This window comes from Anaerobacillus arseniciselenatis (assembly GCF_001865995.1).
In the GTDB taxonomy this organism is placed as follows: Bacteria; Bacillota; Bacilli; order Bacillales; family Anaerobacillaceae; genus Anaerobacillus; species Anaerobacillus arseniciselenatis.
In genome coordinates this window covers 57,672-115,342 of sequence record NZ_MLQQ01000013.1, presented here as the reverse complement: position 1 = coordinate 115,342, position 57,671 = coordinate 57,672, and the positions used below count along the sequence as shown (strand labels likewise).

The following is a 57,671-nucleotide window of genomic DNA, read 5'->3' as shown; positions in this document are numbered from 1 at the left end:
AACTAAATAACCTACTAAACTCAATGCAGAAAAGACTGCTAATAAAAATGAGTGATATACACTTGTCCAAAACATCCCATCTGTTATGAGTCTTCTATAGTTTTCGAGCCCAATAAACGTCATTTCTCCAATCCCGTCCCATTTCATTAACCCGTAATAGCCAGTTAATGCGATCGGAATATAGATTAATAGCATGATTAAAAAAAGCGCGGGGAATACATATAACGCAATGATGAATTTATTTGACATGACTTTATTCATAGTTTCATCCCCTTTATATTCGTAAAAAATTTAAGTGAAGGACATACCTAAAGTTAAAGATATGCCCTTTATAAATGATAATTTTTATTTAGTCTTCACTAGATAAAGCTTCTTCATGTCTCTCGGCAAATTCTTCTGGAGTAACTTGCTCACCGAATAAGGCTTGGATCATATTTAAATGTACTTGTGCTACTGATGAGCTCATTTGAACATCTGCATACAATGTAATATTGCTCGCATTATTTAACTCATCTAATACATCAATATACATTTCTGGTAAGTCTAATGTGGAAGTGTCAACCATTGTTGCTGGAATTACACCTGCATCTTCAACAGACCTTTTTCCCCACTCCTCAACGAAAAATTTCAAAAATGCTTTTGCTTCATCTTTTACATCAGAGTTTTCAGCAACGAATAAACCAACACCTGGTCCACCTACGAAACTGTTAATGTCACCTTGTCCACCTTCAACCATAGGGAACTTAAAGAAATCAATCGCATCTCTAAATTCTTGCGGTACAGTTTCGTTTGTTGTAAAGTTCGGTAACTCCCAAGAGCCCATTAAATACATTGCTGCTTGGTTATTCATGAATGGACCTTTTGCTTCATCATTTGAAAGACCGTTAAAACCTCTTATGAAAGCATTCATTTCTACTAAATTTTGAAGTTCTTCAGCCGCTTGAATTAGTGCCGGATCTTCAAAAGTACCAGTACGATTAATTGCATTTGTTAACGTATCTGGACCACCGATGCGATCAGCTAAATACATATACCACAACGAACCTGTCCAAGCATCTCTATTTCCTACAGTAATTGGTGTTACACCGTTGTCAGCTAACGTTTGGACAACATTCTTAAATTCTTCAAAAGTTTCTGGAACATCTAAACCGTGTTCTGCAAAAATTTCTGTATTGTAATAAATTGGAGCAATGTTTAATTCAAGTGGAAGCGCATACGTTTGTTCATTATAAGAGAACGCTTCTACTGTACCAGGAATAAACGTTTCACTAAATTCAACATCTAGCATGTCATCAATAACTGCAAATTGATTTCCTCTAGCAAAAGGCTCTAATGCGCCTGCTGCCCAAGTCATCCCAACATCTGGAAGGTTGTTAGAAGAAGCTAAAATTTGTAAGCGCTCTCTATATTGCTCTACTGATAACACTTCTGTTTCAACTTTTACATTTGGATTTTGACTTTCAAAGTCACTAATAATGTCCCCTACAATCATGTTGTGCTGCTCTGCACTACCTGATGGCCATAAGTGCATAAAGTCAACTGTCACTTGTTCATCATCACTACCTGCACTTGAACCATTGTCTGTACTAGAGCCGTTGTCTCCATTACTCTCATTTGAGCCAGAACATGCAGCTAAAACTAGTAAAAACATAGTGAAAATTGAAAATAATGTAATCGCTTTCTTTTTAAACAAATAAATTACCCCCTACTACTTTGTATTTGTGTCTTTATTTGCTGAACACAAATTAATTGTAGCACCATATGTTATTTCGAATAAGGTAAGCACGATTGGGTAAAATACTACTATTTTTAGATTACTTTAATTTTTTATACTTGCTCGGGGTTAAGCCTTCATACTCTTTAAAGGTTTTAATAAAATACTTTGAAGTAGTATAACCGACAGCTTCAGCTATTTCAGCCACTGATAACTGTGTCGTTAACAACAAATTTTTCGCTTTCTGGATTCTAGAGCGTGTCATATACTCACTAAACTTCATATTCGTATGTTCTTTAAATAACACACTAAAATAGCTTGAATTTAAATGGACATGAGCAGCCACTTCTTTTAATGTCAGCGGATGCTCCAAGTTCTCTTCAATAAAATCAAGAGCTTTTTTTATAGGCCCTATATGCTCTTCCTCCGATTTTATATTAACTAGGCTATCATCGACTACCTTTTCAATCATGTCGCTTCGATAGCGTTTTTCCTCCACTTGTAAAGCTTTTTCTACTTCCTCAATTAACTTTTGTTTCTTTATAGGCTTTAATAAATAATTAACAACACCTATCTCTATCGCTTCTTGAGCATAGCTAAAATCGGAATAAGCAGAGATAATGATCACTACAGGAAAATGGTTTTGTTCCTTCAATATTTTTAGCATTTCAAGCCCAGTCACCTCTGGCATTGAGATATCCGTAATTAATACGTGAATTGTTTGTTGTTCTAAAATTCCAATGGCCGTTTGCGCATTTGGCGCTGCTAAAATTTCATAATTTCCATTGGACCACGACTCAAGTGTCTTCTTCAAACCTTGCAAAGTAATTGGCTCATCATCAACGATTAATATTTTCTTCCCCATCATTGCCCTCCCACTTTAATGGTATTTTGAACTGACAACACGTTCCTTTATTTACTTCACTACTAATTATTAGACCAGCACTAGTATTTGGATAATAAAGCTTTAACCTTTGATCGACATTTACGACGCCAATGCCGTTTCTACTCTTAATGATTGTCTCGCCTGTTTTTAATTGATTATTTATTAACTTGACTGTCTCTTTGTCTATGCCTTTACCGTTGTCTCTCACTTCACATATTAAATAATTTTCGGTAGACGACTTTTTAATTGTAACTGAGATTCTCCCTTGTCCAATTTTATTACTAATTCCATGAATAATCGCATTTTCAACTAAAGGTTGAATTAATAATTTCGGTATTTTTATATTTCCATACTGTTTTGATACTTGAATTTCCCAACTAATATTCTCTAATCTAAATTTCATAATTTGCATATATTGTTCAACATGATTAAGTTCTTGCTTAACCGTTACCCACTCTTCGCTATTATTTTTATCGATCGTATAACGAAATAACTCAGACATTGCCACAATGAGATCAGCTAACTGATCATCACCTTTTTCATCTAATGACCAATATATAGCATTTAATGTATTAAAAAGAAAATGAGGATTGATTTGTGATTGTAAAGCTTTTAACTCTGTCCTGTTTCGGCTTAATTCCTTTTCATACACCTCTTGAATTAAATGGTTGATTTCCTCAACCATCTCATTATAAGTCGTATTTAACTCGTTGATTTCAATGGTTGAAGGGACATCTGTATTAACAACGAGCTCCCCTTCGCCTCTATTTTTCATTGTCCTTGTCAACTTAAAGATCGGTCGTGTAATCATTGTCGAAAGAAAATACGACAAAATTACAAATAAAATAAAGCCAAAAAGGCCGGCCAGTATGGTTGCAGTCCTTAAAATAGGTACACCTTCCATCAAAGTTTTCACAGGTGTTAATAAAACTAACGTCCAACCTGTATAATTGGAATTTTGTCTCACGTACATATAGTCGTTTCCATCAATCGGTATAACGCCTTCATTTTTTTCAAATAATTGTTCGAAATCCCCGATGTAATTTGAGATAATCGGTTCATTATTTTTGTCTAATAAAATTGTGTATTCCTCACCCGGTACTGAATTTTGTGAATCCATAAGTTGAAAATAATTAGGATTGACTTGAATTAGTAGATATCCTCCGTTTCCGAATGAATGATCAATTAAGTTCACTTGTCGAATTGCTAAAAAATATTCAGGGTCTTTTGGGTCTTCACCGATCCAAACGAGCCCACCATTAGCAACGTTCGCTTCAATCAACCACTTTCTTTCAATACGATCGGTCACCAGCCCTTCATCCAACGGGATTACTTTATTAAAGTCTTTCGTATAAAGTTCAAATGATGCGATGGCATTAGAATAAATTAGAAACCTATTCACTTCTTCCATTAATGATTGACGCTCGCTAAAGCTTGGTGTTTGCCCAGTAAGATCATCAAGCAAATATTGTTGTAACTTCGAATTTGTCGCCACTTGAACACTTAAATTGTTGATTTGTTCATATAGCGAATCGATTCTTCCGCTAGCTTCAACTGCCGTTTGTCGCATTTGGCCTTCGGATTTATCTGTAATCAAATTTAAAACGATACTGTAAGTAATCGTCCCGACGACAATGAGGGTGATAAACATTACAAACAAATAAACAATTAAAATTTGATTTCGGAGTGTATTATACTTACCTAGTAAAAAGTTCATGTGAGTAACAACCTTTCTTAATGAGCGAATTTCAAAATTACCTAAGTTGAGAGGAACTAAACTATATGTAGCGACGAACGCTTTAACGCAACTACCTATAGTTCCTTAATGGCAAAAATATGATGAAATTCATTAAATTTAGAAAGAATAAAATGATATTATTATATAATAACAAAACTACTAAAAAGAATATAGCGCTTTCATTAAGGCAAATAGTTCCTAGTGTATTATAGCAACGTCTCTCCTGGCTATACACAATAATACTTATACATTCCTTTTCCAACAAAAAAAGGCTGTCCCATAAGTTTCTGACAGCATGTAGCACTTACTAAATATTGACGGATTAATTTATCTATCTATATTTGGTGCATAACTGTGTCTGACACTTTCTTATGGGAACAGCCTCTTATTCTGTTTTAGCGAACTCGTTACAACAACCTGAAACATCGAGAAATCAGATGGTGTCTCGACTCCACCTGTTAAAAGTTCCCACCTACGCTACGCGTTGAGCTGGTGGTCTATAACCCTTAAACCATTTAAGGATCACGTCCCACAAAACGTACGATATGGCTGTTTCGATTGCGAAGGCTGTGCAAAATAATCAGCGCCTTGTTCCGGAGAATGTGCGAATGGTTTTGAGAGCACCTCAAGAAGTCGCTCCATCAAGCTATAATCTCCTTTTTCTACCGCTGCATCTAGTGCTTCTTCTACGCGGTGGTTACGCGGAATGACTGCTGGATTTGACTTTTGCATTAACTCGCGTGAGGTTTCCTTCGTTTCTTGCTGTCTCTCTAACCTTTCCTGCCAACGCTTATACCACTGATCAAAATCATCGTAACCATGTAGAGACGTATCTTCAAGCGTATCAAACGTTAATGCGCGAAATGTATTCGTGAAGTCTGCACGATATTTTTGCATCATCGTAAAGAGCTCTTCAATTAGATCTTCATCTTGCTGTTCTTCATTAAATATTCCTAGTTTTGCTCGCATTCCGTTAATCCAGTTGCACCGATATAACTCTGTAAAATTAGAAAGTTCTTTTTCAGCAATTTTAATCGCTTCTTCTTTATCGTTATCGAGAAGTGGCAACAACGTTTCCGCTAATCTTGCAAGATTCCAGGCTGCAATATAAGGTTGATTACTGTAAGCATAACGACCTTGACGATCAATCGAACTAAACACCGTTTCAGGATCATACGTATCCATAAACGCACATGGACCATAATCAATCGTTTCTCCACAAAGAGCCATATTATCGGTATTCATCACCCCGTGAATGAAACCGACGAGTTGCCATTTAGCAATTAACACCGCCTGACGTTTCATCACTTCCTGAAGTAACACTAAATACGGGTTCCCACTGGTGTCGGCGTCAGGGAAATGCCTTTGCAACGTATAATCAGCCAAAGACCGAAGCTCTTCTTCACTTCCCCATTTAGCCACGTATTGAAAAGTACCGACGCGGATATGGCTCGAGGCAACACGCGTTAAAATTGCTCCTGGTAGTTCGGTTTCACGAAGCACCCCTTCACCTGTTATTACTACTGCAAGGCTCCGAGTAGTAGCAATCCCAAGTGCATGCATCGCTTCACTAATGATGTGTTCCCGTAACATTGGCCCTAGTGTCGCGCGACCATCACCACCACGAGAATAAGGCGTTCGCCCTGAACCTTTCAGTTGAATATCAAACCGGTCTCCTTCAGGAGTAATCTGCTCACCAAGCAGTATCGCTCGACCATCACCTAACATCGTAAAATGTCCAAACTGGTGCCCCGCATAAGCTTGGGCAAGAGGATGAGAGCCTTCAGGAAGTTGATTTCCAGCAAACACCTCTACGCCCTCTTCACTTTTTAGCGCTTGAGCGTCAAACCCTAAGGAGGACGCTAACGATTCATTGAAAACAATTAATTTAGGTGAGTGCACTGGAGCGGGCTTAATGCTAGTGAAAAATGCTTTCGGCAGACGTGCATAGCTATTGTCTAAGTTCCATCCTGCTTCTGTTGATGTTCCATTTTCATGCTTCATTTCTTCTCCTTTTAAACTTTTGACATTTAGTATCTTTTATTTTTTCACGTTACTCAGTTATATATTAATTATTTTTCCGGTTTCTATTGCTTTATAACAAGCATCAATAACTTTCATATTTCGAATACTGTTTTCCCATGTAGAAGATAAATCTTCTTCTTCCAAAATAGCTTGTGAAAAACGCTCGACTTGCATGCGATAAACATCTCCAACAACTTTTAATTCTTTTGTTCCATCTTCTGTTTGAAGGATGACAATACCTTGGTCACCATGAATATCTGGCCGAAAAGCTCTTGGAACTTTAATTTGCCCTTTTGTTCCAATAATTTCGTACTCATTTCTAAACGCCATCTCAAAACTGCTGTCAAAAGTAGCACTTACTCCATTTTCAAGTTTTAAATAACCAACTGCTGAAGTATCAACTTGATGTTCTTGATCAATATTTGCATGAATAAATATTTCTGTAGGTTCTACTTGTAATACGTTACGAATCACATGGATACTGTAACAGCCCACATCATATATACTTCCTCCGCCTTTGGTTCGGTCCATCCGGATATTCCCTTTAGGTTTGTTAAGCAAAAATGAGAAGCTTGCACGCATTAATTTCACTTCGCCGATCTCACCTGAAGCTATAATCGCCCTTACCGTGTCATGTTGAGGATGAAATTGATACATAAAAGCTTCCATAAAATGAACGCCTCTTACTTTACAAAAATCAATCATTTCCTTTGTGTCTTCAGCAGTTAAAGAGGCTGGTTTTTCACATAAAACATGCTTACCATGTTTTGCAGCTTCCATCGTCCATTTCTTATGTAAGTGGTTAGGAAGTGGTATGTATATTGCATCTATTTCTTCATCTCGTAGCATTTGTTCATACGTATGATAAGTTTTTTTTATGTTAAAAGCATCAGCAACTTCTTTTGCTTTTCCACTACTACTTGCAATCGCTACAACTTCTGCATTTTCCGAACGCCCAATTGCTGGAATCATTGCTTTTTGAGCAATATTTGCAGTACTTAAAATTCCCCAGCGAACCTTCGTCATTATTACTCAACTCCTTTCGATTTAATACCAAACCGGTAAATTCACATTTGGAAACAGTGGTAATTCCATGAACTTTCATTCCTCGTCAGTGGCTAATGTTAATTATATTTCGTTCATTACACAAGTGAAATTATTTATCTATAATTCCAAAAGAATATTTTGTTTGAGAATGATATTTTCGGTCCTTTTCAAGAACAACTGAAGGAAAATGGGAATGATTAATAGCGTCTGGAACGCCTTGAGTTTCTAAACATAAACCAAGATATTTTCTTGATTGTACATCGCCAATTTTAAAATCATCTTGGAGTTGGGTTCCTGTATAAAGGACTACACAAGGTTGATCTGTTTCAATTATTAATCGACGACCGCTTTCATCATCAACTAAAACAATCTCACTATGGTTATTTTCACTTAAAAGGAATGGATGATCATATCCAGCCCCGGCTAATTGATTTTGTGGATGTGTTGACGTCGTACCATCAATGATCTTTCTCCCTTTTCGAAAATCGAAAGGAGTGCCCTCGACTGTTAATTGTTCACCGGTTGGAACTAGTCCGTTATTTAATTCAAGAAACTGGTCACTCTTTAGCTCTAAACGATGATTTAAAATGTCGCGCTTAGCATTGCCACTTAAGTTAAAGTACGTATGATTCGTAACATTCAATAACGTGGTTTCATCTGTTTCACCTTCATAAGTTATGATGAATTCATTATTTTTTGTTAATGTATATTTAACTGTCATTTCTACATTACCTGGATAACCCTCTTCTCCGTCTTTACTTAAACGAGAAAATACAACCGCTAACTCATCATCAGTTTCAACTGTCGTTGAATTCCATACTAATTTATCAAAACCTTCCACTCCACCATGTAAGTGATGATTTCCATTATTTGTCGCTAACTGATATTTCTTACCGTTAAGTTCGAACTGTCCTCTCGTAATACGCCCTGCCACACGCCCACACACGGCACCAAAGTAGGGTGAGTACTTTTGATAATCTTCTAATGCATTAAACCCTAGTACAACGTTTTCAAGGTTCCCTTTTGCATCCGGAACAAAAATACTTGTAATAATACAGCCATAATCTATACAAGTCACTTCCATCCCCTGTTGATTTTTCAGTGTATAAGAATAAATCTTTTTATCGTCCAACTCTGAAAATAATTCTTTTTTAATTGTCATATTAGCTATATTCTCCTTTAAAAGTTTTTAAAAATAATAATACCCTCTGTCACATGAATATAATCTCTAATACACGTTCCATCTTCCGTGTCATAATCATCACCGAAAATCGAAATGGCTCACGTTGTCCGAGCGCAACTTGTAAAATAATTGGAATTAAATGCGTCTCTGGAGAATGATCCTCTCCTAAAACTCCGTTCATATAAGCCCGAGCTACATTAAAGTAACCCAAAATCACGTGTTTAATTCCATGAGCCTCAGCCGCCCATTCAGCATTTTTTCAACCGCCAATTTCGTTTTCCATTATAGTTTGGTAGGAATCGTTGGATCCGTTTCTAAAATCGGGATATTTTTCGCTTCACGATAAGTGGCCGCTGATTAACATAATGAATTTCATAATTCAATAGGATCGCCATATAGTTTGATATCGCTAAATTAAGTAAGTTAATTATGAAATTCACTCAACTGAGTGAATTTCATAATTACCAAAAATGAGCCACATCACGCAATATATAGTTTGCGAACGGTTTTGACGCAACTATATATTGATCTTAGTGGCGAGAATAATGAATTATGAAATTCATTGAACTAATTTATAATTTTTTTTGCACCATCACAGATTTGGACTACATAAAAAACCTTACTAGCTAATAAAATTGACTAGTAAGGTTTTTATCATTTATGAAGGAACATCTCCTTAGCTTTTAACCATTCACAGTTTTTTTATTACTCCCCTAAACCACCTTTAATAACTTCCTCAATCGCTTGCATTGCAGCCTCGGCATCTGTACCTTCACTTGAGATCGTGATTTCTGCTCCTTGAGCTATACCTAAAGACATCACGCCCATAATTGATTTTAAATTGACAGATTTTTCGTTATACGTTAATAAACTTTCAGCATCAAATTGAGTTGCTTTGTTCACTATTTGTGTCGCAGGTCTTGCGTGAAGACCTGCTTCTGCGGTAATTTTAAATGTTTTTTCTAACATGAAATACACTCCTAAAAAATTTTTTTATACAAAATCCACAAGCACCACTTAATATGGAAAAGTCGAATCATTTCCTTCACTTCGCTGTGACATTCTAACGAATCTCAGAGGCTCGTTCACGAAATCATTCGCCTTTTTTCATTCGAAACGCTCATGCAGGGACTCATCACCAAATTGATTGAAATGTCGGTCGCTTTTAAAGAATATTATTCTTTTGCGTCTTTTTTCCAGAAACCTAACATGAGAGCGGTAACCGCTGCACCAATTAAGATCGCTACGATATACATTAACGGGTTACCATTGACTAACGGGATAACGAACATACCACCGTGTGGAGCAGGTAAACCGATACCAAACATCATTGTTAATGCTCCAGCGACTGCTGAACCGACAACGATCGAAGGTATAACACGTCCTGGGTCTGCGGCTGCGAATGGAATCGCACCTTCGGTAATAAACGATGCACCCATAATATAGTTTGTTTTCCCTGCTTCTTTTTCTGCTTTCGTAAACTTCTGCTTAAAGAATGTAGTTGCTAAAGCAATTCCTAGTGGTGGTACCATTCCACCAGCCATAACCGCTGCGTGTGGAGCTAAGTTCCCAGCATCAATCATTGCAATACCGAATGTAAATGCTGCTTTATTGATCGGTCCACCCATATCAATCGCCATCATTCCGCCTAAAATTAATCCAAGGAATAATAAGTTCCCTGTACCCATGCTACCTAACCAATTTTCCATGCCTGTATTTAATGCAACAACAGGCTCAATAATGATGAATAACATTACAATACCAGTAATCAAAATCCCAAATACCGGATAAAGTAAAACAGGCTTTATACCTTCTAGCGACTTTGGAAGTCCACTAAATGCTTTTCTTAAACCTAATACAACATAACCTGCTAAGAAACCAGCAATTAAACCACCCAGAAATCCCGCTTCACCACTAGCGGCCATAAGTCCACCGACCATACCTGGGGCAAAACCTGGACGGTTCGCAATACTCATCGCAATAAAACCAGCTAATACTGGGATCATTAAGCCAAATGCATTACCGCCACCAATGGTCATTAACGCTTCTGCGATCGGGTGGTAACTTGGATGATCAGGGTCGAACGCTTCAATACCGAAAATAAATGATAGTGCGATTAAAATACCGCCACCAACAACGAACGGAAGCATGTTTGATACACCGCTCATAATGTGTTTATAAAAACCTGACTTTCCTTTGCTTCCTGATTCTTCTTTTTTGCTACTTGATCCAGTAGCTTTATAAACTGGTGCTTCTTGTTTACCTGCTTTATTAATTAGTTCTTCTGTCTTACGAATTCCGTCCGCAACAGGAACTTGGATCACATGTTTTCCATCAAAACGATCCATCTCTACGGCCGTATCTGCGGCTACTATAATCGCTACTGCCTCTTTAATTTCCGAAGCTTTCAGTTCATTTTCAACGCCGCTCGAACCATTCGTTTCGACTTTAATATCAAATCCTAATTCTTTTGCTTTCGCTTTCAACGAGTCAGCCGCCATAAATGTGTGAGCAATCCCCGTTGGACAAGCCGTAACAGCTAAAATTTTCCCTTTTGTTGAGATAGTTTGCTCTTTTTCTTCATTTTCCTCAGCTTCTTTTTCATTAATCGCTGAAATTACTTCATCAATGGATGTAGCCGTTTCTAATTTTTTACGGAAATTCATATCCATTAAAAAGCTTGAAAGTCGTGATAATGTTTGTAAATGAGCGTTGTTCGCTCCTTCACTTGCAGCAATCATGAAAAATAAATGCGCAGGTTGTCCATCAAGAGATTCATAATTTAGGCCTGCTTTTGAGCGACCAAAAACAATCGCTGGGGTTTTTACTGCACTTGTTTTGGCATGTGGAATGGCAATCCCTTCGCCAATTCCAGTCGTACTTTGTGCTTCACGTGCTAAAATCGCTTCTTTAAATTTATTAGTATCACTAAGCTTACCTGCTTTGTCTAGTTTTCTAATAAGCTCATCAATAACAGCGTCTTTGGAAGTCGATTGCAAATTTAGTTCTATCGTCTCTGCAGTTAATAATTCTGTGATTTTCATGTTGTGTTCCCTCCTCAGTTTAATATCTCAATTTTTATTTCTGGTAAAAGGTTTTCTAAACTACTTTTATTACATAGATCACTAGAAAACGCAGTTGCGCTCCCTGCAGCAATCCCATATTTAAACGCCTCAATTAAGTCTCCATTCTCAACATATGAACTGATAAACCCGGCAACTAATGAATCTCCAGCACCTACTGAGTTTTTCAATTCTCCTTTCGGTACATTGGCGTATGCTGAAACCTCTTTATTTAGTAAAAGTGCACCATCGCCACCTAAAGAAACAATCACGTTTTCTGGACCGTTTTCTAATAACTTTCGTCCATACTTTACCGCGTTTTCTATAGAAGAAATTTGTACATTAAACAATTCTCCTAGTTCGTGCTGGTTAGGTTTAATTAAAAATGGCTGGCACGGTAAAACTTCTTCTAACGCTTTACCTGACGTATCGACAACAAAATGAACGTTATTTTCATTACATTGCGCTGCAATTTTTTGATAAAAATCTGGTGAAATACTCGGCGGCAAGCTTCCGGCTAAAATTAAATAGTCTTCGGCGGTCATTGTTGTGATTTTTTCAAAAAGTTCTTGCTCTTTTTCTTTTGAAATTACCGCTCCTTGACCGTTCACCTCTGTTTCAACAGAAGATTTTAGCTTTACATTTACTCTCGTATCCTCATCAACCAAAGTAAAATCTTGCAGTATCCCCTCTTTTTTAAGAGAATTGGTGATAAATTCACCCGTAAATCCACCAACAAATCCTAATGCCGTGTTAGTGATCCCGAGTTTCTTTAAAACTCTCGAAACGTTAATTCCTTTTCCACCAGGATAAAATGCAGTTTTTTTTGCTCTATTTAAATCCCCTAGTTCAACGTTATCAACTTCGACAACATAGTCGACTGAAGGGTTTAAGGTGCATGTAAAAATCATGTTGTCACTACCTTTATCGTCGTTTTTTCTATATAAGGTGCTAAAATTTCTTCATCTGTCTCATCTGTAATAATAGTTCCCTCTTTTAAATCAGCAATTTTAGCAAACGTTACTTCGTTTAATTTCGTGCGATCACCAAGTACGAACGTTTCTTGAGATAAGTTCATCGCATTCAGCTTAACCATTGCTTCTTCTGGGTCAGGTGTCGTAAAACCATACTCTGTATGAATGGCGTTCACACCGATAAAGCATTTATCGAAGCGATACTGTTTAACACCCTCTAAAGCACCTTTTCCGATTAGGGCTCGTGTTTTTTGCTTGATATAGCCACCGGTTATATAGGTATCTATCCCTCGTTCTAAAAGCTCTTCCAAATGGGTTAATCCGTTCGTGACCACTTTAATTTCTTTTGCCTTAATATGCGGGATCATTTGAAAAGCCGTAGTTCCGGCATCTAAATATATGCAATCTCCATCCCTTATAAGAGATGCAGCGTATTGTGCGATTTTATCTTTTTCTTTCAAATTCTTTGCTGCTTTTTCAGTAATACTTAGCTCTTCCCCTTTTTGAGCAAGTAAAGATGCTCCACCATGAACGCGCTTTAATTTCTTCTCATTCTCAAGTTGACTTAAATCTCGACGGATCGTCGATTCTGAAGACGATGTCGCTTCGACTAATTCATGGAGTTTAACGACTCCTCTATCTTTTAACAAATCTAAAATGATCTGATGTCTTTCTGGAGTAAGCACTTGCAAATCACCTCCGAAGAATGTATGAGTAATTGCTTATGAACTAATAATAACGTAAGCCCTTCCAAAAATCAATCATTTTCTTTCAAAAACAACCAAGATAAATCAAGTATACAACAAAACACCCACAAACGATCAACACTTTCAGAAAATACATATCTATATCTAACTTCGTTTTTTCACTATAAAATAAAAGAGGGTGGGACAAGAGTGTCTGACACCACGCGGATCCTACTAAATATAGACGTACAGATTTATCATATGTCTATATTTGGTGCCAAGCGGTGTCTGACACTTTGTTTTGTCCCACCCTCTTTTAAATAATTCTATTAATAACGACCATCTAATTAATAAATAACCATTTTCTCATCACTTTTCAAAATTTAAGGAAATGACATTTTCCTCGAATGAGTGAGTGTTGATTCAAAAGCAATTGAACATTATGAACAATATTGTTTTTATACTCAATATTTAATTTATTTACATAAACTATCCCTCTAGATATCAACATGATAAATTACCTAATATACTGAAAATTTGAAAAAGACTATTTTTTTAACGTTTTATGAAAGCGCTTAAACATAAGTGACTCTTTTTCATTTTCAATTAGGGGGGAGAAAATCATATGCTAAGTATCATAGGATTCGCAACCATTTTAACGATTGTCATCTTACTTTTGAAGGGGAAAGTATCACCTATCATCGGGCTTGTTTTAGTGCCAATCATCGGTGCTTTGTTAGCTGGATTTGGGATTGCAGAAATTGGGGTTTTTTTTAGTGAAGGCATAGACAGGGTTATGAATGTTGTCATCATGTTTATATTCGCGATTCTCTTTTTTGGGGTTATGCAAGATTCAGGGCTTTTTGATCCGATTATAAACAAAATGATTTCAATTACCAAAGGGAATGTCGTCGCTGTTGCTGCCGGAACAGTTATCATCGCTGCCATTGCTCACTTGGATGGCTCAGGGGCATCTACTTTCCTAATTACCATCCCTGCATTACTACCTTTATATCAGCGTTTAAAAATGAGTCCATACTTACTACTACTATTAATAGGGACAAGTGCAAGTATTTTAAACATGCTACCGTGGGCAGGTCCACTAGGACGAACAGCTGCCGTACTTGGAATGGACGCCACTGAATTATGGAGACCACTCATTCCGTTACAAATTATAGCACTTGTTTTACTTGTCGGTATGGCTGTTATTTTAGGGTTACGTGAAAAACGTCGTATTGCAATGCGTGATGAAGGGGCTGATGCCAATGTTGAGGTGGCTGCAGCAAGTGAAGCAACTGCAGGTGATTCATATAACGACGAGAAAAACTCTACTTTGGCCCGACCAAAATTATTATGGGTGAATTTACTACTAACATTAGGGATGATTGGAATGTTAGTATGGGGAGTGATCCCTGCTGGATTTGTGTTTATGATCGCTCTAAGTATCGCTTTACCATTGAATTATCCTAAAGTAAGCGACCAAATGGAACGAATAAAAGCACATGCACCTAACGCCCTTTTAATGGCAAGTATCATTCTGGCTGCTGGGTCATTCTTAGGGATTTTGAGTGGAACAGAAATGCTAGATTCAATAGCAGTTGATATGGTGTATATATTACCTGCATTTATCGTGCCTTACTTACATTTAATTATTGGTGCTTTCGGTGTACCGTTTGAATTAATTTTAAATACTGATGCTTATTATTTCGCCTTACTACCAGTAGTTGAACAAATCGTTACAAGTCATGGTGTGGATACTTTCACTGCTGCTTATGCAATGATCATTGGGAATATCATCGGAACTTTTGTGAGCCCATTCGCACCTGCACTTTGGTTAGCACTTGGTTTAGCAGGCTGTGAGATGGGGAAACATATTCGCTATTCCTTACTATGGGTTTGGGGATTTAGTTTAGTATTAATGGCAGTAGCCATTTTACTTGGGATTATTTCATTTTAAAGCGAACTCGTTTCAGCAAGCTGAAACATCGAGAAATCAGATGGAGTCTCGACTCCACCTGATTAAAAGTTCCCACCTACGCTACGCGTTGAGGCGGAGGTCTATAACCCTTAATCCATTTAAGGATTAATCTACTTGGATATATACAAAAAACGAGGCTGTCCCTCAAGTGTCTGACACTTTCCTTTGGGACAGCCTCGTTTCTTTTATATTATTACATAGCGTCGTTCGGGTCTACCAACATCACCATAAATTAACTCAGCTTTCACTTGTTCAGCAGCTACTAAATACTCCAAATAACGCCTTGCTGTAGAGCGACTCGCTCCAATTTCATTTCCTACTTCAATTGCAGTAAAGCCTTCTTTATCACTTTCTTGGAGAATAGAAATGACTTTTTCAAGGGTAAGTCGATCAATCCCCTTTGGTAACTTAGAAGCTTTATCGTCTTTTTCAATCACTGAAGTCGATACGACTCTGACGTTATCAAGTTCTTCTTGTGTCAATTCTTGCTTAGTTTCAAAAATCTCCTGTTTTTCTACGAACCGTTGTAGAGTTTGCTCAAGGCGGTTGAAATCGATTGGTTTAATAATATAATCAAGTATTCCCCCACGTAACACTTCCTCAATTGTTTGTACTTCTTTTGCAGCAGTAAGCATGATAATGTCGATATTTTGATATTTTTTTCGGATTGACCACATTAACTCCAAACCTTCAACATCAGGAATATAAATATCTAACAAAATTAAATCAGGCAAAACGTTCGTTTCTACTAGAAAGTCGATCGCTTCTTTCCCCGTACTAGCGCTTCCTATAACTTGAAAACCCTCCACTTTTTCTACAAATTGCTTATTAATATTTGCGACTCGAAAATCATCCTCGATAATAAACACGTTATATAGCTTGCTTTTCATTATGATCACCTTCTAACCCCTTCACTTTAGGAATAGTTAAAATAAAACAAGCACCACCAAGTTCACTCGTTTCTAGTGATAATTCGCCACCTAGTTCGTTTAAAATGTTTTGCACTAATACTAATCCTATTCCTCTATGTGAACCTTTTTTTGTGGTATAGCCTTTGGTAAAAATTTTATCTACCTCTTCATCCGAGATGCCTATGCCACTATCCTCTATTTCAAAAACAATATCATTTCCAATGTCTGTAAAGAAGATGCTGATTTTATGATCTTTTTTCGTCTCTAGGACAGCATCATATGCATTTTCTAGTAAATTTCCTAGTATAGTTACTACCCCTTCCCTTTGCTTTTCAGAAAGAGGAGTTTTAAGTTCACTGTTGTAATTAATATTCATTTGAATTCCAAGTTCGTGCGACCGGTTTAATTTTCCTAATAAAACGGCACTCACGTAGGAATCTTTTACACTATGAATTAAAAAGTGAATCCACTCCTGTTGCTTTTTACTTTCTTTATTTATAAAATCAATAGCCTCTTGCATTTGGTTTAATTGTAATAAACCTGAAATCGTATTTAATTTATTGGAAAACTCATGTGTTTGCACACGAAGTGCTTCGGAATATTGTTTTACTTTGGACAACTCTTCCGCAAGTTTATGAATTTCGGTTCGATTCCTATAGGTTGAAACAGCTCCCATTAATCTATCATCATAATAAATAGGAACACAGTTTACGATGAATTGTTCTTCATCCACCCATAATTCTTGATGAAATTCGCTCTTCCCTGTTTTTAACACTTCCATAAAGTGAGCGTGAGATGAAAAGTCTTTTATATGTTTACCGGTTTCTAGTGCTCCATCTACATTTAAGACTTGTTGGGCAGCATGGTTATTCATCGTGATGTATCCTTCTTTGTCTACGGCAATAATGGCTTCATGAATCGACTGTAAAATCGCTTCTCTTTCCTTATAAAGGTGCCCAATTTCATCTGGCTCAAGACCAAAAATTGATTTTTTTACATGGAGTGAGATTAGAATGGCACCTATGATCCCTATAAAAATACTTATAATAATCCAATACCAAACTTCTGTCACATAAGTCCCTATCGTCATTTCAACATCATCAATTAAAAAACCTACAGAAACTACACCAATAATTTCCCCTTCGTTTGAGAAAATCGGTGCCTTTCCACGAATAGAAGGCCCTAGTGATCCAGTCGCTTCAGAAATATAAGATTCACCAAGCAGTAGTGCTCGTTCATTATCATCGCCTACCATTACTTGTCCAATTCGGTCTTCGAGCGGATGAGAATAACGTTCACCATTTTTATTTCCAACAACAATAAATTCAGAATCAGTCCTAACTCGAATCGCCTCTGCAATTGGTTGAATTATTTCTGCTGGATTATCCGTATAAAACGCATTTTTAACTTCAGGAATCTCAGATACAGAGTGAGCTACATTAAGAGCTCTAATACCGATTTGTTCCACTAATGTTTCAGAGTACTTTGAATTTGAGTATACTCCTAAAAAAATTAGCATTAAAATCATTAAGGAACAGATTAATAAAATCATTTTCGTTAACAATGAAAATGGATAAGATGGAAACCTATTCATTAGATTAAATTTTTTATTTGAATCCTTCATTATGATCTCCTACTCCTAGCAAATATTAATCGCCTATTTATATTCTACTATAGATTTATGGGGTTCAGATTATATTTTTTAAATTTTCCAATATATTAGATGATAATGCTGAACTAATCGTCTAATAAAACAACTGTCCCATTAGTGACATCTACGGGACAGCCCTGGTACAATAGGTTGAATTTATTCCCTATCTGACCCCTTCGTAACCACACGGATGTGCTTTGTGCCACTTCCAGGCACTTTCAATTATTTTTTCAAGGGAAGTAAATTGTGGCTTCCAACCTAATTCGCTCACTGCTTTTTGTGAAGAAGCGACTAGCTTCGCAGGATCACCATCCCTTCGTGGGGCAATTTCTAAGAAAATCTCATGTTCTGTCACTCTTCTAGCTACTTCAACCACTTCTTTAACCGTAAAGCCGTTGCCATTTCCAAGGTTATAAGTATCACTGGAACCACCATTGCGTAGCTTTCCAATTGCTAATAAGTGTGCAGTAACTAAGTCTGTGACGTGGATATAATCCCTAATACACGTTCCATCATGAGTGGCGTAATCATCACCAAAAATAAAAATTTTCTCTCGCTTTCCTAGTGCCACTTGGAGTACTAGTGGAATTAAATGTGTTTCTGGCATATGATCTTCACCAATATCTTCTATCATATGAGCTCCAGCTACATTAAAATAGCGTAATATGATGTACTTAATTCCGTACGCTTGCTCAGACCACTTTAACATCTTTTCAATTGCTAGTTTCGTTTCGCCATATGGATTTGTCGGCTCAGTAGGGTCTGTTTCCATTATCGGAATATTCCTTGGTTCACCATAGGTGGCCGCCGTTGAAGAAAAAACAATCATATTTACATTGTTTTTTTTCATAGCCTTTAACAAGCAAAGTGCCCCATTTACATTGTTATCATAGTATTTCAACGGATCACTTACACTCTCTCCTACCAATGAATCCGCTGCAAAATGTAGTACGGCTTCGATCTTATTTTCGGAAAGTACTTGATCGATAAACGCTTGGTCACGTAGATCACCTTCGAATAATTTCGCTCCTCTTAAAACGGCTTCTTTATGACCTGTTTGAAAGTTGTCAACAACGATCACTTCTTCACCTTTCGAGAGTAAATCAGCTACTGCATGGCTACCAATATAACCCGCACCTCCACATACTAATATGCCCATATAAAATCCCCTCTCTCTACTTTTCTATAGCGTCATCTTCAACCTTAACCGTATAAACCTCACCTATTAATCTGATTTACATTAATCCCTTTATCTACATTATTATGAATGAAATGATTTAATTGCTCATTTTTAAGAAATGTAATGTAGATTTTTAACTCAATATAAGAGTATCTCTAAAAATTGTGCTACAAATTAATTAGTTGAAAAAAGGGAGGTTAAAAGTGGCTTGCACTTTTAATCTCCCTTTTCTTGATTCGTTTTCAATTTTTAAATTAATGACTTTCATAATTGGTATGACTATTTACAAGCCTCTTATCGTTGATGGCCGAAACCTGTACCATGCCCTGGGCCGTGTCCACGATGGCCATGTCCTGGACCATATCCGTGATGACCATGCCAATGTCCATGGCCTGGGCCGTATCCGTGGTGCCCGTGCCAATGTCCATGGCCTGGGCCGTACCCGTGATGACCATGCCAATGTCCATGGCCTGGGCCGTACCCGTGATGACCATGCCAATGTCCATGCCCTGGGCCGTACCCGTGATGACCGTGCCAATGTCCATGCCCTGGGCCGTACCCGTGATGGCCAAAGAGGAAAGGAGTGGCTAATGCAGTCGCACCTAATAAAGGTAATACTCGTTCGTCTTGTGGATTATGCGCTTCCATACCAAAATCTCCATATGTTGTTGTTGGATGGTTAAAATTATAATGCTGATACACGTAAAAACCTCCTTTTCATTTTCGTTGTATTTTATGTAAATACAATAAAACTGAGCATGTACCTAGCAGAATTAATTAAAAATAGGCTGAAATGCGACATTTAAACAAATGGAAATTTCCAGAGCACATCTAGCTCTAAAAAATAGAGGCTGGGACAAAACAAAGTGTCAGACACCGCTAGACACCGAATATAGACATATGATAAATCTTACGTCTATATTTAGTAGGATCGCGTGGTGTCAGACACTTTTGTCCCAGCCTCTATTAAACAATCTCTTCTTCGTTATCTTCTTTCATTAAAAATTGACGTTTGTTCATTCCTTTTGTTAAATAATTTTTCTTTGATAAATATTGCAAATGTTGAATCGGCATAGCACCGTGGCCTTTTTGATCGTTAAGTGTAAACTGAATAGTGTTATTAGTTTCACTGATGATCGTTAATGATGTTGCAGAGTTAAAGTTACCTTTAATATTTTCAGAAATTTGATATTTTGTTCCTATTTTTACTTCCATTAAATTCTCCTTTTTTATTTTATTGTTTCACAATCTTAGTTTTGTATACATAATTTTCCTATAGAGATAAAAAAGAAGGGCTGTCCAATAACAAAGTGTCCATCACCCTTTCCCACTAAAATATAGACGAATAAGATACCTTCACGACTATATTTAGAGAGTTTTGCTTGGTGACACTTTTAGGACAGCCCCTTTATGTTTCACCTAAAGTTTCGCTAAGTGTGAAACATAAAATTACTTGTTATTATATAGATAAGATGTTTGTTAATTGATATGTATCACTATCAAATTGTTTTTCCATTGTTAATGCCTCAGCAATATCCATATCAAATATTTTATTATTTTTAATTCCTAATGCCCGACTTGATTTCCCGTTAATTAGGGCATCAATTGCGTATGCACCCATTTTACTTGCTAAAATTCGGTCAAATGAGCTCGGATTTCCACCTCGTTGGATAAAGCCTAAAACGGTAACCCTCGCTTCTATACCTACACGTTCAAAGATTTCTTTTTGCAATTCATAGGCATCACTTGTTCCTTCAGCGAGCATGATGATATTATGTAATTTCCCTCTACTTTTTCCTTGAACCAACTTTTTACAAACGTCATTTATATCAAATTCTTCTTCAGGAACTAATACACTCTCCGCTCCACCAGCAAGTCCACTATAAAGAGCGATATCCCCACAATGTCTCCCCATAACCTCGATAATCGTTGCTTTTTCATGAGAAGTTGAAGTATCTCTAATTTTCGTAATGGCATCTAGTACTGTGTTTACCGCTGTATCGAAGCCAATCGTAAATTCAGAATATGGAAGATCATTATCAATCGTCCCTGGGATCCCGATCGTCTTCACACCTGCTTCACTTAACTTCTCAGCACCACGAAATGAGCCATCGCCACCAATAATCACAAGACCTTCAATTCCAAAAACCTCTAAAACATTGATCGCCTTTTTTCTCCCCTCTTCCGTTTTGAATTGTTCGCTTCTTGCTGTTTTAAGAATCGTTCCACCTTTATGAATAATATCAGCTACTGACGAAACATCCATATGTTTGATTTCTCCATTGATTAACCCTTCATAGCCTCTAGAAACTCCCATCACTTCAATATTGTTATAAATTCCCGCTCGAACAATCGCTCTAATTGCAGCATTCATTCCAGGAGCATCGCCACCACTCGTTAAAACACCAATTTTTTTCATAAAAATCACTTCCTTTTTCTCGGACGAGGGGACAGACTTTCGTCCCACTCTCCTTTTTCTAAATTAACCATAAAAGGTCAAAAGTCTGCCAGTAGACACTCATGGGACAGCCCTTTGACCTTTCGTCATTTATCTATTTTTCAAGTATGCATCGATAATATTTTTAACACGTTGAGCCTCATCTGTTTTGATAACGTAATGGTCACCGTTTAAATTTGTTGATACATTTTCAATCCCTTGTGCTTTCAAAAAGTCCCCTACATCCTCAATTTCATCTGCTTGTGTTAACAAAATCTTTTTGCCAATATGCTCTTCATTTACATAAACATCATACGTATCATGAGGATTTTTTAAGTTTAGTGCATCCGAATTATAAAGTCCTAAAGGTGGAAAAGCAGTTTGATTGTATGTTTCCAAATTGATCACTCCAATCTTCTTTTATTAAATTTTGTCCAATTTACCATAGCTTTTTAGTTTCACTTTTAATTTAACCACTGATTATATGTCAATGCTAAATAGGGCATCGTTATCCTTTTACAGCTCCAGCGGCAATCCCTTCGACAATTTTATTGCTCAAGAAGAAAAAGGCAATCAATATTGGCAATATACTTATCACTAATGTGGCTCCAATCGCTCCCCAGTCTGTTGCATATTGCCCAATAAAGCTTTGTATCCCTACGGTTAAAGTTCGATAATGATCAGAGCGAATGAACGTATTTATAAATACAAATTCATTCCAATTATAGATCATATTAATGATTGCCGTAGTTGAAATAACCGGCATTGTCATTGGTAATGTAATTTGAAAAAAGATTCGATTAATGGAACAGCCATCAATCACCGCCGCTTCCTCAATTTCTCGCGGTAATGTGTAATAAAAACCGAGTAAGATCATGATCGTTAACGGTAAGTTAAATGCTGTATACGTTAAAATTATCGCAATCGGATTATCGATTAGGTTAATGCTCAGGAAGAAGCTAAATAACGGTATTAACGTAGAATGAATTGGGATCATCAAACCGATCATAAATAAACCTAAAGTTAATTTATTAAATTTCCAATTCATTCTTGTTATTGCAAATGTAACTAAACTTGCAAAAAGAACTGTTAATACGACTGCGACAACTGTAATCCACACACTGTTGAAAAAGTATAGTCCGATATTCCCTTGAGTCCAAGCAGTAGTATAGTTTTCCCATCTTGGCTCTGTGGGTAATGCGAATGGCGATTCGCTAAATACTTCCCGGTTAGACTTTAACGAAAATTTCACTAACCAAATAAGTGGATATACTTGAAAAACTGCAATAATCCCTAATATTAGATACAAAAGAGCGTATCCAATTTTTCTCGAAGTATTACTTTCTGTTTTCACTACGTCACTTTGTTTTCCCATTATACGCCCCCTCCTTAATACTGAATCTCTTCTTTACTCGTTGTTAATTTACGGATTAACCATGTTGCAATCAAACAAAACAGTAGTAAATAAAAGCCAACTGCACTTCCATAACCAAAGTTATAACTACTAAAAGCTTGTTTGTACATATATGATGCGATAACCTCACTAGCTCCAGCTGGGCCGCCACCAGTCATTATCCAAATTAAGTCAAAATATTTCAAAGATCCAACAATCGCTAATATAATCGTTACTTTAAACACACCTAAAATGAGAGGAAATTTAATTTTATACGCAATTTGAATTGGCGTCGCGCCATCTATTTTAGCAGCTTCAATAATTGATTCCGGTATATTCTTTAGCGCAGCATAATAAATAAGTATATAAAACCCTGCGTATTGCCAAATAATCGCAATAAAAATGGAAAATAGAACTAAACTACGATCCGCTAACCATGCTGGTGCGTTATTGAATCCGATCGTAAATAGGAGGCTATTTAGTAAACCATTAGTTGGGTGATAAATTTTGAGCCAAAGCTGCGCAATTGCTACTGAGGACAATAACATTGGGATTAAGTATATCTTTCTTAAAAAGTTGGCTCCTTTGATTTTAGTCGCTAAAATAAGAGAAATGATTAAGTAACCAATCAAACTAATTGTCGAAAATATAGCTAGTAGTAAAGAATGAAAGGAACTTCTCCAGAATTGATTATCACTTAAGAGCCTAATGTAATTATCTAATCCAATAAATGTCATTTCTCCGACTCCATCCCATCTCATTAACCCATAATATCCAGTTAAAACGATCGGAACGTAAATTAACACCATAATTAAAAGGAGTGCGGGGAGAACATACAAGGTGATGATTAGTTTATTTGACATGACTTTATTCATAATTTTTCCCCCTTCAATCTATATTCCTTCATTTGTGATCCTTAGAAAAAAGGGCATATTATACAATATCTTTTCTCCTTCAAATGCCCTTTTTATGTTTCATGTCATTTTATTCCTCTGCTGCAAGAGCTTCTTCATGCCTTTTAGCAAATTCCTCTGGAGTTATATGTTTACCGAACAGAGATTGAATCAAATCTAAGTGTGTTTGAGCGACTGAAGCAGTCATTTGAACATCAGCGTATAAAGTAATGTTACTTGCACCAGCTAGTTCGTCTAATATATCAATATACATATCAGGTAAATCTACTTCATCAGTGTTAACCACAGTTGCTGGGATTACTCCAGCGTCTGTAACTGATGTTTCTCCCCATCGTTCAACGAAGAATTGAACAAAATCTTTCGCTTGCTCTTGCACCGGTGAATCTTCAGAAACGAATAATCCTACACCTGGCCCTCCAACAAAGCTATCGATATCGCCTGCCCCACCTTCAACCATTGGAAATTTAAAGAAACCGATAGAATCTCTAAATTCTTGAGGAACATCTTCGTTCGTTGTATAGTTTGGTAACTCCCATGTACCCATCATGTACATAGCTGCTTGTTCATTCATAAATGGACCTTTAGCCTCTTCATTTCCAAGCCCATTAAACCCTCTAACAAATGCATTCATATCAACTAAATTTTGAATTTCTTCAGCAGCTTGAACTAAAGCTTCGTCTTCAAAGGTGTCAGTACGCTCAATGGCATTCGTTAATAATTCCGGACCACCAATTCTGTCCGCTAAATACATATACCACATAGAGCCTGTCCAAGGTTCTCTATTTCCTACTGTAATTGGGGTCACTCCATTTTCCTCTAATGTTTGAACAACATTTAGGAACTCATCATAAGTTTCAGGTACTTCTAAGTCATACTCTGCGAATATGTTCTTGTTGTAATAAATCGGTGCTATGTTTAGTTCAAGCGGTAAACCATACGCTGTTTCATTTACAGAGAAAGCTTCTACAGTTCCAGGGATGAACTCTTCACCTAATCCATCCTCTATTACATCGTCAAGTGAAGCAAACATATTCCCATTAACAAAAGGTGTCATATAACCAGCCGCCCAAGTCAATCCCACGTCTGGAAGCTGTCTTGAAGATGCTAATATGGTCATTGTTTCTTTATATTGATCATTTGATAAAACGTCAACGTCAATTGTTACTCCCGGATTTGCCTCCTCATATTCACTGATAATTGACTCAACAATTCGGTTATGCTGTGCAGAACTTCCTGCTGGCCATAAGTGTGTAAAGCTAATCGTACTCTCATCAACAACCTCTCCATCAGTTCCAGGTGTTGGGTCAGTTGCGTCAGGGTCATCAGCCGGTCCACATCCCCCCAATCCGACTAGGGTTAACACTAAAATTAGTGAAAAAAGTTTTTTAATCATTTATATCCTCCTATTTATAATTTTTTTATCATTCCCCGATAAAAAGGCAATGAAATATTAATAACTGATTTTATTTTCCACAGAATAACTCACATTATTCCTTAATAGGAATTAATCTTCATATTCTTTTCCGGCATGGTGACCACACATAAATTTTACTTTTCCGTTTCTTTATAAATGAAATAGTCAAAATCAGCATAATTATTTTCCCCTGATGTATCTTGACATTGCATGCCGACGAAGGCTCCAGTGAAGAATCCTCCCCCTCGAATGTAATCGTCAGAAAGCTTATAGGAGTAAAATTTAACCGGAATAGTTACCCAATTGTCTCCATCAAATGAATAGGAGTACTGATAAATATTCGTTTTCACATCGACTCGAAGATAAACATATACAACATTATCAGGAATAACAATTTCATCTCCTTGAAGAGGTTGATTAAAAGTAAAGTTATCACAAGTCATTAATTCCAAAATTCTTCCTTTATCTTCATGCCATGAAATTTGTAGAGATGTCCAGTTTTCAGTGTTGTAATAATTAACTAAGCCTGCAGATTGTTGAAAAGTATTTGGAGTAAAAGCTACTTTTGTTTCTGCAGTAAAATTAAAGTGTTGCCAACGTCGAGCCACAAACGCTTGAGTAAATTTCGATGTTAGTGATTCTTTACCGTAAATTCTTAAATGACCAGGATGATCATCAAGTGAAACGGTATTAACCGCTAACGGAATACGTAAGGTTTGGAAGTGAGGATTCAATGTCTTGGAATCGAAATCATCTTTCTCCGGATAATCTGGTTCCCACTTTACTTCTTTCACTTTTGGACCTTCGATTTCTAAAGATGGTTGATTGCCACCAACAACATAAGGCCAATCATTCTTCCACTCTAATCTTTGGATAGCTGTTTCCCTACCAAGTGGACAATAGCCTCTAGGATCAAGTAAAGGTTGTCCTTCTTTTGGTAATGGTCGACCCGTTAAATGCACCAAAAACCATTCATCAGTATGGGTTTTTACGATCGAAGCGTGTCCAGCCTTTTGAAGCGGATTATGTGCATACGGCCACGAAGTTATCAGCGGATTTTCAGGGTGTACTTCATATGGACCCCATAACTCTTTCGATCGTGCAATCGTAGCTGCATGATCATATTTCGTACCACCTTCTGCTGTTAAAAGGTAATAATACCCATTTATCTTATACAAATGTGGTGCTTCTGTTAATTTAATATCTGTTCCTTTAAAAATAATTTCTTTCTTCCCAACAAGCTTTTTCTTTTCAGGGCTGTATTCTTGGAGCAAAATCCCATAAAAGTTGTGGTGTCCGACCCGATGATCCCAATACATATTTAAAAAGTATTTCTTTCCATCGTCATCGTGGAATAAAGATGGATCAAAGCCTGAACTGTTTAAATAAATCGGTTCAGACCATTCTCCATCAATCGTTTCACATGTGACAAGATAGTTATGGCAATCTTTCCATTGACCATCTGTAACCTTTACATCGGTATAAATCAACCAGTATTTTCCATCACTATAAGAAAGTTGAGGTGCCCAAATTCCACCCGAATCGGGATTACCACTCATATTCAATTGACTCAATCGATTTAATGGTCTTTTAGCTAAACGCCAATTTTTAAGATCTTTTGAATGGTAGATCCCTACACCAGGAAACCATTCAAAAGTTGACACCGCAATATAATAATCTTCTTCAACACGGCAAATACTTGGATCAGGATTAAACCCTGTTAAAATTGGATTACGAATAATTGTCATTTACTTAACCACCTTTTTCTTGAATTAATGTATTCATTTTCTCTACTCAATGAATTTCATAATTCATTATTCTCGCCACTTAGATCAAAATATAGTTGCGTCAAAATCATTCGCAAACTATATTTTGCTGATGTGCTCATTTTTGGTAATTATGAAATTCACTCTACTACAAAGATAAAATGATTTTTTAGCTTTTTTAGTATTCTACAAACCCAAAAAGCTATTCCACCTGTATCACATAAGTAGCTGATACTTTCGGAATAGCTCTTGATAAAATTAATATTTTTTTTAACTTATGTTTAATTTTTACGAAATTTCTTTAGACCTTCGTTTAATGGTTTCGTTTGACGATAAACATCTTTGTAAATTCGGAATAACTCTTGATATTTTTCAACATTTTCAGGAATTGGCTGAAAGGCTTTTGCTTCGTCAGTGAAAACGTCAGCACACTGTTGTAAGCTCTCAAACCATTTACTACCATAAGCAGCTAGCATTGCTGCCCCTACCGCTGGACCTTGTTCACTTGAAAGTTTCACAATTGTTGCATTAAAAACGTCAGCCTGAATTTGAAGCCATGTATCACTTTTCGCTCCACCACCGATGGAGATGATGGTATCAATCGTTTTCCCACTTTCACGGAAAATTTCAATGGACTCATTTAAAGAGAAAGTAATTCCTTCTATCACCGCACGAGCAAAATCGATTCGTTCGTGTGATGATTCCATGCCGATAAAACTTGCACGAATATTGGCATCCGCATGAGGGGTTCTTTCTCCAACAACATATGGAGTAAATAATAATCCATTTGCACCAACGGGAACCTTTTCTAAGCCTTGTAAAAGTGATTCAAATTCTTCATCTTTAGCAAACGTATCTTTAAACCAGCTCAAGCTATAGCCAGCGGCTAGAGTAACCCCCATTGTGTAATAAGCTTTTTCTTCACCATGGTTAAAGTAGTGAACTTTACCACTGAAATCACGATCATTTCTTTCTTCATAAGAAAGAACAACACCTGATGTTCCAATACTACAAAGTGTTTTTCCTTCTGAAAGAATCCCTGAACCAATCGCACCACAAGCGTTGTCAGCACCACCAGCAAATATTTTCGTCGTTACTGCTAATCCGGTTTCTTTCGCAAATTGATCTGTGATTGTTCCTACAAATTCATGCGAAGCTACTAAAGGGGGACAAAGTTTTACGTCAATTCCAACAAGGTCACAAAGTTCATTGCTCCAACTTTTTTCAGCCACATTTAACAATAACGTTCCTGCTGCATCAGAATATTCACTATGAATTTTTCCTGTCATTTCGTATCGTAAATAATCTTTTGGCAACATAAATACAGCTGCTCTTTCTAAAGTTTCAGGTTCATACTGCTTCAACCATAGTAGCTTCGGTAAAGTAAATCCTTCTAATGCTGGATTTTTCGTGATTTGTAAAAGGCGCTCTTCACCTAAAATGTCGTAAATTTGCCGACATTGCTCTGTCGTTCTAGTGTCATTCCATAAAATTGCATTTCTTAAAACCTGATTTTCTTGATCCAATAAAACAAGTCCATGCATTTGCCCTGAAAAACTAATTCCTTCAATATTTGCCACTTCATCGTCAAATCGGGCAACAAGCTCTTTCAAAGCTGATGTTGTTTTTTCGACCCATTCAATTGGGTTTTGCTCACTATATCCTGATTTTTCTTGAATTAAAGGATAGGACTTAGAAACTTCATCGCAAACTTTTCCTTCTTGATTCATTAATAAAACCTTTACCGCACTTGTGCCAAGATCAATCCCAATGACATATTTCATTTATAACCACCCTTATAACAACATATATTTATTTATCTTTCCATCGCACTTTATATTTGATTTAAAAATTGCTGGGAAACGATTGTCGCCCAGCATATTTTCGTTTAAATTTAATTTTTTTAACACATACCGCAACGGGCGCATTTTTGTATGATGATTAAATTCACTTATTTGTATTACTTTTCTGAGATAGTCTCAAGTAAATATTTGTTTAAAATTGCTTTTAAATGCTCTTGACGTCCAGACTTGTTACTCTTAACTACGTCAAGCTCTAACGCATACTTCTCTAATTTGTGGAAGTCAGCTTTTCCTTCTAGAATATCAAGACCGATCCCCTCTCTGAAACTGCTGTAACGATCAGCAACAAAATCTTCTAGTACTTTATCTTCAAGCATACGTTGCGCCACTTTTGTACCGATTGCGAATGCGTCCATCCCAGCAATATGAGCATAAAATAAATCATCTGAATCAAATGATCCTCTGCGTACTTTTGCGTCAAAATTCAATCCACCTGAACCTAGACCGTCATTTTTAATGATTTCATACATCGCTAATGTCGTTGAATAAAGATCTGTTGGGAACTCATCTGTATCCCATCCAATTAACATGTCACCTTGGTTAGCATCAACGGAACCTAACATACCGTTAATACGTGCAACATGTAACTCATGCTCAAATGTATGACCAGCAAGCGTTGCATGGTTTGCTTCAATATTAAACTTAAATGTATCCTGTAAGTCATATTGTTGTAGGAATGCTAATCCAGTTGCTACATCAAAGTCATATTGATGTTTCGTTGGCTCTTGTGGCTTAGGTTCAATTAGGAATTGAGCATCAAAACCAATTTCTCTTGCATAGTCTTTTGCCATGTGGAAGAAGCGTGCAAGGTTGTCTAACTCAAGTTTCATGTCAGTATTTAATAATGTTTCATAACCTTCACGACCACCCCAGAATACGTAGTTTTCTGAACCTAGCTCTTTACCAACTTCTAGGCCTTTTTTAACTTTCGCTGCAGCATATGCGTATACATCAGCATTAGGAGCAGTTGCTGCACCATGTACCCAACGAGGGTGAGAAAACATATTTGCTGTATTCCATAATAATTTTGTTTTACTTGTTTTCATGTATTCTTTAATCATTGGAACAATTACGTCTAAATTTTTAAATGTTTCACTTAAAGAATCTGATTCAGGAGCTACATCAAAGTCATGGAAGCAAAAGTAAGGAACATCTAATTTTTCGAAAAACTCAAATGAAGCTTCAACACGTGCTTTCGCTAAATCAATACCCGTTAAATTATTGTAAGGGCGTACCATTGTTCCTTGCCCAAATGGATCAGTTCCTTCGCCAGTAAATGTATGCCAATAAGATACGGCAAAACGCATGAATTCTTCCATTGATCTTCCGTTAATTTTTTCTTCACGGTTATAGTATTTAAATGAGAACGGATTCGTTGAATTTGGACCTTCGTAAGCAATTTTTTTAATGTTGTTGAAATAAGTCATTTAAATTCCTCCAATTTTTTCTCTTTTGTTTTAAATTCCTAAAAAAACTAATCGTAAAATAGTTTCACCAGATAACACGTTTACATTCATTCGAATCACTTTTACTAAAAGGTAATTATTATATAGCTTTTACTAAAATTACCCTTTTACTAATGTTTTTCACGCTTTCTAATTTTGTAGCTACAAAAACTTAGTTTGTATATCGAAAGAACTCTGACGAATCGACGACCTGGATTTTTTCCTAGAATAACCCGTCAACGATAGTTCTCAAATGTGGTAGATTACTTAACGTATCCCATTTGAACCCGTTAGCACTCTCCCAAAAAATTTGATAATCATCACTCCGAATTTGAACCGCGAAATACGTTCGCTCTGTTACCATCCCCTGATAAGTAAATTCTTCGATATCATCTTGATTATATTGATTACAAGTTGTGTAATTATTACTACAATCATTAATAAAACTTAATACATCCTCTTCGAGAGAAGCTTGTCCATCACTGCTACAAGCCACTAAAAGCATTGACATCGCTACTAGTAATGACATCATCCATTTTTCCACCGATATTCCCCCTGTTTTTCATCGATGATTCAATTTATGCAGCGATGTTTTACTTCATAACTATTTTTTGATAAGCTTCTTAATCTCGATTGTAGTTGAACGTTTTAGTGTAATTAAAAAACGATGTAGTTTTCATAAGCACAAAAAAACTTGCACGTTAATATGTGCAAGTTTTTTTGTATATTTTAACAAACCATTTAGAAACTAGTGAAAAGCGTGTGGATAATTATGATCGTCATACCAACTGGAACGATATAACGTAACACGAACATAAAGAATTTAAAGAACCCGTTATCTGCAAAGTCTGAGGTTTCATATATTTCTCTACGCGTCCAACCCCATCCAACAAATAATACGATGAGTAAACCAGCGATTGGTAAGAACAACTTATAAGCAACCAACTCAACAAACCTATAGTATGAGAATTGAAGTCAAAGATGATGATAAAAAACATCTTGAGAAATTTAAGAGTAGTGTAGGCTTAAACGCAGACATAAAGCAAAGAAAAAACAGAAATACTTCCAGTGTAACAATCTCTCGCAAGAAACTTGTAATAGATTTATGGAAATATGGTTGTGTGGAGAATAAAACAAATAAAGGATTCATTAAAAATATTCCATCAAAGTTTATACGTCATTTTCTTAGGGGCTTTTTCGATGGAGACGGCTATATTGAAAAGGATTCTTCTAAATACAGAGCCTCGTTAGTAGTTAAATCTGAGGACATAGCGGATTTTATTAAATACCATCTCTCTTCATTTATTACTCATATTGAAACTGACGGAAACTATTATCGAATTCATATTGAAAGAAAAGATGAATTCTTTAACTTTATTAACTATCTATATAAGGATTCAAGTATTTATCTAGATAGAAAGTTTGCTACATATAAAAAAAGAATCGAGTTTTTAGATAGCCGAGGATAAAACTATACTGTTATTGGTGCTTCAGTTTTTGCGAAAGCAGTAAGCGTTATATATCAATGGTGTTTGCCTAACTATTGAGCTAAAACTAGGATCAATATAAGATTTTGAATTCTACTCACGTTAATTTAAACGGATTGCAAACTAAACTCAATTAGTAAAAGCCCTAAAATTGTTGATATGACAACGTTTATAGGGCTTTTCTTATGTATTTCAATTACGCAAAACATGGAAAAATAGCCCCTTTTTCTAGGACCTGCCGGGGCCATTTTGGGGCTATTTTTAAAAAGCGTGGCCAGTGTATATTTTATTATTGATTACAGCCAAGAGAATGTACCACTTGTTCCATGTTTTTTACCAGCAGTTGCCACGAAATTTACCACCTTCTGTCACCGTGTTTACCAATAAAAGAACGTCAACTATTTTGAAGTAAAAAAGCTTATTCCTCCTTTTCTTAACTGAGGAATTAGGCTTTAGTCTTCCGTAATCGCGCCAATTGTGAAATATCATTTTCTATTGAACAGTATATTTGTACTGCGTAATACGGAGTTACTCAACAATCAAGGCTGACACAAAAAAGACACTAGCCATGCATCTAGAAAGCACCCGATTGTAAGTGAACTAATACTGCAAAAATAAATCATTGTAATTCAAAATAATACATTATAAGTTAAATTTAAATAACTCCTTAAATACTTCAATGGTTTTTATGAACTTCTTATTCACACCCTCAGTGTAATTATGAATAGACTGTCCTTTTTCAAGCTTCTGAGAAGCTATGATTCTCCCCCAATCTGGATTTCTTTTACCATCCTCCGCATTAAACTCCAGATTGATTTTGGAACATATAGTATTCTTATTTTCTTCAAAAACAGAAAACATTTTTTGTTTTATTTCAGGATCATGGGTAACAACTTCAAAAGCAAAATGCGAAAAGCTCTTTTGATAAATTAGAGTAAATGAAATATTTTTAAATCCTGATTTCACAGTGCAATATGATTTCCTAGGATGATAATAAGCATGATGGCCCTGTTGCTTAACAGCTTCAACTATATTTTCAAAAAACTGAATAACATCATTTGGTTGGAATACATCACCCTGTGATTTATCTCTTTGAATTTTCTTTTTAATATAATAATTTTCTATATCTTTAGGTGGGATAAGTTGATTAAGGTCAATTAACACATCAGTCTTACTGCTATCAAGGTATGGCTTGATAGAAATACACTTAATATCTATGCCATTTTGATGAAGCCATGCTGAGACTGAAAGGATTCTCTTATCAAATTCATTGCCAACGATAATAATTCTTTGTGTTTTGTTTAAGACATTATTTAGTATATCCCGAGAATCAATATCCAAAAATTCAAGAATATTATCTACAGCATCTCCATGAAGACCGAACTTTTTTATGTATTCTTCATATATTTCAATTATGTCAATTGGTTTTAACGTAGAACAATATGAGCAATACTTCAATACTTGAAAATCTACACCGGACCCAGTATAGTCTTGTTTAGTTTCAATAATAACTAAATTACCATCTGTATCAATTGCTAACAAATCGAGTCGTTCATTATTTTCAAACTTATCATACTCATGACCTATAATAAGTAGGTCTTCACCTAATGTTTGAGGACTTTTTCTAATCCACTCCTCAATGTGTTCTCTTTCTTTAATTTTTTGATCTGAAAAATTCGTTGATTCAATCTCAATCAGTTCATTTTTAATCTTATCATAGCGATACATATGATCTACTCCACCTCTAATTAGTTGTCTTCACAATCAATATTTTAACATAAATATCCAATTCAAGTAATTGAACTACTCAACAATCTGACCTTAACATTAAGAAAGACTACTTCTCTTTCACTGAAATGCGCGCAATTGTTAAACATCCTTTTTCTTGAACAGTAATGGTCTAATATGAAAAGAAAGAATTCATAATCTATATTTATAAGAAATTAAAAAGTTCCACAAAAATGAGTCAATTTATACATAGCGACTTTTTGTTAGGATTAATGAACTCATTAAGTCTCAAAGTTTTAATAAAAAAGCTTTAGAAAACAAATAATTATTCTCTAAAGCCACTTGCAAAACTATCAATCATTTTTTTCCACAATAACCGACTTCTTCCCTCATGAGTCCCTTTATTATTAATATCAGCATTTGCGATATGCCTATAAACTGTCCCACTATCTTCACGATCATGTAAGTAACCGAATATACCTCTATCATCTTTCTCTAGTACTTTCTCTAATGTATCTGTCCCCATAATATGATAATAATTTTCTTTTAAGTCAAGATTCTTTTCACTTATCATTTCTTTCACTTGCTCTTTATCAATCATATGATACTCTTCCAGCGTAATAGCTAAAAAAGAAACTCTACCTATTTTAGAAGGGAGATTAGGGTATTGTAATATTCCTTTTCTTATATGTTTTTCCTTCTTAATACACTGCTCAATAGCTTTTACATATGCCTTATATAGTTCCTTTTTATATGTTTCACAGTCTGAAGCTCTTAGTGCAATAGAGGGAGCATTCGCTTTGACTTCGATTAATACAATATCATTATCATTCACCAATATAAAATCTGGAGACTCAAATTTCTGCTTATTTTCATAATAAGAAAACTCCTCAATTACTGTATAAGACGTACTTTTTAAGAGGTGATGGATGTAGCTTTCGTATGCAAACTTACCAAATGAGGCTCTAAATTCAATACTTTTATAACACAAATAATGATAAAACCCCTCTGTTATTGCCTTAAACAACAATAAAGGAATCGGTATATATAAATAATTATCATGATTTAAAAATGGTTTCATGAGATACGGATTATAGTCATAAATTTTCATTCGCTCATCTTCAGATTTAAATTCATTATATTTTTCAATGGCAGTATTCCTATCCATTGATAGCATACGTATCATATGTTTTACTTTTTCACTATTGAATTGCGGGCTTTTGTTTAACTCATTTATAATTTTTTCTTCCGTTAATGCATGTTGCGATACATTAGATAAAATGAAAACACCAGTAGCAAAAATAACATAGTCCTCAAAATCATATTTAAATGTATTTTTAAAAATTTCCCTTGTGTTAAACTCTTCATTTCTATTATTAAAAAGATACCAATATCGATATAACCCTGAAATTGGACTATCTTGATAGATGAATTGTTGAAGTCCTGTTCTAACAAAGAAGAGCATCGAATTTTTCTCTGTACCAACATCATTTGCATGAATAAAAGGAGGATTGTAGCTCTTACTTATATTTATAACCCTTCTGAAGTCTTCATAGGAATTTAAATCTTTGAGGTTTCCAGACCACTCCCCTACAACTGTAGAAGCAAGTGATAAATATGCAAGTTCATGTAAATGACATGATTTACTAAAAGATTTGTAAAATTGCTCTGTTCTATTAGGAAAAAGATTATACAAAAATTTGTCGTTTGGTAGATAGCAATCAACAACATGACTTAATTTACGAAACAACTCTAACTTAGAATGTATCGAGTATCTTCTTAACATTCTGTCTAACTTATTTAAAACTTCTATATTTACTATATAATTAGTCATGGAACATCCCCTAGAAAATCTAATTCATAAAAATAATAATACTAATACCCGATAAGGAAAAAAACTCTTACTAAACTCGTTACTTTAAGTACAACATTTCACAAAGCTAATTATACTTTAACATAAATATCCAATTTAAAACTCTTAGGTTTTTCCAAATCTGACTTTACTTGTTGCGCAGTAATGGTCTACTATGTAAAAGAACAGTTAATCTAGCTTATGCATAAGACCGACCTAATTGAAATTAATCTATTTAATTCCAATATAAAGAACTATCAATTATTGAGATTTCTATGCCGTTGAATATAATTATTCAACTACGCTTCCGCTCAATATTAAGAAATATCGATGGGCAGAGTTTCGAAAAAATCAGACCTAAAAATTCATATGTGTCTAGTCATGATGGATAAAAATACGACATACCCCGCTCAACTTACGATGACGGCAGCCAAGGAACATGACCGTAATCGTTTGGAAGTAATAGTCGATGATCCGAACGCCATGTATGTGTTTGATTATGGTTACTTAGATTACGAACGTTTGACAGGATGACAGGTGTGATTACTTCTTTGTTTCATAGCTGAAAAGGAATGCAGTGAAAAGAGAAATCGACTCCTTGACCTGGAGAAGACAACAATTTTTATCCGATAAAATGGTATCGATTGATACCCCGCAAAAGCGAAATGTTATCATGTTCATGTTGCACTCGAATTTTTATTGCATTTAAAATGTAGTTGTCTAAAATAAAAAATATACTCCTCTAAAAATTATACGTTTGAATTACAGAATAATAAATTAACCTTCTGTATTTTTCTTTGTAATTAAAGATGCCGTCATTATCAACACTCCTGAAATATAAAAAACACTCGCCATTCCACTAACCGTTGAAACACCACCAAATACTACTGGCATTAGCACCTGACTCAATTTATTAATCGATAGTCTCAGTCCAAGCCCCTCTCCTACTCGTTCTTTCGGTAAAGAATTTATTGTAATCGAAATAGAAAGTGGTTGACCAATTCCTAAGCTTAATCCAAGAATAAATGATAATAAACCTAATGCAAAAACGTTAGACAATAATGGTGTTAAAATTAAAATTATTCCTGCACTCATTATTGAATACGCAATTACTAAATTTCTACTATATTTTTTAATAAGGTATGGAATTAATATACGGATAAGGATCCCTGCTATAGAATTTAATGAGATAATCAATCCAATTACTGAAGCGGTCAATCCTTTCTCCATTGCAAGTAACGGAAAAAAAGCTAGATACATATCTTTTGCCAACAAAACGATTGCACTTACTAGAAATGCTATTCGTAAATCTGATATAAATAGTAAGTCCAACGACTCTGTTTTCTTTTCTTCCAGTACTTTATCTTTTTTCAAATCTCCCCCTTTTCCTTTTTTGAGAAAAAATATAAAAGGCAAAGGAATAATTATGACAACTCCTAAAATAGCTAATGTATTAGAGTAGCCTATACTATCTGTTAGAAAACCACTAATCAATGGCCCCGCAAAACTCCCGATTGCCACTCCAATACTAAAAATTGCAATAAAGTAATCCCTTATTTTACTTTTTGAAAATTGCCCCAAATAGGTTTGCATAGAAAGTACAAAAAGCAACTGTGAAAAACCCGCAAATATTTGGGAAACATATAACCCTACAAGGTTAATAAAATAAAAAGGAATAATTAAAGATACACTCCCTATCATGATACCTAAAAATAAAGGTGTTTTATTACCTAATCTATCAATTATTTTGCCAAGTGGAACTGCCATGAATAGTGGCAATAATGAAAATAGGGCAATAATTACTCCTATTTGAAGATTACTCGCTCCTAAAGAACTTGAATAAACCGGTATCAAAGGTCTACTTCCTATAAGGCTAAACATAAATATAGAAGTACTAATCATAATTAAAAATCGGTTAGTATTTCTTTTCATTAAGCGTACCTCTTTCTTAAACTAACTGTATCCCGTTGTTTTTGTAGTATTTTTTTTTACATAATATTAATCGTGAGAAATATTTCTTTCTCTTTATATGTATGTTATCATTCTATTATTAAATTGTATATGTTACTATGACTAGAATATTGTATTTTTATAGGAGGTCATGATGAAAACGATTAATTTAAATCAAGAAGAAATAGATAAGTTAACCTGGGGTGAACTTAAACAAAAAATATACGTTATTCCCTATAAAGATCTAATCATCTATTTCTATAAGCAAAAAAGCAAAGGGGAAAACGGTTTATTAGTACAAAAGTTATTGAACGACCTTTCTGAAGAAGAACGATTAATAAGCGATCAAATAATCGAAGTATTCAATAAAAATATGTTAGATCCTAAACAATGGAATAAACCCTCTGAAGAAATATTAGAAGATGTAAAAGGTGAAACAATTTCTATTGAAAACGTTTCTAACGAACAATTAGCAATAAGATGCTTTTTATTGCTTACGTTACACTATGTATTTACTGCATATTTAAGAAAAGATTTTAGAAAGTTCATCGGTTTAAAAAAAGAAAGTTTTTTTAAATTCTTTAGAAGAAATTCAAATTAAAAAAAGTTAAAAATCCGTGGATTAACATTTCGCCACGGATTTCATTAACCATTTCAACTTATATTACAATAAGCCAAGTTACTACCTAAATAATTTAAATAAAAACTCTAAACTAATTCAATTATACTTTCTCCAATGATTTTCTCACCCCATATTAATTCCAATTTATCACCATTTGAAACACTCCCTACCCCTTCAGGTGTTCCAGTGAATATAACATCACCTTCCCCTAGACCAAAGTTAAGAGCTGTAAACTCAACTATATTTTGTAAATCAAATATCATATCTTTTATATTTCCAACTTGAACCCGTTCATCATTAATCAACAAACTATAGTTTATCTGTTTACATTCTTCAACTCCTGGAAAAGGAAAAAATCGTGTTATAATTCCTGAATTTTTGAACCCTTTAGCTAATAGCCAGGGATAACCTTTTTCCTTTAGAGAGTTTTGAACATCTACTAACGTCAAATCTATTCCCAGAGCAATACAATCGATCAGTTCATCGACTCCCATACCCTTTTCATAAGGTCTACTAACCTTTATAACTAATTCCATCTCATACCTTATTGTTCCTTGGTCACTAGGTAATACTACCTTTTCACCATTTGCCCTTACAAGAGCATGAGTAGGCTTTAAAAAAAGAAATGGAGAGGTTGGAACTGGATTATTTAACTCTTTAGCATGCATAGTAAAATTACGACCAACACAATAAATATTTTTTATGTCGTTACTAATGGAAATCATTATTTTCACCCTTCTTTTTTTATTTTTTTCCAATTAAATAATATCCGTTATAGACATCAAGTTAAACCCAATCAATGGGTTATACCACTACGTCTAACATTATTTGTTTTATTATTAATTAATTTCTTAATTTCTTCTTTATCTTTTGAGCTTAATTCAAGCAATGATTTTCTTACAAATCCACCTTTATAACCCATTAACTCACAAACATATTTCAATTCAGGTATGCCATAAGTTTCAGTAACTGCTATGTTTATAAGGAAAATTGTTTCATAGATTTCCCTAGCTCCTAAAATATATCCCTGCTTCAAACGTCATTAATACACTTTCACATTCGTTTGGGTGGCAATTTGCTAAGCCCATAATTGCTGAGTCACCCCCACGGTTATAGTAGGGAATAATCCTACTGCTATATTAAAATCCTCTGGTACTACTCTTTTAAAAGCAGCAATCTGCTGAACATTGCCAATGCGTTCATTAATACCGGAAAAGCGTCCCTCTCAAAGAAAAATTGATGGACGCTCCTTTAACAAAGATTTTAGTTATAATATTTAATATTTCCTATTAATCTCCTTTTACTCATTAACAGATTAACTATTTTTTGCTCGTCTATCCAGAATGAATGGCGTTATAAAGGTAATAATAGCTAAGACCAAGAAAGTTACAGATATCGGGCGTGTGAAAAAGATTGTCCAATCATTTTGTGATATAAGCATACTTTGACTAAAACTTTGTTCAGCTTTTGGCCCAAGTATCAATGCTAGAACAATAGGAGCTAACGGAAAACCATATTTACGCAACATATATCCAATAACACCAAAGGCTAACATAACCCAAATATCATAATAGTTATTTCCAATTGCAAAAGAACCTACAATACTAAGTAATAAAATAATTGGACCTAGAACTACGGGTTTTACTACGAGTACTTTTGAAAAAACTCTTGCTCCCGACAATCCAATAATAATAACTAAAATATTGGCAACAAATAAACTAAAAAACAATGCATAGACAATATCTCCGCTAGCTGTAAATAGTTCAGCACCTGGTCTCAGCCCGTGAATCAATAAACCACCAAGAAAAACAGCTGATACAGCATTACCTGGAATCCCAAGAGTCAGAAGTGGAATAAGAGAGCCACCCGTGACCGCATTGTTTGAAGCTTCAGGGGCTGCAAGTCCATGCAGTGAACCTTTCCCAAATTTTTCTTTCTCCTTAGACCAACGTTTCGCTTCATTATAAGCGATAAATGCCGCTGGATCAGTACCAACCCCTGGAATAATTCCAATTCCAGTTCCAATTATAGAAGACCTAGCTATATTCGGTAATAATTTGCGTATTTCTTTTAATCTAGGTAAGACATTCCCTGTAACATTAGAAATATCTGGCCCACTAGATTTTGAAGATTTTGAAGATATCATCAGATGGAATGCTTGGGAAGCTGAGAATAGTCCTATTAGAACAGGAATCAATGCAAACCCTTCTAATAATTCAGCTCGTCCAAAGGTATATCTCGGATAACCTTGTATTGGATCCATACCTACTGTAGCAATAACGATCCCTAACCCACCAGCAAGGAGACCTTTCCAAGGGTTTTTCCCTGCTAAACTTGATATAATGGTGAGACCAAAGATGGCTAACGCAAAATACTCTGGTGCCCCAAAACGTAATGATTGTAAAGCTAAAAAAGGAGCTACTGTGGATAATATAATAACACTAATGATTCCACCTATCCCCGAAGCGATAGCTGATATCCCTATAGCCTTAGCACTTAACCCTTGCCTCGTCAACGGATATCCATCCAAAACTGTAGCTGCCGCTGAGGGAGTACCAGGTGTATTTAACAAGATTGCTGAAAGAGATCCTGCATATACAGATGCACTATAAACCGCTCCTAATAAAATTAGGCCAGTAGCAGGATCCATCGTAAATGTGAAAGGAATGAGAATTGCTAATGCCATCGTAGAACTAAGGCCCGGAAGTGATCCGGTGAAAACCCCAAAAAGAACACCAAGTAGAATGGCGAGTATATTAGGTACTGTAAATACTGTAGCAAAAGCACCTAGCCAAACGTCTACCATAGTCTATCACCTCGATTTGTTATAATAGATTTGAAAGTACCCCCTGTGGAATAGGGACCCTTAATAGAAATTGAAAGATTACAGTAATTAAAACCGTACTGCCAACACTAATGCAGCCCAGTTTTATTACATTCCGATAACCTGTATACCATAAAAGGCCTGCTAAAAGCAGTAAAGATAGTATTGTAAAGCCGATAATGTTAAGCAGTAACATATACACTATTAGTGCACCGATTATAACGGCAAACATCCCAAATTCACTAAGACTCGGTAGATCTTCTTCTGATTCATCACGTTTAGTACCTTTAAGAGAATCTACCAATAAACCAACAGCAAGTAGAATAAGTATAATAGAAAAAAACTTTGGCCAGGCAGAAGTTGCTTCAGGGAATCGAAAGCTCCACAAGAAGGTGAATGCACCTATAACAATAAAAATTAATGAAATTATTTTATTTATTTTGCTCATTTTTATCCTCCCATGAATACAAAGGAAGGAAAACCTTCCTTTGTACTTTATTCTTGTGTAAACATATCATATCTGTTGTACGTATCTTGAATAATTTCCTTAAAATCTTCAGGACCTCTATAACTCATATCAATACCAGCATTTTTCATTTGGTTTTGATATTCTTCATTTTCTGTTGTTTCTTTAAATTTTTCATGCAAGTATGCAACTACCTCCGGGTCTGTCCCTGCAGGTGCAGCTATCCCTCTCCATGAACCAGAAATAATATCAATTCCAGCTTCTTCTGATGTTGGAACATCTGGAGCCAATTCTGATCTTTCATTGTCAAATATTAAAATGGGTTTTAATTGACCGCTATTAAATTGACTTTCAAAGCCCGAGAAATTACCTACAAGTCCATCAATATGTCCGCCTGCTGCAGCCGCTACAGCATATGCCTCACCATCATGTGGTATCATGGTTATATCAATATCTTCCTCTAACGCTAACTCCCTTAGTGTAAAGGCAGGGACAGTATCTGTTCCGGAAGAACCAAGAGTAATTTGACCTGGATTTTCTTTAGCATATTTCATAAATGACTCTATGTCATCAAAAGGAGCGTCTGGGTTTACAACCAAATAGAAAGGGTCGTTTACTGTCATAATGATTGGTTCAAATGATTCATGTGTATACGTTACATTATTAAACAAGGGGTTACTGACAATTGACGATGTTATTAACGTTAATGTATAGCCGTCCGGATCTGCATTAGCTCCAGCAGTCTGCCCAATTGTTCCTGAGCCACCGTCCCGATTTTCTACGACTATAGAAGTACCTACATAATCCTCAGCATGGTGAGCCAAAAATCTTGATGTATTATCCGCAGGTCCTCCAGCTGAGAAAGGATTAATAATTGTTATTGGTTTAGTAGGGTAATTAAATGTTGTTTCTGGTGAACCACCTTCATTAGTTTCTTCATTTGTTGAAGCTTCTTCTTGTCCACACCCTGCTAAAGTAATAAGTAGTAAAGCTAATGTTAATGCCATTAAACCTTTTAATAGATTTTTTTTCATGTTTATTCCCCCTAATATCAGAATATCTTATTTACAACCTATTTTAAAAACTCCCCCTGCTTATTCTCTTCCATAGCATCAATTACTTGCAACCAAGAATTTGGGGTTTTCCCTTCGAATTTATCTTTGAGATTAAATTCTCCAAGTATTTGCAGTTTTTCACTAGCACTTTTTGACATTAAGTGATTTAAATTCGATGCTTCTAACATTTTTATTGTTCCTTCTAATTCTACAGATCTTCTAAGTGCATGAATAGACGTTCCGGTAACCAACCTATTCATAGTCTCTTCAAATGTCTTACTATTCATAGTCTCACTTACTGATTTAATTACTAGTTCTTCTACATTAAATTTTCGAGCAGCCTCAAGCATTTCAACGAGCAAAGCTGGAAGGCCTTTCATAAATATACTACGGATTAACTTTACAGCGGAAGCCTCTCCAGCAGTATCACTCACCTTACTAATACTCATGTTATAAACTGACATTATATCAATAAACTTATCAGTCCCATTACCACTAGCAAGTATTGGAACCTTATGTTTATAAACAGGCAAAGGTCCCATCATTGCGCCATCAACAAATGCTATATTTCTTTCATTTATATTTTGGCTTATTTTTGCTTTAACATCTGGAGTTGAAGCGGATACATCCACATAAATACTACCCATTTTTAAATTCGAAAATAATGATTGACTAACTGTCAAAGCTTTATCAGCCGGTACTGCAACAATTAGTATATCTACCATGTTTACAACATCATTTGGGATCTCTTTAAGGATTACCTCCGCTTTATTAGCACGTTCTTGGATCAACTGCCCAAACTTTGAATCACTCCATAGTGGATCAAAAGCTAGTATATTTTTGAGGCCTTCTTTTTTTAACCCCATCGACATTTCAAAAGCCGCCTCTCCAAAACCTATAAAACCTAATTTCATCTTAATACTCCTCCAACTTTTATCTAAATGATTCGATTTTCTCTTTTAACCAAGGTGGCTCTATACTCCCTACTTTCCTTCCTGCTTTTCGATTTTCTTCATATTTTTCAATAACTTCCACTCTATTGTTTTCATATTCTAATTTTTTTTCTGCTTTAAATAGGGTTACTTCAATTCGATCCCTTGGAACTACCACAACGCCATCATCATCGCCAATGATTAAATCACCTGGTCGAACAGAAACACCTCCACATGATATTAATGTATTAATTTTACCTGGACCATCTTTAAGAGGCCCATTCGGAATAAAACCTGTTGCAAAAATCGGAAAATCTAATTGACTAAGAACATCTTTATCTCGCACTAAACCATTAATAATTAATCCTTCCAACCCTCTAGCCCTAGCAGCAAATGCCATTAATTCACCAAGGTATGCATTTTCTGTATGACCTTTACCATCAGCTACAATTACATACCCTTCTTCTCCAATATGAATAGCTTCATGTAAAAAAAGATTATCTCCTGCTCTTAAACTTACGGTTAGGGCCGTCCCCACTACCTTTACTGTATTGGTCACAGGTTTTATTCTGTAATCCATTGAACCGGTACATTCCATTGCATCTGATAAAAGCGTAGTGTTTAGTTTTTTGGCTCTCTCAATAATATCGTTTGCTAATAACGGTGGTAAATTACTCACTACATTTCTCCCTTCCTATTTTTCAATTTTTTAATAAATTGAACTTATTTACAAATTGATTTTACAAATATATTACTTAATGAAGTTTTATCTATTAGAAATAAAACGCTTTCAAAGTAAGCTAATTACAATAGCTGAGAAACCTCACTAAATAATTCATATCTGCAAAACCTCACAATTTAGTTGTATTTATTACAACATCGTTGTAAGTTGTAATATTTATTACAACCTCAAAAATATAATAACACCGATAAACTACCATGTAAACCTTTTCAATAATAATTTTTAAAATTTTTTAATAATTTAGTAACTTTATAGTTAACTAGTATGTAGGTGTATAGAAAAAGGTTGAAGGAAAAAGAGTAAAAACTCCTTCCTTCAACCTTTTAATTATTATGGTAATGATAATTAATTTTAGTTAATACATCATTAACTTTATCGAGGCGGACTTTTGTCCTATCTGGATAATTAATAGCTAAAGAACTTATCAGATAATCTGCAACAACCATTGAAGCGATTGGAGAATTATGAAAAGCTAAACTCCCTGAATTACATGGTAAAATTATATCTGAATACTTAATTAGAGGTGAAGAATAACTATCAGTAATAGTAATTATTTTTGCTTCACTCTCCTTTGCTTGAGATACAAAATCAACAATTCTTCTAGCATACCTCGGAAAACTTGTTGCAATAACTACATCGTTAGAGTCTAGATTTAAAAGTAAATCGACCCAATCACTTTGGTCTGCGATAACTAACTCACAATTTCCTAATAATCGATTCAACCCAAACGTTAAATATTGTGCAACTGGTAAACCACTTTTAACACTTGTACAATAAACTCGTTTAGAAGATGTAATTAAATCTAGGACATTTATCAGTGTTTCATTAGTAATAATTTCTTTAGTTTTATTTATATTGCTAATTTGATTTTCTACACAACGATTCCACAAATCACTTTCTGAAACGTCCTTTAAATTGGCCTCTAACCTTGTATGTGGCGCAGCTTGATTACGTAATAACTCTTGAAGCCCCTTTTGAAATTCAGTATATCCTGAATAATTCAAGCTAAATGTAAGCCTCATAATAGTTGTAGTACTTGTGCCAACTAAACCTGCTAACTGATCTACTGTTAAAAAAGCAACTTCCATTGGATTTTTGAGTATATAATCTGCAACCTTTCGTTGTGAAGCAGTTAAATTTGATATTTCGTTTTTTAATTTTAATATTGGATCGTCCATTGTTATCACCATTTTTCGAATGAATTGTATTAAATTCAACATTAACTTACCATATTGTATTAATTACTACTTTAATTATATTAACATTTAAATATATAAATGTTAATTGCGAATTGGGGATTTTAAACAAATCCAAGGTGTTAAATCACATAAAAAGCCTTCTCAAAAGTTTCGTCAACTATTGAGAAAACTCCTTTATTTTTATTATGTAATTTTTCAGCGAATCCTAGATAAACCCTTATATATTAAGGAGAATCGGTCATCACATCATGCCGCCCACAATATGATAAGTTGTAACATCTTTCATGTTGTGTTCTAAAAGTGCGGTAAATCAACGTTTTGGGATTTTCTAACTGTAACATCTTTAACGAGATGTTACAGTTTTTACTTAATTGCGTTAGCAAATGTTAGCATATGATTGCAGCCAATAGAATGTACCATCTGTTCGGATGTTTTTTTACACTTGCTGTCAACGTGTTTACCAATAGAAGAATGACAACAAAGGTTTTCAAGTAAAAAAGCCTAATCATACTTTTTAATAAAGAGTAATTAGGCTTTGGTCTTCTGCAATAGTTCTAATTGTGGAATATCATTTTCTATTGAACAGTATCGTTGTACTGTGCAACAATCAATGTTTAACTTTCAACTTTTTTTCAGAATAATACCGATTGTTTAAGAAGATTGAATTCTTAAATTACCTGCGTGTGATATGGATAACCCAAGTTATATAATAGAAAATAAAAAAATTACGAGTTATACTAACGGGCTCCGTTTGTAGGTTTAAACAACTGTATTAACATCTTATTTCAAACAAATTAATCAAATTCTCATTCACGAAAAACGCTATTGATTTCACACGATTAATCGCGTTTTTAATTTTGAAAGCTTGGTTATAAATTTATTTATTTAGGCTCATCACTTGCTGCTAATGGCATAATCCTATTCCTTTAGTAGATATTAATTTACATCTGCAAAATCCTTTGGGTGTACATTGGAACTTATCTTTTCTATTTCGTGGATTACATAATCGTATAAAACCCTCTGCTTAGTTTTTTGAAATAACCAGATTGCTTCTTTCATATTGGAGATAGCTAGTTCTCGTTCATCTAAATATAAATGTGACTCTCCTTTTTGATAATATAGATGACCTAATAAGTAAAAATGATGGTTTTCAATTCCTTCTTTAATACCTTTTACAGCATACTCTATTGAGTCCGTAAATTGCTTTTGTTGAAAATAAGATTTACTTATATTGTAGTACAATCTCATCTGAATTTTTTTATCTCCAGAAAAAGGCAACCGTTTAAATTGGTGTAGTGCCTCTAAGAATACTTCTACAGCTTCCCTATACTGATCTTTTTCACTATAAAAAATAGCTTTACTAATTAATATTTCTATTTCTTCTTCGCAATAGTTTTTTTCTGTTGTCTCATGAATGGATAAAGCATTATCAATAAATTCAATTGCTTCTAACAGATTGTCCTCTATATAGAAAACACAAACGCCCCTCGCCCATAAGATAAAACGGTTAAGTTCTTTATTTCGGAATAAAGGGCTTTTTTCTTCTTTTTTTATCATTATATAAGCCTCTTGGTAATGTCTATTATTGATTAAAGTACGTACTTGCTTACAAAATTCCTCACTATAATCTACCCTATGTATCGGTTTATTGTGATCAGTAAAGAAGTGATTTATATCAACACCGAGTCTTTTTGATAACTCATATAGCAATGGCGCTGAAGGATATATCTCATTTTTTTCAATTCGACTAATTAAAGACTGATCACAAATATCCTTAGCTAACTCTCTTTGTGAAATATTAAAGTGCTTCCTTAATTCACAAAGAGCTTTACCGATCATATATTCTTTCAACTCAATTCCCCCTTCTCAAATACCACTCTTGATGTATATTTTCATCATTCAACAAGATCCTACAAGATAAATAATATATAAGCGCGCTAATCTTGTATAGTGTCTGTTTTTGGAAAAAACACACTTTTTTTATCTATGTAATACTATGGTCAAACAAAAATAAATTGAAGATTTAGGAGGAACAAAAAAGTGAAAAAATTATTTATAGTAACAATATTAATCCTTGGGATTTTGGTAACAAACACTTCAGTTTCAGCAGCAGAAGCAGTAAAGCCTAATGGTTTGCCATACGTTCATATGTAAGCAGTAAGCGTTAAATATTTCACACATTTTCATAGATATTTCATATGCAACAATCTCCTTAAAGCATTAATTTAAGGAGGTTCTGCTATTTCAAAAAAGAAATTAAAAAATTTAGGGAACAGCGGAAAGCTCGAGTGGCTGACTTTAAAAAAAGTGGTCAAAGCATGAATAGCTCGTGTAACGAAAATGATCTGAAAGTTCATCAATTACGGTATTGGTTAGAGAAATATTATCCAACCATAAAACAAGAGCTCCTTCACAATAGGTATCAATTGAAGTTGCTGAGAAGCCGACTTTGGAAAATAGCTCCTTAATGATTATCATTGATGCCTCCACTTCGATTATAAATAAAAACCAATTTTATCCTAATTTATTATAAATGTCGTAAACGCACTGAAATCAACATGATAACTGAAAAGAATATTAAACGAGTCTTTTATCACTCGAGGTCATAATGATTTACGAAAAATCTATTGATGGGTGGCGTTTTTGGTAAGGAAGGATTTAGGTTTCGATCCTTTCTCACCCTGTCTCTTTGTTTTTTGTAATCGAAAACGTAACAAAATTAAAATCCAATGGGAAACAAACGGATTTTGGCTTCACTATGGCCATTTAGAGCGACGAACAACATTCGAATGGCCAGATCAACGAATCATTCCATTCACAATGAATATTAGTTACCGACAATTACGCTGGTTGCTTATTCTGAAATCGGAATAGAAGCCTTATTCCGATTTTTTATGAGGTCTTGTAATTTAACAATAGTCACCTTATTTATTAGTCGGAATAATTTAGATCTCCAAATTATTTTAACCGATAAAACCTTCGTGTCATATCTTATCTTCCCCTTACCTATAGCAAGGTTAATAGTTGCTTTTTCGATAGATTTTCTTTTCATTTCAGTATCAGCGGAAGCATAGATCAAAGTAGTTTCAAGATCCTCATGCCCGAGGAATTCCGAAATTAGTGGTAACGCATACCATTTCTGTACAATGCATTGCCCTACTTCTTCTGGACATATGTGGACGGACTTTACGTGGGACTTTCGAACATTTCCCCCGTGCTTGTTTAGGGAATTTCACTTATGAATTTGGCAACATTATCATCTGACTTTGCATCTTTTCACCACGATGTATAACATTAGAATAATAATCGTCAGGGTTATAGATCATACGGAATTTATTTTACATATACCCTGTAAATATCCATAGTTTTTTGCATCAAAGGAGTGGTTCGTTTCTTTCGTCCTTTCTCGTTTACAAAGACATAGGGAGTTTTATTAACAATAAAATCTTTCAATTGCGATAGTTTATCTGCATAATATTCTTTTGGTAATGCAGATACAGCTAAATCTAAACACAAATATCGAAATTAAATGTGTTTAGATTTTCCTATATTAAACATGTTGTTGGAGAGTTTAAAGATGAAAGTAAATAAGAGTAAATTGGCACGGGATATGGGGGGGGATTTATTAGCAGAAAGCGTTTAATTCTACTTGACGGTCATAACTATATTGTGACTCAACAATAAGCATGAGATAGCGAATCTTGAAAAACGCATTTCGAATGGTCTGAACTATATGTTCCTGCCCAACTACCTCTCTTAGTCTTTTAGGTCGGTACTTACGTGTAACGCTCGGTGTGCCAACATAATTACTCTCTCTTTTCTTTAGTAACAACAAAAAACGCCCATTGAACCATTGGTTCCAACAAGGAATGGAACAACGGACCAAAGGACGTTAAAAATTTTTTAGAAAGGCATTTTTGCGATACTTTACCTACTTTATTTATTCTGAAAAAAGCAGTAAATTTCCCTTTAGTTGTTTTATATTTTCTTCATATGCATTCTTATCCCAACCAAAAATATTAGCCGCTTTATGTTTCCCAGGTGTTTCTTCCCAACGCCATAAGGTATCTCTAATCATGTTAATGTCTGTAATAGCGCTTTGCAACACTTCATCAGAAGGAAGAATATCCTGTTCTATCCATGTTTTTATCATATTACTATAAAAGCCAATTACATCTTCCTCAGTATCTATACCTAGCATAATAATAAAATGTCTATGTGCTTTTAAAGCACTATATAAATCTGCGTAGGCATATAGCAAGTGTTTCTTGTCTGATAAATTTAGCACGTTAGTCAAATGAACATCAGCATATAATCCACCTTCGTATAAATTATAGAGAGCTACTAGACGGATTTCTGATTCAGTATTTTTTTGAGTATATAGATAATATAGTGGGATATTGCATAGTATTAGTAGATATATAACAATATTTATAAAAAATTTTTTTGATACCATAAAAAATTCCTCTCCACTAGGCTTTAGTCTTAATTAAGAGTATACAATTCCTTACAAGTCTAAAACAATAGCTCTTTCTAATGTCGTTGATCCATAATATCCTTGATAATAATTAGTAGAACTTGATACTAACCAATTTGCCCTAAATCGTGCAACCGTCGTACCTCTTGCACCACCTAAATCACTTCTATACTCATATTTTGTTCCTACACCTCTTCCATTATTTGAAGTATAAGTAGGTTCAGCAGACCAACTAGTGGTGCTAAAATCTGAGTCATTACTTAAACGCATATTAAATGTATGGGAAACCTTTTTCGTTTTACCACCATAAGTTGTTGTTGCTACACTTACAGGTAAACTACTATTATGAGCAGCAATAAACCCATTTATTAGAAGTGTTACTAGAGTACCTTGTAAATTTTTAACACTCATACTCATTGAACTAATTTTTTGAGAAGCCTGTGGGTTCCACCAATCTAGTCGCCAAGTATCATTTGTCCAAAGGTTAACATTATTTAATGTAGAGTTTCTTGCCTCGTAATCAATAAATATCTTGTCTACGTAAGCATCAACGTCTCTCCCCCCTAAAGAAGTTACGTATCTTTCAACATTCTTTGAATTCGTATATGAATTTAAATGAACATAGCCGTTTCCTGTTCTTCCTCCACCTAAATTACCATCTTGTGCGTAAACAAAACCATATAATACCCAAGTATTATTTGTTCCACTTCCGACTGTAGTGTTGTTTAACGTATGAACATGCCCACCTGCCTTATAATTATATTCAGCAGTACTCATGATACTAAAAACTTGTTCTTCTTTCTCATCATTTACTTTAGTTTGATCATCGAAATCAGATTCATAAGATGATTGCTCTTTTTCACGTCTTTCAAAAATGAGATCCATTGTAGCTTTATAATTAGTACTTATGTCACCAAACATAATATGAGCATTACCAACTGATGCATCTATATATCCAATAGTTAAAGAACTCGTAACATCGTCGTTAGTTAAATCATAGAAAAATCCTAGATATGCCGGGTATTCTTCTCCTTTATGCTTTAAAGTTGCGTGTAGTGGTCCAAAATATGTCTCTGAATTATTAACTTCAAATTTTTCAAGGTCCCCATTAACATTTAAATTAATAGCTCTATTTTCCAATTTTACTACTACATTACCTGTAACTTCTCCATAAATAATACCATCAACCATTTTATCTTTAATATCTAGATTAGGAATTAAGAAGATATTTTTAGGTTTTCCCTTAATGCCCAGAAACTCCTCGTTACCTTTTTTTGCAGTAATAGCATCACTAATTATTTCTTTTATTACTTCATACTTTCCATTAATTTTAGTCCCCTTATCATTCGATGCAAGCGTAGGTGAAAACGTTGTGAATAACAATAACAATACCAATAAGATTTTTAGACTCTTTAAATTCATATTATCTCCTCCTAAGTTTTTTAAATAATGACGGTTCTACTACCCTCCTTCAAGTACATATTTATTAAATTTACAACTTTATGTAAACTTAGTTATACTATACTATTTATAGTATTTTACTGATTTTCCTGGAAACATAGTAAAATCAAGGTTTATGATCTATCATCTTCAAACTTCTATGAAATTCATTTCGGTTGATGAAAATATTCATCAAGTTAAAAGTTAAGTTATATCTAGTTCTCAAAAAAAGAATCCATGGGTCCCTTCATTTCCAACTAATACTTTCTCCTTTTAATTTACTATCATTATTTCTGTGGTTGATTACGGTCTACACCAACACACGTCAAGCTATTTTAGGGGATTTTAAGAATTCCCATTCATAATCGTTAGGAGACTAGGGAAGTTGAGCAATAATCCTCATTTTCTAACGGGAGACCTAGATAAAATGTATTAGAATCAAGGGATTTATCGTACGTACTAACCAATGCGCGGGAAGATTACAAAGCAGAAAAGCGAAATGTAGGATTTTCACATTACACTTAAAGCCTACGTCTTCAAGCAAACCTTTAATTCGTCACTTCCAAGATGTCAACATTCAAATCGACACGACAATACAAGGAATTAAAGATCACTTAGCTACATTCAACGAAGGATTTAAACCATCAAGTCTTGCACCCCATGTTTCATTAATTCGTCCTTTTTTCCATCGTTTACATGAAGAAAGTTATATCCATATAAACCGAGCAATTAAGAAAGATAAAGAAATCGAAAGTGGAGAAGTGGATCCCGAAGTTTTTAACGCAACCAGAAATTTAACATTTAAGGCAATTTTGTCAAACCTCATTGGAGAAATTCTTATTTGAGTTTATGTTTTCAACAGGGTGTCGAATTGGAGAAGTCGTTTCGTTATATCTAAATTGTATTAACTGGTCAATACGGTCAGCAATGAAGTTGGAAAAGGTAAAAAGGAAGTAGAGGTTTATTTCAATTAAATCGCTATATTCGAGAGATGTTAGATGATGATCAATCCTTATAACGGAACTTGAGCCTCATGAATGAGCTCTAAGTTCTTCCATTCACAGGATTACAACTCTTGATATTCTACAACCAACTCCGTTAATGAAACGCCTCCTTCTTTAGCCATAAACGCATCGTATTCCTCTACAAAATGGCGAAGAAGACAACCTCTTTTACCTTTTCTATTCACCATTTCAACACATTTAGGTTCAGACTAACTTTTAGATAATTGTTAGCATAAAAAATGAGCATAATAACACCTCTTTAAATTACCGTCTAAAACTTAAAACTTTTAGACACCTTTAAAAAATAAAAAAGCTGATCCTACCCTTATAATGTGTGGATCAGCCGTTGTATGTCTGTTGAACAGTATCGTTGTACTGTGCATCAATGAGTGCTAGTTTAAACCTTATACTTCTGTACACCATTAACAAATTTAATAAGAAAAAGAACAAGCGAATTTCTAGAAGGTTGTCCTATTACTTCAATATGCGATTATTATTTTATCCATTTAGCTACCATATACCCAGCTTTATTATTTGAATAGGTTATTTTCCTTTCTTCTTCAAGGGATTTCGCTTGATCTATATTTATAAACTCCTTCATGCCCACATATAAAGCATATTTCAATTCTACAGGAGGAACACTACTTAATTTTCTTACATCGTCAATATTAAATAATTGTGCATTTGAAAAGACACTTGATTCATCATTTTTTCCTTTATCTTCATACAGTTGACCCCAATCACTTTCTTTTCCAATAAATCCACAAACGAAACGCCCACCATCTTTTAATACACGCATTACTTCATTAAAAACTTTATTAGGATTTTCAGTAAATTCTAAAGTAATATTTGAAATGATTAAGTCGAAGGTTTCATTAGAAAATGGAAGTGTATGAACATCCCCTTGAATAAAATGAATTTTATTAGATTCAGGTTTAGTTCTTGCCATTTCTAACATTCGATCAGAGATATCTATTCCAGTTACATGAAGTCCTTCACCTAATAACCAATAAGAATAAGCTCCAGTGCCACATCCAAGGTCTAAAACTTTTTCATTTTGTTTTAGCTCAGCCACTTCTTTCATTAAATTCTTTTCAATAAAATCAACGAATCCACCCAAAGGAGTTACACACCAATCATCGTAAGTAGATGCTTTCATATCAAATAAAGCCATCTTTCTTGACCCTCCCTATTAACAAATGAATTTCAATTACTAAACAGTTGTTCTCAATAAATATATGGCTCTATCAATTTCTTCTTTCGTTGTATATCTACCTAAACTAAAACGAATTGTTCCTTTTCCAACATGCTCAGTAATTCCCATTGCTTTTAAAACAGGTGAAAGCATAACTTTGCCAGAATGACAAGCAGATCCAGTCGAAGCCGCTAGGTCAGGCACCTGTGCTAAAACCTCTTCTCCAATTTTTCCAAGAAAGCTAACGTTTAATGTATTAGGTAAGATACCCTTTAGGTTCCCATTAACAACAATATTTTCATTAAAGTTTTTCTGTAGTTGATCCCAAAAATAATTTCTTAACTTAAGAATATCCTCATTTCTAGGCATGCTTTTATTTGCTAATTCACACGCTTCCCCTAATCCAACCGCTAATACAACATTTTCTGTACCTGCTCTTCTCCCACCCTCATGACCAGCTCCATGCATTAACGGCTCAATCTCTATCCCGCCACGAATATAAAGCGCTCCAATTCCTTTGGGGGCATATAGCTTATGTCCAGCAATTGTTAAGAAATCAACTTTAAGATCATTTACATCCATTGGTATTTTACCAACCGATTGTGAGGCATCTGTATGAAACAAAATGTCATGCTTTTTAGCAAGCCTACCTATTTCTCTAATCGGTTGGACCGTTCCCACTTCATTATTTGAATGCATTACTGTGATTAAAATTGTTTCTTCAGTAATAGCATTTTTAATGTCATTAGGATTTATCTTTCCGTTTTGGTCAACTGTTACATAAGTAACCTTAGCCCCTAGTGACTCAAGAAAACGACAAGGATTCATGATAGCTGGATGTTCAATAGTTGTAGTAATAATATGATTTCCTTTGTTTCTAAAAGTAGTAAATACACCTTTTAATACATGATTATTTGATTCACTTCCACCACTCGTAAAGATGATTTCATTTGGTTGGCATTGCAGAAGACTTGCCACTTGTTTTCTCGCATTCTCTACCGCTTGTTTTGCTTGAATACCCTCAAAATGCATAGCAGAGGGATTACCATAATGACTTTCAAAAAAAGGCAGCATTGCTTCACGTACCTCTGATGCAATTGGTGTACTAGCATTGTAATCTAAATATACTTTCTTCATTCTTACGCCTCCTGGTTAACAATTCTTCAAACCATTATATACCGTGATTTCTATAACAAAGTAAAGTCATATCTCATTTCTCTAATCCGATCAATCAGGTCTGGGAGAATCGCTACTGTCTGTTCTAATTCATGCATTAGAATAATAGAACCATCTCTAGTATTATTAGCTACATTACAGACGATTTTAGTAGGTGTTGCTTTATTCTCCCAATCAAAGGACGATATCTCCCACATGATTGGAACTACATCTAGGTCAACTAAAATGGACATTGTATCTTCATTGTATTGACCAAAAGGCGGCCTAAAATAGTTAACCTCTTTACCTGTGATCTGTTCAATCTTATCAATACTATTTTTTATCTGCTTATATTGTTGTTCCTTTGTTAGCTTGGCTAGGTTTTTATGATTTATCGAATGTGCTCCTATTTGGTGCCCTTCTTGCAAGACCCTTTTCCACAACCTATCTTTGTGTAACAATCTAGACTGCCAAAAGAAAACGGCCTTACAATCTTTTTCACTTAAAATGTTTAAAAAAGATTCTAGATGGCGACTAGGCCCATCATCAAACGTTAGAACTATTTTTCTATCAGCAGGTTTCAATTGATTATAGTTTGTTATCCATCGGCTATCTTTAAGATCGTACACGACCTGATTATCAACCACTCATGGAGTCCCCATAACATCCCCCTAACCAAGTATCTAAATGCTTTTTTAGGTTGCAACTTGATGGCATAAATTTATTTAGTTTCGAAAAATTTTAAAATCCTTACGCTAGCTTGATGCAGAAACCTTTACATTTTTGTTACTGATATTTTGTTCTTTTACTGTATAAGTTAATGCCGTACCAACAAATAGCAGAACTCCTCCAAGGATAAATAGCCAAAAATAACTATGCGTGTGATCAAATATAATCCCACCTAGCAAAGCTCCTAGACTCGCACCAATTTGGTGAACTAGAAAGATAGCCCCAAAAACTTTCCCCATCTGCTTGACACCCCATATTTGCCCAGAAAGTGCAGAAGTTAATGGTCCAGTTGATGTCCAAGAGATCCCGAACAATACTGCAGCTATAATTAATACTGTAAGATTTGGTGCAAAAGCGATTGTTAAAAACGCTGCCCCTCTAAGAAAATAAACAAGGGAAAGCACATAATTTCTACCAATAAAATCTGAAACGTATCCAGATAAGATTGTTCCAGCAAAAGCGAGGATCGCCATTAAAGCCAATGTGTTTGATCCAATAATCAGACTAAATCCTTCATTCACGGTATGTCCGTGATAATGATTACTAATGATGCTCATCGTAAATCCGCATGTAAAATAAGCTCCTGCTAATTTTAGATAAGGACTTTGCTTTATTAACTCCCGATATTTTAATGGTGGCATTTGACTTTGTTTTGCTTTTTCAGCTTCTTGCTCTTCTTCAGATAATGGTGAGTCTTTTACTAAAAACAAGATTATCGGAAATAAGACTAAACCAATAATTAAGCCTAATAGAATAAAGCTTTGTCTCCATCCAAACGTTAAAACTAAATACGTAATAAAAGGAGAGAAAACCATCGGTCCAAGCGGAAAACCTGACATCGTGATCCCAATAGCTAACCCTCTCTTTTTCTCAAACCATCGTGCTACTAATGCCGATCCGGTAACAAGTGTCGTTGTTGTATATGCTAATGCTGCTAAAACTCCATAAAGAAGAATAAAGTGCCAAAGCGCTGAAACGGTAGAAATTAAACCTACAACGATCGCTAAGCAAAGAACACCGATTGAAATTACTTTGCGCGGACCGTATTGATCTACTAACGATCCAATATATGGAGATAAAAGACCCTGGATTAACATAAACATAGCAATCCCAATTGATATGCCAGTTTTTGACCATGACAGCTCTCCCGTCATTGTTTCTACAAAAACTCCAAACGTCATGATGATTCCACTTGTAATAAAAAGCATTAAAAACGCTACACCAACAATTACCCAACCGTAGTAAAAAGATTGTTTAGACAATTTTCATCCCTCCTAAATCTAGCTGACAATTCTAATCTATTATTAAATTGCAGTGACATTGATAAGCTAGTTTCTGAAACGGCAATATCCATGCAGACTGCAAAATTTAATCCAAATCAACACAATCATTCATTGTCGAAAAAGGACAAACTGTTTGATTTGTTTTCTTAATTACTATTGTAAATAACCTTTCGTGATAAAGGAAATGCATAATAATCATATAAACTATAATATACTTGCATAACAAATGCCGAGATACAAAAAAAGCAAAGTATTGTCTACTCTGCTCTTTGACCAATAGTTATTATAACAACTGTATTAAATCGCTCTCCTTTTCTTTTACGATCCCAATTTGTACAATCTTTTCATCTCTTTCGATCATTTCTTTTTTTAATTGATCTGCTCGTTCTTGAGGAACGACTATGATTAACCCTCCTGATGTTTGAGGATCATACAATAACATCTCATCATTCTTAGAAATGGTATCTGCACACTTAACCTTACTTTTAAATGATTGATAGTTGTTATTCATTCCCTCAGATTGCAGACCACTATCAAATAACGAAAGCGCATCACTTAACTTAGGAATTTCATTTACAGTTAATTCAATTGTGACATTACTATGTTCAGCGATATCACTAATATGACCGATTAATCCGTATCCAGTAACATCTGTACAAGCATTAACATCACACAACCTCATTGCTTCAGAGGCATTTTTGTTTAGCTTTAACATCAAACTTGACACTTCTTTAATTTGCGCATCAGTAGCAACCTTGTGATCAATAGCGGTTATATAAATACCTGTGCCGATTGGTTTCGATAGAAAGATAAGATCACCAGGTTTCGCTCCGCCTTTACTTACAAATGATTCACCAGGAGGAACCAAACCTGTCACCGAAAGTCCATACTTAGGCACATCATCAATCGTATGACCCCCAACGATAGATATCCCTGCCTCACTTACCTTTTCAACCCCACCTCTAATAATTTCCTCAAGATAACTTAGAGGTAAAGAATTCAAAGGAAAACCTACTATACTTAATGCAAACAGAGGTACTCCGCCTTTTGCATAGATATCACTTAAAGAATTCGCAGCTGCTATGGCACCAAACTGAAAAGGATCATCAATAACAGGTGTAATCAAATCGACTGTTTGAACTAATGTCTCATCATTAAACTGATATCCGACTGCATCTTCGCCAATTCCAGCTATAATGTTCTTATCATTACTTTTAGGTATGTTACGCAAAACTTGCGTAAGATCAGATGATCTAATTTTACAA

51 protein-coding genes and 1 pseudogene (2 of these 52 cut by a window edge) are annotated in these 57,671 nt (G+C 34.9%); 6 read left to right on the top strand and 46 right to left on the bottom strand.

Going from position 1 to position 57,671, the window contains the following annotated elements:
• From BKP35_RS08860 to BKP35_RS08805, 12 genes and pseudogenes are all read right to left on the bottom strand, one after another.
• On the bottom strand, positions 1–261 hold the 5' end (the start) of the coding sequence (locus BKP35_RS08860; protein WP_071312985.1) for a carbohydrate ABC transporter permease. Its footprint begins 618 nt before the window's first position; only the first 261 of its 879 coding nucleotides appear in the window; the start codon lies at positions 259–261; its stop codon lies off the left edge, out of view.
• Between the two features lie 88 nt (positions 262–349).
• Positions 350–1,693, bottom strand: a complete 1,344-nt coding sequence (locus tag BKP35_RS08855) for an extracellular solute-binding protein (RefSeq protein ID WP_420534816.1) — start codon at positions 1,691–1,693, stop codon at positions 350–352.
• A 121-nt stretch (positions 1,694–1,814) separates the two neighbouring features.
• Positions 1,815–2,582: a response regulator transcription factor gene (locus BKP35_RS08850; protein WP_071312984.1), complete on the bottom strand. Its 768-nt coding sequence runs from the start codon at positions 2,580–2,582 to the stop codon at positions 1,815–1,817.
• Positions 2,554–4,317: a cache domain-containing sensor histidine kinase gene (locus tag BKP35_RS08845; RefSeq protein WP_071312983.1), complete on the bottom strand. Its 1,764-nt coding sequence runs from the start codon at positions 4,315–4,317 to the stop codon at positions 2,554–2,556. Before BKP35_RS08845 ends, BKP35_RS08850 begins: the two co-directional genes overlap by 29 nt.
• Before the next feature lie 543 nt (positions 4,318–4,860).
• A complete protein-coding gene (locus BKP35_RS08840; protein ID WP_071312982.1) occupies positions 4,861–6,342 on the bottom strand; it encodes a protein adenylyltransferase SelO in 1,482 nt (493 codons plus the stop codon).
• A 57-nt stretch (positions 6,343–6,399) separates the two neighbouring features.
• Positions 6,400–7,389 carry a Gfo/Idh/MocA family protein gene (locus tag BKP35_RS08835; protein WP_071312981.1) on the bottom strand — a complete coding sequence of 330 codons (990 nt, stop codon included), beginning with the start codon at positions 7,387–7,389 and terminating at the stop codon, positions 6,400–6,402.
• A gap of 130 nt (positions 7,390–7,519) precedes the next feature.
• Positions 7,520–8,572 carry an aldose epimerase family protein gene (locus BKP35_RS08830; protein ID WP_071312980.1) on the bottom strand — a complete coding sequence of 351 codons (1,053 nt, stop codon included), beginning with the start codon at positions 8,570–8,572 and terminating at the stop codon, positions 7,520–7,522.
• A gap of 44 nt (positions 8,573–8,616) precedes the next feature.
• Positions 8,617–8,950 (bottom strand): annotated as a pseudogene (locus tag BKP35_RS18890) (NAD-dependent epimerase/dehydratase family protein); the annotation flags it as partial.
• Between the two features lie 348 nt (positions 8,951–9,298).
• Positions 9,299–9,562 carry a phosphocarrier protein HPr gene (locus BKP35_RS08820; protein ID WP_071312978.1) on the bottom strand — a complete coding sequence of 88 codons (264 nt, stop codon included), beginning with the start codon at positions 9,560–9,562 and terminating at the stop codon, positions 9,299–9,301.
• 206 nt (positions 9,563–9,768) lie between these two features.
• A complete protein-coding gene (locus tag BKP35_RS08815; protein WP_071312977.1) occupies positions 9,769–11,637 on the bottom strand; it encodes a PTS fructose transporter subunit IIABC in 1,869 nt (622 codons plus the stop codon).
• Between the two features lie 14 nt (positions 11,638–11,651).
• Positions 11,652–12,566, bottom strand: coding sequence for a 1-phosphofructokinase (gene pfkB, locus BKP35_RS08810; protein WP_071312976.1), 915 nt, complete (start codon positions 12,564–12,566; stop codon positions 11,652–11,654).
• Positions 12,563–13,315 carry a DeoR/GlpR family DNA-binding transcription regulator gene (locus tag BKP35_RS08805; protein WP_071312975.1) on the bottom strand — a complete coding sequence of 251 codons (753 nt, stop codon included), beginning with the start codon at positions 13,313–13,315 and terminating at the stop codon, positions 12,563–12,565. Before BKP35_RS08805 ends, pfkB begins: the two co-directional genes overlap by 4 nt.
• Positions 13,316–13,940: 625 nt before the next feature.
• Here BKP35_RS08805 and BKP35_RS08800 point away from each other — a divergent pair.
• A complete protein-coding gene (locus BKP35_RS08800) occupies positions 13,941–15,272 on the top strand; it encodes a CitMHS family transporter (protein WP_071312974.1) in 1,332 nt (443 codons plus the stop codon).
• Positions 15,273–15,478: 206 nt separating this feature from the next.
• Here the strand turns inward: BKP35_RS08800 and BKP35_RS08795 are convergent, their stop codons facing one another.
• The 14 genes from BKP35_RS08795 to BKP35_RS08730 form a co-directional block, all read right to left on the bottom strand.
• Entirely contained in the window at positions 15,479–16,183 is a 705-nt protein-coding gene (locus BKP35_RS08795) for a response regulator (RefSeq protein ID WP_071312973.1), read from the bottom strand.
• Positions 16,164–17,828 carry an ATP-binding protein gene (locus BKP35_RS08790; RefSeq protein ID WP_245741917.1) on the bottom strand — a complete coding sequence of 555 codons (1,665 nt, stop codon included), beginning with the start codon at positions 17,826–17,828 and terminating at the stop codon, positions 16,164–16,166. The genes BKP35_RS08795 and BKP35_RS08790 overlap by 20 nt, the downstream gene beginning before the upstream one ends.
• A 190-nt stretch (positions 17,829–18,018) precedes the next feature.
• Positions 18,019–19,014, bottom strand: a complete 996-nt coding sequence (gene galE / locus BKP35_RS08785) for a UDP-glucose 4-epimerase GalE (RefSeq protein WP_071312972.1) — start codon at positions 19,012–19,014, stop codon at positions 18,019–18,021.
• 315 nt (positions 19,015–19,329) lie between these two features.
• Positions 19,330–19,737, bottom strand: a complete 408-nt coding sequence (locus BKP35_RS08780; protein ID WP_211274614.1) for a hypothetical protein — start codon at positions 19,735–19,737, stop codon at positions 19,330–19,332.
• Positions 19,738–20,001: 264 nt separating this feature from the next.
• Complete coding sequence (locus BKP35_RS08775; protein WP_071312971.1) at positions 20,002–20,250, bottom strand: hypothetical protein; 249 nt, start codon at positions 20,248–20,250, stop codon at positions 20,002–20,004.
• A 244-nt stretch (positions 20,251–20,494) separates the two neighbouring features.
• Positions 20,495–21,454, bottom strand: coding sequence for a 6-phosphofructokinase (gene pfkA / locus BKP35_RS08770; RefSeq protein WP_071312970.1), 960 nt, complete (start codon positions 21,452–21,454; stop codon positions 20,495–20,497).
• 129 nt (positions 21,455–21,583) lie between these two features.
• Positions 21,584–21,871 carry a hypothetical protein gene (locus BKP35_RS08765; protein WP_071312969.1) on the bottom strand — a complete coding sequence of 96 codons (288 nt, stop codon included), beginning with the start codon at positions 21,869–21,871 and terminating at the stop codon, positions 21,584–21,586.
• A gap of 109 nt (positions 21,872–21,980) precedes the next feature.
• Positions 21,981–22,847, bottom strand: coding sequence for a carbohydrate ABC transporter permease (locus BKP35_RS08760; protein WP_071312968.1), 867 nt, complete (start codon positions 22,845–22,847; stop codon positions 21,981–21,983).
• A gap of 14 nt (positions 22,848–22,861) precedes the next feature.
• The gene (locus BKP35_RS08755; protein ID WP_071312967.1) at positions 22,862–23,740 is read right to left on the bottom strand and encodes a carbohydrate ABC transporter permease; all 879 of its coding nucleotides are present in this window, start codon (positions 23,738–23,740) and stop codon (positions 22,862–22,864) included.
• 109 nt (positions 23,741–23,849) lie between these two features.
• Positions 23,850–25,172: an extracellular solute-binding protein gene (locus BKP35_RS08750; RefSeq protein WP_071312966.1), complete on the bottom strand. Its 1,323-nt coding sequence runs from the start codon at positions 25,170–25,172 to the stop codon at positions 23,850–23,852.
• A gap of 155 nt (positions 25,173–25,327) precedes the next feature.
• Positions 25,328–26,941, bottom strand: a complete 1,614-nt coding sequence (locus BKP35_RS08745) for a glycoside hydrolase family 43 protein (RefSeq protein WP_071312965.1) — start codon at positions 26,939–26,941, stop codon at positions 25,328–25,330.
• A 299-nt stretch (positions 26,942–27,240) separates the two neighbouring features.
• Positions 27,241–28,743 (bottom strand): xylulokinase, encoded by a 1,503-nt coding sequence (gene xylB / locus BKP35_RS08740; protein WP_071312964.1) that lies wholly within the window; start codon positions 28,741–28,743, stop codon positions 27,241–27,243.
• A 176-nt stretch (positions 28,744–28,919) separates the two neighbouring features.
• Positions 28,920–30,248 carry a xylose isomerase gene (gene xylA / locus BKP35_RS08735; protein WP_071312963.1) on the bottom strand — a complete coding sequence of 443 codons (1,329 nt, stop codon included), beginning with the start codon at positions 30,246–30,248 and terminating at the stop codon, positions 28,920–28,922.
• A 241-nt stretch (positions 30,249–30,489) separates the two neighbouring features.
• The gene (locus BKP35_RS08730; RefSeq protein WP_071312962.1) at positions 30,490–30,810 is read right to left on the bottom strand and encodes a putative periplasmic lipoprotein; all 321 of its coding nucleotides are present in this window, start codon (positions 30,808–30,810) and stop codon (positions 30,490–30,492) included.
• A 373-nt stretch (positions 30,811–31,183) separates the two neighbouring features.
• Here BKP35_RS08730 and BKP35_RS08725 point away from each other — a divergent pair, with 373 nt between their 5' ends.
• Positions 31,184–31,735 (top strand): LAGLIDADG family homing endonuclease, encoded by a 552-nt coding sequence (locus BKP35_RS08725; protein WP_071312961.1) that lies wholly within the window; start codon positions 31,184–31,186, stop codon positions 31,733–31,735.
• A gap of 660 nt (positions 31,736–32,395) precedes the next feature.
• Here BKP35_RS08725 and BKP35_RS08720 read toward each other — a convergent pair.
• Together BKP35_RS08720 and BKP35_RS08715 are read right to left on the bottom strand one after the other, a co-directional pair.
• The gene (locus BKP35_RS08720; protein WP_071312960.1) at positions 32,396–33,481 is read right to left on the bottom strand and encodes a DUF4268 domain-containing protein; all 1,086 of its coding nucleotides are present in this window, start codon (positions 33,479–33,481) and stop codon (positions 32,396–32,398) included.
• A gap of 325 nt (positions 33,482–33,806) precedes the next feature.
• Positions 33,807–35,315: a hypothetical protein gene (locus BKP35_RS08715; protein WP_071312959.1), complete on the bottom strand. Its 1,509-nt coding sequence runs from the start codon at positions 35,313–35,315 to the stop codon at positions 33,807–33,809.
• A 387-nt stretch (positions 35,316–35,702) separates the two neighbouring features.
• On the opposite strand from BKP35_RS08715, the gene BKP35_RS19150 reads away from it, so the two are divergent.
• The gene (locus BKP35_RS19150) at positions 35,703–35,867 is read left to right on the top strand and encodes a hypothetical protein (protein WP_169819178.1); all 165 of its coding nucleotides are present in this window, start codon (positions 35,703–35,705) and stop codon (positions 35,865–35,867) included.
• 243 nt (positions 35,868–36,110) lie between these two features.
• Here the strand turns inward: BKP35_RS19150 and BKP35_RS08710 are convergent, their stop codons facing one another.
• Complete coding sequence (locus BKP35_RS08710) at positions 36,111–37,265, bottom strand: MFS transporter (RefSeq protein WP_071312958.1); 1,155 nt, start codon at positions 37,263–37,265, stop codon at positions 36,111–36,113.
• 172 nt (positions 37,266–37,437) lie between these two features.
• On the opposite strand from BKP35_RS08710, the gene BKP35_RS08705 reads away from it, so the two are divergent.
• The gene (locus BKP35_RS08705) at positions 37,438–37,884 is read left to right on the top strand and encodes a hypothetical protein (protein ID WP_071312957.1); all 447 of its coding nucleotides are present in this window, start codon (positions 37,438–37,440) and stop codon (positions 37,882–37,884) included.
• A gap of 107 nt (positions 37,885–37,991) precedes the next feature.
• Here BKP35_RS08705 and BKP35_RS08700 read toward each other — a convergent pair whose 3' ends face one another.
• From BKP35_RS08700 to BKP35_RS08660, 9 genes are all read right to left on the bottom strand, one after another.
• Positions 37,992–38,630, bottom strand: a complete 639-nt coding sequence (locus BKP35_RS08700; protein WP_071312956.1) for a fumarylacetoacetate hydrolase family protein — start codon at positions 38,628–38,630, stop codon at positions 37,992–37,994.
• Between the two features lie 71 nt (positions 38,631–38,701).
• Positions 38,702–38,941, bottom strand: coding sequence for a beta/alpha barrel domain-containing protein (locus tag BKP35_RS08695; protein WP_071312955.1), 240 nt, complete (start codon positions 38,939–38,941; stop codon positions 38,702–38,704).
• Between the two features lie 279 nt (positions 38,942–39,220).
• The gene (locus BKP35_RS08690) at positions 39,221–40,711 is read right to left on the bottom strand and encodes a tripartite tricarboxylate transporter permease (protein WP_071312954.1); all 1,491 of its coding nucleotides are present in this window, start codon (positions 40,709–40,711) and stop codon (positions 39,221–39,223) included.
• 19 nt (positions 40,712–40,730) lie between these two features.
• Positions 40,731–41,177, bottom strand: a complete 447-nt coding sequence (locus BKP35_RS08685; RefSeq protein ID WP_071312953.1) for a tripartite tricarboxylate transporter TctB family protein — start codon at positions 41,175–41,177, stop codon at positions 40,731–40,733.
• 47 nt (positions 41,178–41,224) lie between these two features.
• Complete coding sequence (locus tag BKP35_RS08680; RefSeq protein ID WP_071312952.1) at positions 41,225–42,229, bottom strand: tripartite tricarboxylate transporter substrate binding protein; 1,005 nt, start codon at positions 42,227–42,229, stop codon at positions 41,225–41,227.
• 38 nt (positions 42,230–42,267) lie between these two features.
• Entirely contained in the window at positions 42,268–43,164 is an 897-nt protein-coding gene (locus BKP35_RS08675) for an NAD(P)-dependent oxidoreductase (RefSeq protein WP_071312951.1), read from the bottom strand.
• Between the two features lie 19 nt (positions 43,165–43,183).
• Positions 43,184–43,861 (bottom strand): RraA family protein, encoded by a 678-nt coding sequence (locus BKP35_RS08670; protein ID WP_071312950.1) that lies wholly within the window; start codon positions 43,859–43,861, stop codon positions 43,184–43,186.
• Between the two features lie 386 nt (positions 43,862–44,247).
• Positions 44,248–45,102, bottom strand: coding sequence for a MurR/RpiR family transcriptional regulator (locus tag BKP35_RS08665; RefSeq protein ID WP_071312949.1), 855 nt, complete (start codon positions 45,100–45,102; stop codon positions 44,248–44,250).
• Between the two features lie 957 nt (positions 45,103–46,059).
• Positions 46,060–46,974 (bottom strand): helix-turn-helix domain-containing protein, encoded by a 915-nt coding sequence (locus tag BKP35_RS08660; protein WP_071312948.1) that lies wholly within the window; start codon positions 46,972–46,974, stop codon positions 46,060–46,062.
• A 467-nt stretch (positions 46,975–47,441) separates the two neighbouring features.
• Between BKP35_RS08660 and BKP35_RS20255 the strand changes: the two genes are divergently transcribed.
• Together BKP35_RS20255 and tnpB are read left to right on the top strand one after the other, a co-directional pair.
• Positions 47,442–47,591 (top strand): hypothetical protein, encoded by a 150-nt coding sequence (locus BKP35_RS20255; RefSeq protein WP_420534814.1) that lies wholly within the window; start codon positions 47,442–47,444, stop codon positions 47,589–47,591.
• A gap of 166 nt (positions 47,592–47,757) precedes the next feature.
• On the top strand, positions 47,758–47,997 hold the full coding sequence (tnpB, locus tag BKP35_RS20250; RefSeq protein ID WP_084031539.1) for an IS66 family insertion sequence element accessory protein TnpB: 240 nt from the start codon (positions 47,758–47,760) through the stop codon (positions 47,995–47,997).
• 1,066 nt (positions 47,998–49,063) lie between these two features.
• Here the strand turns inward: tnpB and BKP35_RS08645 are convergent.
• The 8 genes from BKP35_RS08645 to selD all read right to left on the bottom strand — a co-directional run.
• Complete coding sequence (locus BKP35_RS08645; RefSeq protein WP_071312945.1) at positions 49,064–49,579, bottom strand: hypothetical protein; 516 nt, start codon at positions 49,577–49,579, stop codon at positions 49,064–49,066.
• A 51-nt stretch (positions 49,580–49,630) separates the two neighbouring features.
• Positions 49,631–51,022: a hypothetical protein gene (locus BKP35_RS08640; protein ID WP_071312944.1), complete on the bottom strand. Its 1,392-nt coding sequence runs from the start codon at positions 51,020–51,022 to the stop codon at positions 49,631–49,633.
• A 1,084-nt stretch (positions 51,023–52,106) separates the two neighbouring features.
• Positions 52,107–52,232 carry a hypothetical protein gene (locus BKP35_RS20070; protein ID WP_281244202.1) on the bottom strand — a complete coding sequence of 42 codons (126 nt, stop codon included), beginning with the start codon at positions 52,230–52,232 and terminating at the stop codon, positions 52,107–52,109.
• Positions 52,233–52,537: 305 nt separating this feature from the next.
• A complete protein-coding gene (locus tag BKP35_RS08635) occupies positions 52,538–53,218 on the bottom strand; it encodes a class I SAM-dependent methyltransferase (RefSeq protein ID WP_071312943.1) in 681 nt (226 codons plus the stop codon).
• Between the two features lie 39 nt (positions 53,219–53,257).
• Positions 53,258–54,376, bottom strand: a complete 1,119-nt coding sequence (locus BKP35_RS08630) for a cysteine desulfurase family protein (RefSeq protein WP_071312942.1) — start codon at positions 54,374–54,376, stop codon at positions 53,258–53,260.
• Positions 54,377–54,426: 50 nt separating this feature from the next.
• A complete protein-coding gene (locus tag BKP35_RS08625; RefSeq protein WP_245741915.1) occupies positions 54,427–55,041 on the bottom strand; it encodes a polysaccharide deacetylase family protein in 615 nt (204 codons plus the stop codon).
• 108 nt (positions 55,042–55,149) lie between these two features.
• Positions 55,150–56,385 (bottom strand): MFS transporter, encoded by a 1,236-nt coding sequence (locus BKP35_RS08620; RefSeq protein WP_071312941.1) that lies wholly within the window; start codon positions 56,383–56,385, stop codon positions 55,150–55,152.
• A 304-nt stretch (positions 56,386–56,689) separates the two neighbouring features.
• Positions 56,690–57,671 carry the 3' portion of a selenide, water dikinase SelD gene (gene selD, locus BKP35_RS08615; RefSeq protein WP_084031538.1) on the bottom strand. It continues 53 nt past the right edge of the window, so 982 of the gene's 1,035 nt are visible here — the last part of the coding sequence; its start codon lies off the right edge, out of view; its stop codon occupies positions 56,690–56,692.

Coding starts and splice junctions, on each gene's coding strand:
- BKP35_RS08850 (WP_071312984.1), bottom strand. CDS start 2,582: ATGATGGGGAAGAAAATATTAATCGTTGATGATGAGCCAATTACTTTG.
- BKP35_RS08845 (WP_071312983.1), bottom strand. CDS start 4,317: ATGAACTTTTTACTAGGTAAGTATAATACACTCCGAAATCAAATTTTA.
- BKP35_RS08840 (WP_071312982.1), bottom strand. CDS start 6,342: ATGAAGCATGAAAATGGAACATCAACAGAAGCAGGATGGAACTTAGAC.
- BKP35_RS08835 (WP_071312981.1), bottom strand. CDS start 7,389: ATGACGAAGGTTCGCTGGGGAATTTTAAGTACTGCAAATATTGCTCAA.
- BKP35_RS08830 (WP_071312980.1), bottom strand. CDS start 8,572: ATGACAATTAAAAAAGAATTATTTTCAGAGTTGGACGATAAAAAGATT.
- BKP35_RS08820 (WP_071312978.1), bottom strand. CDS start 9,562: ATGTTAGAAAAAACATTTAAAATTACCGCAGAAGCAGGTCTTCACGCA.
- BKP35_RS08815 (WP_071312977.1), bottom strand. CDS start 11,637: ATGAAAATCACAGAATTATTAACTGCAGAGACGATAGAACTAAATTTG.
- pfkB (WP_071312976.1), bottom strand. CDS start 12,566: ATGATTTTTACATGCACCTTAAACCCTTCAGTCGACTATGTTGTCGAA.
- BKP35_RS08800 (WP_071312974.1), top strand. CDS start 13,941: ATGCTAAGTATCATAGGATTCGCAACCATTTTAACGATTGTCATCTTA.
- BKP35_RS08795 (WP_071312973.1), bottom strand. CDS start 16,183: ATGAAAAGCAAGCTATATAACGTGTTTATTATCGAGGATGATTTTCGA.
- BKP35_RS08790 (WP_245741917.1), bottom strand. CDS start 17,828: ATGAAGGATTCAAATAAAAAATTTAATCTAATGAATAGGTTTCCATCT.
- galE (WP_071312972.1), bottom strand. CDS start 19,014: ATGGGCATATTAGTATGTGGAGGTGCGGGTTATATTGGTAGCCATGCA.
- BKP35_RS08775 (WP_071312971.1), bottom strand. CDS start 20,250: ATGGAAGTAAAAATAGGAACAAAATATCAAATTTCTGAAAATATTAAA.
- pfkA (WP_071312970.1), bottom strand. CDS start 21,454: ATGAAAAAAATTGGTGTTTTAACGAGTGGTGGCGATGCTCCTGGAATG.
- BKP35_RS08760 (WP_071312968.1), bottom strand. CDS start 22,847: ATGGGAAAACAAAGTGACGTAGTGAAAACAGAAAGTAATACTTCGAGA.
- BKP35_RS08755 (WP_071312967.1), bottom strand. CDS start 23,740: ATGAATAAAGTCATGTCAAATAAACTAATCATCACCTTGTATGTTCTC.
- BKP35_RS08750 (WP_071312966.1), bottom strand. CDS start 25,172: ATGATTAAAAAACTTTTTTCACTAATTTTAGTGTTAACCCTAGTCGGA.
- BKP35_RS08745 (WP_071312965.1), bottom strand. CDS start 26,941: ATGACAATTATTCGTAATCCAATTTTAACAGGGTTTAATCCTGATCCA.
- xylB (WP_071312964.1), bottom strand. CDS start 28,743: ATGAAATATGTCATTGGGATTGATCTTGGCACAAGTGCGGTAAAGGTT.
- xylA (WP_071312963.1), bottom strand. CDS start 30,248: ATGACTTATTTCAACAACATTAAAAAAATTGCTTACGAAGGTCCAAAT.
- BKP35_RS08720 (WP_071312960.1), bottom strand. CDS start 33,481: ATGTATCGCTATGATAAGATTAAAAATGAACTGATTGAGATTGAATCA.
- BKP35_RS08715 (WP_071312959.1), bottom strand. CDS start 35,315: ATGACTAATTATATAGTAAATATAGAAGTTTTAAATAAGTTAGACAGA.
- BKP35_RS19150 (WP_169819178.1), top strand. CDS start 35,703: ATGTGTCTAGTCATGATGGATAAAAATACGACATACCCCGCTCAACTT.
- BKP35_RS08710 (WP_071312958.1), bottom strand. CDS start 37,265: ATGAAAAGAAATACTAACCGATTTTTAATTATGATTAGTACTTCTATA.
- BKP35_RS08705 (WP_071312957.1), top strand. CDS start 37,438: ATGAAAACGATTAATTTAAATCAAGAAGAAATAGATAAGTTAACCTGG.
- BKP35_RS08700 (WP_071312956.1), bottom strand. CDS start 38,630: ATGATTTCCATTAGTAACGACATAAAAAATATTTATTGTGTTGGTCGT.
- BKP35_RS08690 (WP_071312954.1), bottom strand. CDS start 40,711: ATGGTAGACGTTTGGCTAGGTGCTTTTGCTACAGTATTTACAGTACCT.
- BKP35_RS08685 (WP_071312953.1), bottom strand. CDS start 41,177: ATGAGCAAAATAAATAAAATAATTTCATTAATTTTTATTGTTATAGGT.
- BKP35_RS08680 (WP_071312952.1), bottom strand. CDS start 42,229: ATGAAAAAAAATCTATTAAAAGGTTTAATGGCATTAACATTAGCTTTA.
- BKP35_RS08675 (WP_071312951.1), bottom strand. CDS start 43,164: ATGAAATTAGGTTTTATAGGTTTTGGAGAGGCGGCTTTTGAAATGTCG.
- BKP35_RS08665 (WP_071312949.1), bottom strand. CDS start 45,102: ATGGACGATCCAATATTAAAATTAAAAAACGAAATATCAAATTTAACT.
- BKP35_RS20255 (WP_420534814.1), top strand. CDS start 47,442: ATGAATAGCTCGTGTAACGAAAATGATCTGAAAGTTCATCAATTACGG.
- BKP35_RS08645 (WP_071312945.1), bottom strand. CDS start 49,579: ATGGTATCAAAAAAATTTTTTATAAATATTGTTATATATCTACTAATA.
- BKP35_RS08640 (WP_071312944.1), bottom strand. CDS start 51,022: ATGAATTTAAAGAGTCTAAAAATCTTATTGGTATTGTTATTGTTATTC.
- BKP35_RS20070 (WP_281244202.1), bottom strand. CDS start 52,232: ATGGTGAATAGAAAAGGTAAAAGAGGTTGTCTTCTTCGCCATTTTGTA.
- BKP35_RS08635 (WP_071312943.1), bottom strand. CDS start 53,218: ATGGCTTTATTTGATATGAAAGCATCTACTTACGATGATTGGTGTGTA.
- BKP35_RS08630 (WP_071312942.1), bottom strand. CDS start 54,376: ATGAAGAAAGTATATTTAGATTACAATGCTAGTACACCAATTGCATCA.